We start from the raw sequence: 46,436 nt of genomic DNA on the forward strand, positions 1-46,436 counted from the left end.
GGCCATGGCCTCCCTCAGAAAGGAGGTGAGGAGGAATCCCGAAGCCTGGCTCGAAAAGCACATGCCGCTTCTTGAGACAAGGAGCGGAGACCCCTGGGTGAAGGACGTCCTCAAGGCGCTTGCGGGACATGAGAGGATAGCGTGTTGAGGTTTTGTCGGGATGGGGTGCCTACTTTTTGTAGACAGCAACCTGTAAAAGATCGAACTTGCCGAAAACGGCATTTCCATTATATTGATATTTGAGTAAGTGGATTGATCGCAACATGTATCTCCCTCTCATGTATTGTTAATGGTTACCATTTCGTAGATCTTCGCCGTTCTCGGGAGTGAAAGCCCGGGCCAATCGCCGGTCTTCATTCCGTTATGCCTCCACTGCTCGAAACGCTCGTGGTCGAACTGGCCGACGATGAGGATCAGGATGTAATATTCTTCCCTTGCGCCAAAATTAAGGCTCAATTCCCATTCCTGGTCATCACCCTGCGGAATCTCGAACTGGGGCCATATCAGGGAGTTCTTTGAGGATTGAATGCAGAGCCAGGCATGTTCGCCTTCCGGCAGGTATCCCGACGAGCGGCCATACGATTGCACGGGTTCATAGGGTTCTGCAGAGATGTATTCTCCGTCTTGCGGGTAATCTATGGCGGCATAAAATTCTCTCCATACCTTTTCCACGGTAAGAAGCAAGGAGGCCTCCCTGCGTTTTCCGTCCCCGCCTTCTCCCACGAAGGTGATCTCGTAGTCGCCGGAAGGCATTTTCTCGGCCGACGCGATGGTCGCCAAGGTGGCCGATTTACCGGATGCGTCGGCTTCATCCTCTGAGAGCTCAACGCTTATGAAAGGAGGAGGATTTTCGAGGGAGATGTCGATAGCCTCGTCGTAACCGTTTCTCGTCTTAATGAGCAAGCTGACGGTCGTCGTTCCCCCTGGAGGGATGCTGGCCGTTGGGGGATCGACGCCTATTATGAAGTCGGGATAAGGGACGAAAGGCCCTGCTTCCCTTGGACACGTGAAATACTGAAACAAGCAGAAAGATGTGGCGATGATGATCCCCACTACAATATGTCCTTTAGTCAGAGGGGATGCATTGGTCCTGGAGGGTGACATGTTTTGAAAGATTCGCCTGGCAATAGTCCCGGCGACTCGGCGTATCGACTGCGACATCTCGGATCACCCTTTGATGTTCCGCGATGAATGCGATTTTGCCCTCCCTTAGTGGCTTACGGGCCACCGCTTGTCCTGGGCCGAAGCCGCGCCTTCGCTCAGTAGGAGCGATAACTTCACTTGAAAAACGAAACAGCTGATCCTTTTCGTTTTTCCATCCTCATGTCATGCCGGATTGCGCTACATGGTGGAAACCCCTCGTGTTCAAAGGCCTCACCGACATGCAACGGCTCGACGTTCTCTGGTCGAGGTTGGGTGGACGGTTCTCCATTACGGAGAGCACTTCCTGCAGGCTCCACGGGAAGAAATCATGCGAGTCCACTCCCACATCGAGCATCTTTCCAAGCGTGGACACCAACTCGTCGTAGCCCCCGTGGAAATGGCCGAAGAGATGCCAGGAACCGTATCGGCTGTACGGCCAGACAAGATGGCAATGATGGGAAAGAAACAACTTCTGTTTCCTTTTTCCTCCCAGATTCAGGGAAACGAGGTAGGATTCCTTCAGGCCCTCCACGTTTCTCGCCTGTTTGCACGCCCTGACAAGGTTCCTGTCGTGGGAGCCGAGGCATATGAACAGCCTGCCCTTCAACCTGGCCAATAAGCTGGCGATACGATCCGGGCTGCCGAAAGCGAAGTCTCCCAGATGATATACGATGTCCCCATTTCTCACCGATGCGTTCCACCGTTCTACCAGGGTCTCGTTCATCTCCTCCACCGAATTGAACGGCCTTCGGCAGTACCTAATGACATTCCCGTGATTGAAATGCGTGTCGGAGACGAACCACGTGTTCCCCGGCATCATGAGCCTCCTTTAAGGTCCAGAGCCCGCAACGGTTGCGCCGCTTGCCTTAATCGGACGTCCGCAGAAAGGAAAGATGGGCCGGCCTGCCCTCATAGGTGAGTAGAGTCCCCACCAAGCCGTTTCCCTTGAACCCTATGCTCTGAAGGCGGTCATTGGAATCGAGCGTCAACCGCGAACAGAGAGTGGTTTGGACAAGGAAGTCGTAGGCATCCTCTTTCCGAGGAGGCGCCATGTTCTTCTTCTTCTCGAGAAGGGCGTCTAAGGCGTAGCTCCTGATGAGCTTGGGGTGAAGATCCCGGTAGACGGAAGCGCTGGCGACGAAGTCCATTCCCACAACCGCTCCGTTTATCGCCGCTATGATACCTTTTTGCCCTTCCTCGCAGGGTAGGGCATCGACGACGGCCTTAAGCTCGCCTTCCTTGTGCCGAAAGATCTCCAACAGGGCCTCGTTCTTGGGGTTAAATCCAGCTCGCCTGGCGTAGCTCCTTACTCCGTCCCATATCTTCCCCTGATCGGCCTCGGGTCTTCCGCGGGTTTCCAGGCTTTCGAGGAAGGATATGGATTTCGTCCCTCTCAGCTGGCAAGGCATCACCGTCCCCGACTCGGTCATGACCCTGGAGCTGTATGACCAGCGTCCGCTCTCCGTGCACTTGACGGAGATGACCATCTCCTTTTGAGCGGGGACGATGGTGGAGATCTCCAACGCTCGATTCTGCCTGCATCCAGAGAGTTCCTCTCCGTCGAGCAGAAGGACGGGGCTGTCGCCGCGGTTCTCCACCCTGAGACGGGAAACCGTGCCTTCTTCGCTGACCTCCTTAATCTTCAGACGCCCGGAGCTCAAGGCCTCTTTTAAGGAGATGAAACCCGGTTCGGGCCCGTCGTAGAAGATGGGGTAGACGGTCAGATTTCGAAAGCTCTTCGGGTTCCCCAAGCGAAAACCGTAACGCGATCTCGCTTCCCTGTCGTCCACGATGGCCACCTCCTCACTCACTCTTTTTGCTCGCCCGGGCTAGGCGCGGCTGCTGCCAAGGGTCCGTGCATGACCTGGGTGAAATCCATTCCCAGCCCGGGCGATCCCGCTCCTTCACAATCTAATATGGTATTGGCGGATCTTCTCGCGACGAAACGATGAACCCTCACCTTCATTCTTCATGATCAGAGAAGCTTTAACCTCACCAGCGTACCGTCCATTGCGGCACTGATAAGATCGCTTCCGCTCGGCGTGAAGGACAGTCCGGTCACCGCGCCTTCGTGCAGTTTCAGGTTCAGCAGTTCTTTCCTGAGGTCTTTCGTGTACACTACGATCTTTCCCTTGCGGCCCCCTATCGCGATGCGGCCGAAGCAAGGGTCGACAGCAAAGGTCGAAACCCTCACCGGCATCCTCCTTTCCCTGAAGAAGTCCCTTGTGGGATTCCAGACCGTCAGGTACTCGCGCCCGTCTCTTTCACGACAGGCAATCAATACGCCGTCCGGTCCGACAGCGAACCGAGAGATGCTCCCCATTCCGGGAATGGCAAGGGATTCGCAGATCCCCAGCGTCGCCATATTGATTTTTAGGACCTCACGGCGCACGGAGAGTAGATAGAGAAACAGGTTGTCCGGGCTGAATGAAAGCGCTTCTACGCCCGTCAACGCCTGCAGGGGAGCTCTTTCCAGGTTTGTGGGAAAGTAATGTAGGAGTAGTTTTCTCTCCGGTTCTCCTGCGAAAGCGAGTATGCTACCGAAGGGATTGACCGCCGCTGCGACTGGAGGCCTGGAGAGGATCATCTCCGACGAGGTTAGGTCTTCCTCATCTCCTCTACTGATGACGATCGCTTTTCTTGAGGCATTGAGTAGAATTACACTCTCCTTCAGAGAGAAAAACCAGCGGGGATTCTTCAATTCCGTCTGTCCCCATCTTTTCGTCCCGTCCCCGAAGCCCAAACAGAGCACCGCCCCTTTTTTGTCGAGGGCCCAGATCATATTGCTGGGAGAGTTGTAGCTGAAGAAAAGCCAGGGCACATCTTGGGCGTGCAACGTGTCAAAAAAAGGTCGAATCTCGCCCAGGTCGTCGGCTCCCAAACTCACGCGACGTACGAACAGCCCTGCCATGCGCAGCTCAGGAGTTGGAGCCGTCGCACCTCCACACCCCGACCCAGACTCTGTTGGTAAAATCCCTTCTCCACACCCCGACCCGGACTCTGTAGATGAAATCCCTTCCATGCGCTCAGGAGTAAGAGCCGTCGCACCTCCACACCCCGACCCAGGATCTGGAAACGAAATCCCTGCCATGTGCAGCTCAGGAAGTTGGGTCATCGTGTCCATGGCGCACGTTTCCTGCGTGCTCGCAGGTAGGGCGACTCGAGTGCCTGGCATAAATAACAGAGCAGCAATTTTAACCAAAGCGACAAGCAAAAGATACAAAAGCACTCCAGCCGGGATGAAGAGGCCCATGATGGATACGGACAACGATACGATAGCCACCGCATATTTTTTCGCCTTTCCTTCGAGGAGGGACGCTCCGTGTTCGTGCGCGAGGCGTAGGATATTATGGGAAAGCAAGCCGAGAGATAGTATGAGGAAGAGGTTGGGGTAGCGAAAGTCCGGCCTCAGGTCGGGAAACCTCAAGTCGGGCAGCCCGAAGAAGTTGAAAGCGGACGAATTAACGCCGTTTTGAGCGCGGAGTTTTGCCCAGATCAGCAGAGGAAGCCATACACTCAGAGAAAAATGAAGCAGGTTTAGCGGAAGACGATGCAGTTCTTTTACGATAGATAAGACGTACTTTCTATACAGACCGACGGTTCCCAGGTTGCGATTTTCGCATAAAACGGCGTTTTTCTTGCTGCAATGCATGATGAGCACGGGAATCTGTGCAAGCGCGGAGACAGTGCCCACGAGGAAGATTCCCCAACCCACCGAGCCAAGTGTCCTCTGCGACCATTCCAAGGACCTTTGCACGAGGTTGGGAAAGGGGCGAGAGAGGTAGGAATTCAAGACCTCGAGGACCCACGGGAACCACTTAGCCAGAAAGCTAGTGACCATAAACAAGAGCAATAAAGCCGTGCTGGCTCCCGTGTCCTTTTTCCAGGCTGCACAGATGGACAGCAGGGCGAGAATATAGAAAATGCTCCAGACGTTGCTGAAGATATTCTCGAAAAACCTGATCTCGCTCGGGCTGGCGAAGGCGGTGGGGCTCCTGTATCCCCAGACGGGCCAGTAAACGGCCAGCAAGAGGAAGATGAACGAAACGCCGACGATGGAGACGCGCAAACCCTCTCGGGCCGCCTCAACGTATTCGTTCTCCAAGAGAAGGCGGCGTTCCTCGCCTCTTTCCATCGCTGCCCCGATCCCGAGAAACCCCAAGAAGAAAAAGATCATGATGATGACCCACGGGCTTCTTACCTCCGGCGCGCTTTTGGCCATGGCAAAGGAGAGGAAGAAAAAGCTAAGGAATGAAAGGTTGAACGTGGAGAGAGCACGCCCGTGGCTGGCGCTTACAATGGATAGGATCATCATGAAGAAAGCGAACAAGGTGAAAAGTCCGGTGAAGAAATCGTGTTTCTGAAGAGAGGGTTTGAGGAGAGCGAAAAATAGAAGGAAGAGAGAAAAAGCTCCCATGAGCAGTATGCCTGCTATCTCCGCAACCCTTTTTAACCTGATACTCCATTCAGACATTTCATCTCCGGTGTCTTCCCCAAGGATTTTCTGACATTTCGCCTGCTTGATGACCCACTCGAACCTTATAGGCGGGAGAGGCGAACTTATCGCGAGATATTCGAAGATGCCCCGGCATGCATGTGGTATGCCGCGAGAACATGAAGCGCAGCGTTTATTGCTTATGGGACGCGAAAATTGCATCGAGGGAGACACAGGAGGCGATAAGGGTTCGCGTGAATCGCTTCGTTACCAAGGGTGATAGGGTGGGCAGCGACGATGGGGAGGAGGTGAGTTGCTTGACGAGCGGGCCAGGTCACGTCGTTTCCCCAGGGGTCTTTGTCGTGCATGCGATCTCTGCCGTGGAGGCGCAGGCCCTTGGGAACGCGCACATAGAGCCGGAACATCTGTTCATAGGAATCTGCAAGGCAGAGGACCTAGTTTCCCGCGAGAGCCCTGTGGTGGAAGGCATGGATATCGGGGACTGGGAATCGTTCAGGGAAGAAGCCTCCGCTATACTGGACGTCATGGCACGAGCAGGGCTGAATCCCGTCAGGGCACGCCGAAGGCTGCGTAAGATAGTCCACCAATCCGGCTTGGAGAAGGGTATCTTCGACGGCCACCGTAGTCAGAGATGCCGTGAGCTTTACGACGCCGCCGACGAGATCCGCGAAGCGCGATCGGAAGACCTCCTGATGCTGAAGCATCTAATCGCGGCGATGCTGCGTTGGCCTTGGAGTTTGATCGGTGCGTTGCTTGCGGAGTTCTCGGTAGAGCCGTCTCAGCTGCGCCAGTATCTGGGTTTGGAGGCGGAAACGGCAGCGCCCGGCACAGTGGAGGGAACGCTCAGTGGGGAAGAGGAGGACCCCGCCGCTTCCCACCCGAGGACGCCGTATCTCGATAAATACGGTAGAGATCTCACCGCTCTCGCCAGGGAAGACAGACTATCCCCCTGCATCGGGAGAGAGAGGGAGATCGCCGAGCTGGGCCGCATTCTCATCAGGAAGACCAGGAACAACGCCATACTCGTCGGGGAGCCCGGTGTGGGGAAGACATGTATCGTAGAGGGCCTGGCCCAGAAACTGCTTGCACAGGACATCGCCGAACAGCTTCGCGGCAAAAGGATCGTCGAGCTCACGATGGGTGGCCTTTTAGCGGGCACAAGGTACAGGGGTGACTTCGAGGAACGCATGGAAAAAGTGATCAAGGAAGCATCTGCTGACCCGAACATCATACTCTTCATCGATGAGATACACACTCTCATCGGATCGAGGTGTGGTGGTGAGGCGCTGGACGCGGCAACCCTCTTGAAGCCCGCCCTGGCAAGGGGGGAGATCCGCTGCATCGGGGCGACGACACTCGATGAGTACCGCCGTTTTATAGAGGAGGACGATGCGCTGCGGAGAAGGTTCACCAGGATTATGGTGGAAGAACCGAGCGAACAGGACGCCCTGCGTATCCTCGAGGGGTTAAGGGAGGATTTCGAGGAACATTACGGGTTGGAGATTTCCAGGGAAGCGCTGGAGGCGGCAGTGAGGTTCTCCACGCGCTACCTCCACACGTTACGCCTACCCGACAAGGCCATCGACCTTATCGACAGCGCATGCGCCGCCAGGCTTCTCGGCACCTCACTCGCCTTCCGGGAGCAGCAGGGAGCATCGGTCATCGGTAAAAGGGATGTGGCGGAGGTGATAGCGGGACGTTTGGGGATTCCTTTGAGTGACGTGACGGACGACGAGCTCGCAAAACTGGAGAGCATGGAAGATTTTCTCAGGAGGAGGGTGATAGGCCAGGACCAGGCGCTCAAAAGCGTGGCCGATGCCGTGCGCCGGTCCCGGTCCGGCCTTTCCGACCCGCGAAGGCCGTATGCTGTCTTCCTTTTCGCCGGCTCCACTGGAACGGGCAAGACGGAACTCGCCAAAGCCCTCGCCGAATTCATTTACGGGACCGAAAAAGCCCTGATCAGGTTTGACATGTCGGAATATCGGGAAGGGCACACGGCTTCGAAGCTCATCGGTGCCCCGCCGGGATACCTGGGACACGATGAAGGCGGCCAGCTCACCGAAAAGGTGAGAAACAAGCCCTTCTCCGTGCTCCTCTTCGATGAGGTGGAAAAGGCACATCCGCGAGTGATGGACGTCTTCCTGCAGGTCTTTGACGACGGAAGGTTGACCGACTCGAGGGGACGCGTGGCCGATTTCTCCAATTCCATCATCATCATGACCACCAACCTGGGGACTGATGCCTATGCGCGCCCCGTGAGGCAACCCGGCATCGGCATAAGTCCTGTTCGCGTAAGCGGCGGCACGTTCGTGCAGGAAGGCGAATTGAACGAAGCGGAGAGAAAGGAGTATGAGGACGCGATAAAGAGGGCCGTGGAGGGACATTTCCGACCGGAGTTCCTCAACCGCCTCAGCGCTCTCGTGTTCTTCTACCCGCTGTCGTGCAGGTCAGCCGAACTCATACTGCAGAAGATAGTCAGGACGTTCAACACCAGGTTGGCGGAGATGAACGTCCATCTGACCATGAGCGAGGAAGCCGCACGGCACATCATCGACAGGGGTTTCAGCCGGGAGATGGGGGCAAGAGAGCTGGAGAGGGTTTTCGACAGGGAAGTGGTCATCCCGCTTTCGACCATGAAGATCCGTGGCGAGGTCGAGGATGGCGATGACGTCATCGTGGATATGGAAGAGGGAAGGATCGCGATTCGGAAAGCTACAAGCGCATCGGAGAGGGAAGCCGTCTTTTCGGGAGCGACGGCGGACGAGGAGGCGATTTAGGCGAGAGTGCAGGTGCCTTTTTACCTTACCAAGCACAGATGTCATGCGAAAGGAGGAGCGATGGGACTCTTGAAGATACCCTACATCGTTGAAAAGACCTTGGGCGGGGAACGCCTCGTGGATCTCTACACCAGGCTCCTTGCGGACAGGATCATATTCCTCACCGGCGACATAAACGATGACGTTGCTGATGTGGTCGTAGCTCAGCTCTTCTATCTCGAGGCCGTGGACCCCGGGAAGGACATCTATCTCTATATCAACAGCCCTGGAGGGGCGGTCACGGCGGGTTTTGCCATATACGACACGATGCAGTACATCTCGTGCGATGTGGCGACGGTATGCATCGGCCAGGCAGCCTCCATGGGCGCGGTGCTCCTGGCGTCGGGAGCGCCCGGAAAGAGGGCCGCGCTTCCCAACGCGCGGGTCATGATCCACCAACCTCTCGGGGGTGCGCAAGGGCAGGCAACGGATATGGAGATCCAGGTGAAAGAGATAAGCCGCGTCAAGAGAAAACTCAATGAGATTCTCGCTCACCACACCGGCCAGCCCGTGACGGTCATAGAGAGGGATACGGAGAGGGACTTCTACATGACCGCCGAGGATGCGCGGTCGTATGGCCTGATAGATCAGGTTCTCTATACCAGAGAGGAAAACGGAGGGGCGAGAAAGGCGCTCGTTCAAGACAGCGTTGTTTCTTCAAGAAGTTGAAGGCGATGGCGGCAAGCACCGAAGTGTCGCGAGTGCAGTGTTTTAAATTGATGGAAACGCCGGAAGGGCTCAGAGCGCTGGCGAGTTCTGGTGACCGGGGAGCGGGGTCCTTTGAGATGGCATCCGAGCCAGGCTTGCTTTTGAAAGCAGTTGAGCGGGGCTCATGGATGTTGCGGAAGGAGGCTCCAGCGAAATCGGCGCAAGCGATGGTGCGCAATAATGGGCTCCTGGCTCGGGAGTAATTGAGGAGGAAGACATCCACTGGCAGAGTGACGGCATTGGAGAGTTGGGAAGGAGGACCCGATGGACGGCGAGTTCTTGCGAGGCGAGCCGGGCCCAGGGGGCCTCGCAGGCTGCGACCATGGGGGCGGCACGATACCACAAGAGATGTCCCTTTACTGCATTCGTTGCGGAAGGGAATTGGCCTGCGATGAGACAGCCGACCTCTCGACGTGGCGGGGCGGCGAATTCCTATGCCAGAAATGCCGCGACGAGGAGAAACGCGTATATCCTTTCAGATTCTCTTTAATTCAGGACGGGTACCGCTGCTGGGAATGCTCGTGCGATCTGACCCCCGAGGCCGTGAGCGACGGGAGAGCGCAAGAGTTAAGGGATGTTTCCCTGTATCTCTGCGATGACTGTGCAGCAGGAAAAAGAGGGGAAGGTGCCGGCATCAAAGTCGGAAATTATACAACGCTTCGCAAACTCGGCGGCGGGTTAGGGACGGTGTATTTGGCAGTGCACGACCGCTGTAAACGTGTGGTGGCCATAAAGCTGATGAACAGGGCTGAAGGCGAAGTCGACTGGCTGAATTTCCTCAATGAAGTGGCTATAATTACAACCATATCGCATCCGGGATTCGTGAGGTTTATCGAGTTCGGGCTTAAGGAAGGCAACAATCCCTTCCTGGTCATGGAATATGTCCCGGGAGGCAATCTCCTGAGGTACATAGACGGGGAGGGAAACCCCGTCCTCCATCCTGTGGACGCAGTGCTGCTGATCGCCGATGTCCTGGAAGCGCTGGCTTACCTGCACGATGAGGGGTATGTCCATCTCGATGTGAAGCCGGAGAACATCCTGTGCAGCGAAGCAGGAGGTAGGGTTCAGGTCAAGATCGCGGATTTCGGCCTTGCCGCGAACTACCGAAGGCGAGGCGGCAACGTGCTGGACTCAACCAGGGGGGGGACACCTGGATACATGCCTCGCGAACAACTGATGAACCGTGCGCCGGCCCACCCGACCATGGATGTGTACGCGGCGGGGGCGACCTTATATCATCTTCTTACCGGTTACCTACCCCTAAATTTCATACCCCAATGGAGAGTGCGGCACGAGATCGTCCACCATCGTTACTTGGAGATTCTCATCTCAGCAGGCTCGGTTGACCCCCTGGATGCCGCGTTGCATGGGGACATAATCCCGATCAGAGAGAGACGCCGGGACCTGCCGGATGCTCTATGTCAAGTGGTCGACAGGGCGCTCAAGTTGAATCCCGAAGAGAGGTTTGCCACTGCCCGGGAATTCAGAGAGGCCCTCCTCGAAGCCTTGTTTTAAGATTGAGATTGCTGAAAAATGAATTTCGAGCAAAGGGGGGATTCTTATGCATCGCGATGAATCGAAATTTTTTTTGGGGGTCTTCTTCCGTAAATTAAGGGGTAGTCGTGTCCAGCTGCCCGGAAAATTCGCTGCGATGTGCGACGGTGATCTCCTTGTTTACTCGGTCGTAGACGGACCGCTGGCGCTCGTGCCCGGGGCCAGGGCCGACTCCTTCCAGGTGGAATGTAGCGACAAGGCCGTTTTTATGGGGAAGACAAAGATCCGATCGGATAATTCGATTATGCTGTCACAAGAGATGATAAAGGCGGGCAAGCTTAAGTGCACCGTCGTAATATGCGGCCTCGTTAATTGGATGGAATTATGGGAGGAGGATGATTTTCAAAAAGCCGCGGGAGCGGCACAAAACCTTGCGGCGCGATTGTCAGAAGATTTGTCGAATATGGGATTTGATTAACGGATGAGAACCGCTTTAGCGCGGCTTTCGCAAGCTCTCCATCTTTTTCGTATCCTATCTATCCGACAATATTGAGTCCCACAGCATGCGAAAATAAACAATTTCCTTTAGGAATTCCTCGGCCCTCAGCTCGAGTCTCATTTCCTTCGGTCCTGTGAAAAGTGATGTCGTGGAAAGAATCGGATATTGGTTCTACCTCACAGTTTCGAAGCGCCACTGCATTGATCGGGCAAAAGCATTGCCCTTGCTGTTTTAGACGCGGCCAAATCAGGGAAGAGCGTAAGCTCTTGTTGTCAAAGATCTCAGTTCGATCTTTAAAGACCAAGTTCGTTTTAAGACGCCGGCGTTGAGGCATGAAGTACAGCGAAGCGGCTTCCCGGCCACGGGTGCCAGGTGAGAAACTTTCCACGGCCACGGCACCAAATTGCTTACGCAACATGAGACAAGCTCTAACGGGGCCGTGGGTTGAGGGCAGCTCTGGGGAATACACAATAGTTGGAATATTCAGAATAATAAGATATATTAGAAAGGTAAGATATAACTTAATAACACAGGAAAAAGAAGAGGAGGAGGGAAGATATGGGGGCGAAAAAGGTCGCCGAGGCCTGCTGCCCGGTTTCCGAGGAGGCCTGTTGCCGGGTGGAAACGCTTGTAGGAGTGGATGAAAGAGGCCAGATGGTCCTCCCAAAGGATTTCCGGGAGCGAGCGGGGATAAAAGCCGGAGACAAGCTGGCCCTGGTCAGTTGGGAGAGCGAAGGAAAGATATGTTGCGTGCTCCTCATGAGAGCGGAGGAGCTCGGTGCCCTGGTGAAGGAGAGGCTGGGCCCCGTCCTCAGGGGGCTTCTCTGAGACTTTGGGCAGCGGATTGGCGCATCGAACCATTGCGGAAAGGGAGGTCTGTGATGGAGGAGAGAGACGTGAAAAGGATAGTGAGGGAGGGATACGGGGCCATCGCCGGTAGCGGTTCTTCCTGCTGTGGCCCCTCCCGGCCGTGCTGCTGCGGCCCTGATCCGGCGAAGGAGACGAGCGTGCGCATAGGGTACAGCGAGGAGGACCTGGAATCCGTCCCCGAGGGTGCCAACCTCGGGCTGGGATGCGGGAACCCCGTGGCCCTCGCCTCCCTTCAGGAGGGGGAGACGGTCCTGGACCTCGGCTCCGGTCCCGGGCTGGACTGTTTCCTGGCCGCGGAGCGGGTGGGGAAGAGGGGAAAGGTGATCGGCGTGGACATGACTCCCGAGATGCTGGAGAGGGCCAGGGAGAACGCGCGCCGCGGCGGTTACTCCAACGTGGAGTTCCGTCTGGGCGAGATAGAGAACCTCCCGGTAGCCGACAACTCGGTGGACGTGGTGATCTCCAACTGCGTGATAAACCTCTCTCCGGACAAGCCGCGGGTGTTCCGGGAGGCTTTCCGGGTGTTGAAGCCCGGCGGAAGACTGATGGTCTCCGACATCGTCCTGGAGGAGGAGCTTCCCGAGGCGATCCGGAAATCCACGGCCGCTTACGTGGGCTGCATCTCCGGCGCCGCCCTCAGGGAGGATTACCTGAGGATGATAGCCGATGCCGGCTTCCGCGACCTGGAGGTGCTGCAGGAGTCCCCCTTCCCGATAGAATGCCTGGACAGCGATCCCGTGGCCGCGGGGCTTCTCGCCGAGATCGACCTCCCTCGCGAGGAGATAAACCGACTGCTCCAGGGCGTCAAGAGCCTGGGGATACGAGCCAGGAAACCGATGTGATCCACAACGGAACACAGCCATTGGCCGGACGAGGCATGACCGTTGCCCGGGCTGGGGTTTAAGCCCGCAGCCCCTCAAGGGCCTGATGTTCCCCGTGGCCTAAAAAACCATAGGTCAAGGGATGCGGAAGACATAAGGTGCGCGTCTAAGGGCTTGCCTCTCCGCGAGAACTATCATCTTGTGCTTGGCTGCAGCATGCCCATGGAACGGATTTTCTCTATAACCCACGCTTTTCATGGCCAGTTGTCCAGGCGGAAATCCTCAAAAGGGTTAAACAAAGCAGTGAGATCTGTCTATAATAAGGGAAATCGAGGAGGATAGCGGCAATTTAGGGATTTAGGTCGTTCCCTCGGCTGTCTTCGCTGCGGCTTTGCTTGAGCCCTTCCGGAGGGCCGGATGGGAACGGATTAGCCCAGAGGAGGGAGGTATGCGATGAGGATCGAGCCGGTGGTCGACGAATGGCTGGGCCCGGGGGAGAAAGACGGGGAGATAATACCACTCACCCCCGGAGAGAACGCCCTGCACCCGGAGGCGAGGAGCAGCCGCTACTATGGAGAATGGTGGTATTTCGACGCCCGCCTCGACGACGGCCACGTGGTGGTGGGTTTCATCCAGGCCTCGGAGCTCATGTCCCGCAAGCCAGGCATAGAACTGCACGTCTACAAGCCCGACGGTGAAAAGCTCTCCGTGGTCAAGAAGTTCTCCCACGAACAGCTCAGGGCCTCCACCGAGAAGTGCGACGTATGGGTGGGGGACAACCACTGTTACGCCGAGTTCCCCGAAAGCGGGAACCTTCCCGTGCACCACCTGCACATCGCCGAGGATGGAATGGAGGCGGACCTCACCTTCCGCAGCGAGGTCCCGGGGTGGAAGCCGGGGAAAGGCCGCACGAGGTACGGGAACCGGGGCTATTTCGCCTGGGTGGTCCCCGCGCCCAGGGCTTACGTGGAGGGGAGCGTGCGCTTCGGCGGTACTACCCTGCGGGCCAAAGGGATAGGTTACCACGACCACAACGTGGTCACCGCGGACATGCGGCGCATCCTCTCCTTCTGGTACTGGGGTAGGCTGTACACCGAGGAGCACACGCTCCTCTACGCTTACGTGAAGACCAACCGGCGCTTCGGGGGCAAGGCCTCCAAACCGCTCATGCTGGCCCGCGGAGGCGAGGTCATCCTCAGCTCCGGTGAGATGCGGCTCAGGGAGGGGCCTCCGGTCTTCAACCAGGTCGCCAACCGCACCTATCCGGCTTTCCTGGAAATGGGGATCCCGGACCGCGTGTTCCTGCGCCTGGAGGTGAAGCGCATCATCGACGCCAACGACTTCCTCTCCGAGTTGAACCCGGTGATCATGAACCCGGCCGTCAAATGGCTTGTGAACCGCTTCATGCGCCCCGGATGGTTCCGCTTCGAGTCGGACTTCCTCCTTCGCGTGACCCACGACGGGCGCAGCGTGGAGGAGACAGGCACCACCCTGCATGAGATGGTGGCCCTGCGCTAGGCGCGCTCCACGGCGCTCAGGCCTCAAGCACAGATGCTTAGAGCGAGGGCACGAAGGAAGACAACGCCTTCGCGGACGTCCTGGACGGATATGCGCTCGTCCGCGCCGTGGATGCGGGGCAGGTCGGAGAGCCCCAGGCGCGCGGGTATGATCCCGTAGCAGGGCACCCCACGGGCGCGGAAGAAGCGGGAGTCGGAGAGGCCGGAGAGCATGAACGGGGAGACCACGGCGTCCGGGTAGCATTCGAGGATGGTCTCCTCGAGGGTGCGATAAGCCTCGCTTTCCCAGGGCGAAGAGGGAGACCTTTCCATGTCCTGGAAATGGTCTATCTCCAACCCCTCGCCGCTCAGGGCTTCCCGCACGAAATCCAGGAATTCCGGGGCTTCCGTCTCCGGCAGGAGACGGCAGTCCAGAAAGGCCTCGGCACGGTCGGGGATGACGTTGATCTTGTTGCCGGCGTGGAGCACGTTCAGGCTGGCGGTATCGCGCAGCACGGCGTTGAGGGCGGGGACGGCATCCAGGTGGTTCTCCTCGATGACGCGCATCAGGGTCTCCAGCTTCCCGTCCTCGCGGTAGGGGCCGAGTATCTCCCAGAACTCGGCCAGCCTGGCGAAGAAGGCCTGCATGACCGGGTTGATACGCAGCGGCCTCTTGCGCTCCAGGAAACGTGCCAGTGCGCGTACCATGAGTTCCAGGGCCCCCTTTCCGGTGGGCATGGAGCCGTGGCCGCCCTGGCCGCGCTGCAGGAGGCGTAGCCAGAGCCCGTATTTTTCAGCGCAGGCGACCATGAAGAAGGGCTTTCCGGGCACCAGGTCCGTGAGGGCGTAACCTCCCTCGTTGATGACCAGATCCGCCTCCAGTTCCTCGGGGTATTTCTCCAGGAGCATCTTCGCTCCCGCGTAGCCCCCGGCCTCCTCGTCGGCGACGGCGAGGAACACGAGGTCCCTGCGAAGCGGCAATCCCTCGCGCGCCACGGCGATGAAGGCCATCAACTGCATCACGCCCATCCCCTTCATGTCCAGGGCGCCCCTCCCCCAGACGAAGCCGTCGCTCACCTCGCCGGAGAAGGGCGCCACCTGCCAGCCCTCTGCCTCCGCCGGAACCACGTCGATGTGGTTCAGAAAGATCAACGGCTTACCCTCACCGCTCCCGCGCAAGCGGGCCAGAAGGGAGGAGCGCCCGGGGGCGGCCTCCAGGAGCCGGTATTCCAAGCCGTGATCGTGCAGGACATCGCCGAGAAACGAAGCCCCGGCCGCCTCGTTGCCGGGAGGATTGGTGGTGTTCACGCGCAGGTAGTGGCTCAGCACCTCAACCGCTTCATCGCCCAGCTTTTCGACCTCCATTGAAGTCCCCCGGAACTCACTGTCTTGCCGGACACGGTCATTATATTACGCCAAAACGCACGAAACGGGGGATGAGTCGCATTCCTGGCATATTCCGGACGCCGTTTTCAAGAAGTTGGCCTTTTTGAAGCGGGTGACGGATTTCACCGAGTTCCGTCCCCATCGAAGCGCCCCAGGGTTAAGTTCCTCAAGGAGAATCCGAAAAAAGACAAGGTAGGGTTTATAATTTCCATGTAATGGAAATATTGTAAGAGCGGCTCCTTGCAAACGAGGCCGGAGAAGGGGCCGCTTTTCCGCCCTCCGGTGCGGTCCGTGAAAAAGGAGGACGGGCGGTTGACGAGATTTTTGCTGGATGCCTTCTCCTCGCGCCACAGGGCGGGCCAACGCAGCGAGCCGAAAACGCCCGTGGGCTCGGGGAAAGGAGAGGAACCAGAGGGTAAGGAGAGGGTGCATGGACAAGGGAGATAGGGACGGTGCGGGTCGACCGACTGAAGGGCCGCCTCGCGAAAGATGCCGGGAGACAACGGGTACGCACCGTGAAAAAGGCGGCCAGCATCGCAGTGATCCTGTGGAAAAGCCGGTCGAGATGGGGGAGCGCGGGAGCGGCGCTCTTTATCAGGCGCCCGTCATCACCGGCGACAAGGGAGCCGGTCAGAGCATGGGCTTGCGGGCCCGCATGACGGTGGCCGCCGCTTTCGCCGCCGCGGCGCTGGCCGGCATGGCTCTCCTGGCTTTCCTCGCCGTGAGGGCACCGGTCGAGGCGGCCGACCGCTATATGCGGGCCTTGAGCGAAGGGCGAGAGGAGGAGGCCTGGAGTATGCTCCACGTCACCTCGAAGTTCAAGGCGGAGGAGGATTTTAAGGGCTACTTGGAGATGGCGAGGGAACGGACGGAATCGGTCACGGGGTGGAAGGCACACCTGACCCACCTTACCGGATCCAGGGCTTACGTGGACCTGGAACTCCTTCGGGACGGAAGCGGTTATCTGCTTCGCCTGGGGCTGCGAAACGACGGAAAGGGTTGGATGATATACGAACCGGATCTGGAGGAACGTTACGGCGGCCCCTAAAGGGCGGCGGGGCTCGCGAGGGCCGGGAGGGAGAGAAAGGTCTTCCAGCTTTTTCCCTATCCTCTCAAATCATCAGCTTGCCTCGAACTTACACTCGTCTTCGATGCCCGCATGGCGCGAGCGCTGATGGTCGGATGTGGCGGATACTGCGAGGTCGATTGACAAGAAGTTTACTTGATATAAACTTAAACCCGGCGTGAAAGGGGTGGGCCGACCGAGACACGGTGCGCGTCTTGTCGTCCCTGCGCGGGGTCACGGCCGGGAGGAAAATGGCGATGCCGGATAGATCCTCGAAGAGGAAAAGGTGTCCTTCTTGCGGCGTTCCCGCCTTCGTCGGCAGGGAACTTCACTGGGGAGACGACGGAGTGATCCACCTGGCCAGATCGCCTCGCAACCGCATGGCGCTCTACGAATCCAACATCATCGACAATCTTTTTCGCGGCATTGAGGAGTTGATCGGCCTCTCCATCGAGCACATCGTCATCGAGAGTCGGCGGCGGGAGGTAAAGAGGTATATCGAGGGGGTGTTCCCGGCCTGGATGCGGCGCCCTTTGGTGGCGCTCAACGAGAGCCTGAGCGGTATCCCGCTGTTGAAGGGGGTGGCGCGCGTGGCGCGGAGGCCGCTCGGCAGGGCATTGGCCGGCAGGGTCTTCGAGGTGGGGCGGGTTTACGGTTACGGGGACGTCAGGCCCGGCCCCTTGTGGGAAGAGGGTGACGTGCATCCCTGGCGCTCCACCTTGGTCTACCGGCCTTATTCGGTGCTCTTTTTCGCCGCGGAATGCTTAGCATCCGTTGAGGCTTTCGAGGGAAGGGACCACTGCGTCGACTACCGGGAGTTAGAGGAGGGCCTCTATCTCTTCGAAGTCCACCCCGGGGAACACCCGGTAGCTCTCCGGGAGCGCCTGGCGAGGAGGCGCTACCCGTTCAAGGCCGGGGAGATCCACTACGAACGCTGCCCGGTGTGCGGCGTTCCTCGCGAGGTGGCGCGCTTGGATTGGGACCTGGAGAGGGGGATTATAACCGACCAGGAAAGCGGTAGGAGGATGGCCCTCTTTGGCCCTCACGCCGTCGATGCCGTCCTACAGGACCTGGAAGCCGAGCTGGGTGAGGAGGTGCCTGCCGCCGCTGTGGAGGCCCAAAGGCGGTACGTGAAATCCCGTGTCGCTGGTGAGGATTGGAGAAAAGGGAAGATCGACTTCAGGTATATGGGGGCGCTCAGGGGACTGGGTTACGTGGCCAGATTCGAGGCGGACGAGAAGCGCCTCTCAGTCACCTTCAGGAACGCCTGCATGCCCTGCCTGATCGTGGGAATGGCCCAGGCCATTTACGAGGTCGCCATGGGCAAGGAGGAATCAGAGGCGAGATGGGAGCTTCACCCCGATGGCGACCTGGATATAGAGGTGCGCGTTTGAGCGCCATTACGGGCCGGAAGGGGAACGACCGGCGCATGGCTGGCGGGTGACCGTGAGCCGGAACGGAAACCGCTTTTTCGGGATTTTCCTCAAGGTCGAAGCTGCGGGGGGCGAATAAATCTTTAGCCGTTGAGTACCGGTGGTCGAGGCCTTCATGGACTCATAGGGGCTCACAGGGGTCTTACAGCGAGCCACGGTTATTAACTGCGGCCGGCAAGTGCGCCGGCGGGAGGAACGGCGGAGCACTAAGCGCGAATATATAGACGGCATGAGGGTCGATGAGGACTCGGGAGGATATGTTCCCGGAGGAAGTGAGGTCCCGCTGTGAAAAGGGTAGTGGATGGCAGGATGAAGAAGACCGAACTATGTTCCGATTGCGGTATTCCCCTCATGATAGGGAAGGAATTGAGCTGGGAGGACAACGGGGTGATCACGCTCAGGAGATCCCCTCTTAACCGCATGGTCTTCTACGAGTCAAGGGTGATCGACAATCTTTTTCAGGGCATCGAGCGGCTCATCGGGCTGCCCATCGAGCACATCGTCATCGAGAGCCGGCGACGGGACGTCAGGAAATATATCGAGAGAAGCTTTCCAGGATGGGTCATCGGGTCACTTCGGTGGGCGGGAAAGTACGCCGATGACCCGGGCCTTTTAGGAAGGGCAATACGCAGGCCGGCGATGGAGGTGGGCAAGGCGCTCACCCTCAGGGTCATGGAGATGGGCAGGCTTTACGGTTACGGGCGTGCCGAGCTCGGTGAGGGATGGGAGAGAGACGACCCTTTCCCCTGGCGGGAAAGCCTGGTTCGCCATCCCTATTCCGTGCCTTTCTGGTCAGCGGATGCCCTGGGGTCCGCGGAAGCCATAGAGGGCGTGGAGCAGTGGGTGAAGTACGAGTCCCTGGGCGAGGAGACCTACAGGGTGACCACCTATCCCTCGGAACATCCCGTGGAGCTGAAGGAGAGGTTGCGGAGGAGAAAAAAGTATCCTTTCAAGCCCGGAAACATCGCCTTCCAGAGGTGCCCGTCTTGCGGCCTTCCCCTGGAGCTCAGCCGCTACCGTTGGTACCCGGAGGAAGGGATCATTATAGATATGGAAAACGATTGGAGGATGTCCATCTTCGGGCCGCAGGCCCTGGAGGCGGTGCTGGACGACCTGGAGAGCGAGCTCGGCGAGGACATTCCCAGAGTGGTCGTCGAGGCGCAGAAGGGTTACATTAAATCGAGGACCGGCCAGATGAACTGGAGGCGGAGCGGGACGACCTTCAACAAGCTGACGGCGCTGCGGGGAATGGGCAACATCACCGGGTTCGAGGCGGACGAGAAACACCTTTCGGTGAGGATCCAGAACGCCTGCCTTCCCCTGATCATGGTGGGCATGGCTCAGGCATTGTACGAGATAGCGCTAGGGTTGGAAGATTCTACCTATGAATGGGAGCTCTCCGACGACGGGGATCTGGATATAATCGTCAAGGCAGGGTAGGGGGGACGTTCGGAATGGTTTTGCAGATAGAGAGGTGCGCGGAATGCGGCACCCCTTCACTGATGGGAAACGAGTTGAGGTGGGAGAGCGGGGGGGTCATCAGCCTGTCGCAGTCGCCGCACAACCGCATGGTCATCTTCGAGTCCAACATCATCGACAACGTCTTCCGGGGGATTGAGAGGATACTGGGGCGGAGCATCGAGCCGATGGTGGTGGAGAGCCGGCGCCGGGAGACCCGGAGGTTCATCGAGAGGAGCTTCCCCTTCGAGATACGGAACACCCTCCTCCTGGGTGACGCGAGCCCCTCGGCCAAGGACTCCCCACTCAGCAGGGCCATGGCCGATTTCGTCGTGCGTATAAGGGAGGACCTCGTGGAGAGGGTTACCAACGTAGCCCGCGTCTTCGGTTACGGGGAGGTATCGGTGGAGTGGGGAGCGGATGAGCCTTATCCCTGGCGGCGCCTGGTCATGAGGTATCCCTATTCCGTCCCTTTGTGGAAAGCGGACATCCTGGGGACTATCGAGGCCTTCGAGGGGCAGGACATGTGGATAGAGGGAGAAGAGCTGGAGGAGGACGTGTACCGGCTGCGCGTCCTGCCCTCCGAACACCCCGTGGAGCTGAAGAGCAAACTGAAGCGGAGAAAGAGGTACGAGTTCAAGGAAGGCGATCTGGAGCACGAGAGGTGCCCCTCCTGTGGTGTGCCCAGGGTGGTCACCCAATACCTGTGGGACCTGGAGAAGGGTATCATCACCGCTACGGATACCGGGAGAAGGGTTGCCGTGTTCGGACCTCTGGCCCTGGAAGCGGTCTTTGACGACCTGGCGGCGGAGCACGGGCCGGAGCTCTCGAGGGCGGTGGTGGAGGCGCACAGAAGGTTCATCCGGGAGAGGGTGGACGCCTCCCTCGCCTCAAAGATTAACGCCATGCTCAAGATGCACATGGCGAGAAGAGGCCTCGGCTACCTGGCTTCCCTGGAGGGGAGCAGGAAGAAGCTGGAAATGAAGGTGCGCAACGCCTGTCTTGAGCTCTTCATGGTGGGCATGACCCAGGCTTTCTTCGAGATCGCCACGGGGAACGAAAACACCTTCGCCGAGTGGGAGATCGACGAGGAGGGCGATCTCTCCATATCCATAAGCGCGAGTTGACACGCGAAAACCTTCGAGGGCTTTCCATGTCGTCTTCCCGTATCAGGATGGAGAACCTACGCCGCCAATGGTCCGGCACGTTCCGGTGAATATGTTGGACTAACCCGCAGGTCCTCGGCGATTTCGGCAGGATCTCCCTAAAACATCCCTAACACATGCCGAAGAGTGAATCTATCCAGGGCATCTGCCCGGGATTCTGCCGGAAGGGTATGAGTGCTCGAGGAACCGCGCCCTACTCGCGGCGCCCAGATAAGCCGAAAAGGTGGCCTTGCGGTCTGATATCATGAGGCAGTCAGGAGATGGGACGGGCCGCCCCGCGAGGCCCGGGTTGAGGAATGGACGGGGGAGGGAGTGAGGGAGAAAGGGTCGGGCCACGAAGAGGGAGTCGGAGCGGTGAACGAGGGCAGGGGCCTGGATTACATCCTCATCGCCGGGGCAGCGGCGCTCTGGGGATCGGTCGGCGTCTTCCTTCGCTGGATCGACCTCCCGGGAAAAGAACATTTCGTGGTCTTTGTCCGCTCCGCGATCAGCGTGGCCTTCCTGGCGGCGGTGATGACCGGCACCGGCAGGATTGGCGATTTCCGTATCGGTGGTCACCCGGTCCTGCTCCTGGCCAGCGGGGCCCTCCTGACTCTCCATTGGGTGCTCTTCCTCAAGGCCCTGAACAACCTGCCTATCGGGGACGCGGTGTTCATAACCTATCTGGCGCCGGTGCTCGTGGCCCTCCTCTCCCCCCTGGTGCTCAAGGAGAGGCTGGAGGGGATGACTCTCCTGGCCCTGGCCCTTGCCCTTGGCGGAATGGGGCTCATCTCTCTGACCGGCTCCGAGGCAGGGGCCGGATCGCCGACGGCGGGGATAACCTTCGCCCTGTGCTCGGCGGTATCCTACGCCCTGCTCCTCTTCATCCTCAAGTTCCTACGCGAGGACACGCCGGCCCTCACGGTCACTTTCTACCAGACGGCGGTAAACGCGGCCATCCTCCTCCCCTTCTGCGCCTTTCGCGATTTTAAGGTCACTCCGAGGGGATGGGCTTCCCTAATCGTGCTGGGCCTGGTGCACACGGGGCTGGCGGGCCTGGTGTACGTCTTCGCGGTGAAGAGGGTGAAAGCCCAGCACGTGGGCATAATCGCCTACCTGGAACCGGCCACGGCCATGCTCTACGGTCTGGTCTTCCTGGGAGAGCGCCTGGGCTGGCAGGATCTGGCAGGAGGTTTCCTGATCGTGCTGGCCGGGGCCATGGTCATCCACCGCGCCTGGACCTTGGAATGAAGGTGCGATCGGCTCAGTAATGGGCTGGTGTTTAATCGATTATCGTGGTAATGTTCGCCTTTCGTCTCTCGGGAAGAGGTTTCCGGAGCCCTGCCGGGATGTGTCCTTTTCGGTTCAGAACATCCCCTGTTCCACCCAGCGGGTATGGTAGTTCCCGGCCAGGAAGTCTGGGTTGGAGAGTAGGCGGAGGTGGAAGGGGATGAGGGTTGATACCCCCTCTATCTCGAATTCGAGCAGGGCTTGGCGCATTATACGTATGGCCTCCTCTCGGTCCCTACTGTGGACGATGAGCTTGACCGGCGGGGGAATCGTGGCTGGGAGACACGTGGTATCCATAATGGCAGTGCGTGAGTTTCTTATTCCTTTTTCGGATGGAACACTCCCTCTCATTGAGATGGATGATCTTGCCCTGCCTGCCGCTCGGCCATGGCTTCCCTTGCCCTGGCCTTGTGCCCCGTGACCAGGGATTCCGGCGAAGGCCCGATGAACACCAGGCCGTTCTCCATGCAGGCCCTGGCGAACTCCTCGTTCTCGGCGAGGAACCCGTAGCCCGGATGCACCGCGTCCGCTCCGCTTATCTCCGCCGCGCCGATGATGTTCCTTATGTTCAGATAGGATTCCCCGCTGGAGGCAGGTCCCACGCATACCTTTCGGTCCACGTACTTGAGGTGTAACGCGTCGGCGTCAGCTTTGGAGTATATGCCCGCTGTCTCCAGGCCCAGGAGCCTGCAGGCCCTCAGGATGCGAAGGGCTATCTCCCCGCGGTTGGCGATGAGTACTCTTTTCCTTTTCCGCCTGCACCACTTGGGCCCGCCGCGAGGGAGTGGGACCCGTTTCCGGCGCACCGGTCTGCCCCCCGAGGCTCACCGTCACCGTCAGGTTTTGAAGCGCCCTGCTCACGCCCTCGCTGACAACCTCCGCCAGCCTCTCGGACAGTTCCTCGATATAGGCCCATCCAGCATGGCCCTTTCCCGTTTCTCCATCACCTTCTGCGGGGGCTCCCCCTCTTCGTCGATGACCGGGTTCTTCCTCCACTGGAAGAACTTTAGGGCCACATCCGGGAATATGGCGTAGGAGATGCAATCCTCCTCCTTCTCCACCAGTGAGGGATCGAGCACCCGTTTGGCCTTGGGCAGCTCCGGCTCCAGCAGGTCCGCCGGGCGGCAGGTGATCGGCTTCTCGCCCTTCAGGGCCTTCTCCATGAGCTCCTCGCTTATGGGCCCGGCGGGCCTGCCGTATAGGCCCTTCACGTAGTTGACCACCTCCCGCGGGATTATCTTGTACCTTTCCCCGAGCAGAACGTTGAAGACCGCCTGGGTTCCCACTAGCTGGCTGGTGGGGGTGACCAACGGCGGGTATCCCAAGTCCCTCCTCACCCTGGGAATCTCTTCCAATACCTCTTCCATCCGGTCCAGGGCGTTCTGCTGTTCCAGCTGGGCGATGAGGTTGGTGGCCATGCCGCCCGGTATCTTACGGATGGTCTGGAGCGGGCGTATGGCGTAGTAGATGGTGCCCTGGGCGGGGGCTCACTCGCGCTTGGTGACCTCTATGGATTTCTGCATGTTGCGCACGTCGTTCAGGGCGTCGAAGACGCGGATGATGTCGACCCCTCCCGCAACCGCCTTTTTTATGAACTCCTCACCAGGTCGTCGGCGAAGCTGCTGTGAGCCACCAGGTTCTGGTTGTGAAGGAGCATCTGGAGCTTGGTGTGTTTGAACTTATTCCGTATGCGATAGAGGCAGTCCCAGGGATCCTCGTTGAGTTAACGCATGCAGACGTCGAGGGTGGCCCCGCCCCAAGTTTCCAGGGAATGGAAGCCCACTTCGTCGATGCGCTCGAGGATGGAGCATGTCGGGGAGATATATACGGAAGGCCCAGAGGGACCGGCGGGCGTCCCTCATGGTGGTGTCGACCACCAGCACCAGCCTTTTCTTCCTCTCCGTTTTAACCTTTTATCGAATTCTCTTTTATATCCTTGTGATTGGTCCCATGCAATTCCTTCACCATAGCCCGAGCTCGTCGGGGCTTGCAGGCTTGCGGTTCGAGCCCTCGCGCGCTCCGTATGGAGAAGGTCTTCTTGCGGCCTTCAAACGCCGAAGCTCCGTTTGGGAATAAGGTAAGAAGCCGCCGTCGCTCCGGAGGCCTTGGCCAGGTCGACAAGGATGAAAGGTTTGACGCCCAGCTCGAAGGCCAGCGCGGCGTCCTTTCCGTGCAGTGCCAGCCAGGCGGCGAGCCAGGAGGCCCCGCAAATGTAGATGGCCGCCAGGCCGGCCAGGCAGGCGGCGATGGGCAATAGACGGACCGGGATCTTTAGAAACCCGGAGCCGGCGGGCCCGATTCTCGAGGCCCACCCCGCGATGCCCGCCGCGAGCACGAAACCCCACAGGTAGCCTCCCGTAGGCCCGAAGAGGACCAGCGGGCCCGCGTGGGGAGGAGCGGCGAAGAAGGGGGCTCCGCAGAGCCCCATTAGCAGATAGGCAATCTGGCTGGCCATCCCCCAGAAAGGCCCCAGAACCAGCCCGGAGAGAAGCACGAAGAAGACCTGCATGGTCACCGGGACCGGGCTGAGAGGTATTCGGATTACCGCGCCTATGCCGGTGAGGGCGGCGAAGAGCAAGGCCTTAACTGCCGATTCCCACTCCCGCCCCGCCGTTTTTGGTGTAGACTTCTCCATATGGGCTATGCGCATGGATCCCCTCCTTTGGAAGTTTGTTATATTCGTATAGTAAAACCCAGGTGATGCCGATAAGTTACCGCGGTTATAGGTCAAATAATAGTGAACTCAAGAAGAAAGCGCTCCATTAAGCTGCTCATTAACAGTCGAACGGCGGGGAGCAGGATACGGGAGGTGCGGGACAAGGTGACGGGACGCGTTCCGGCCGGGCATGGCTAGGCGACCGCGAACCGGATTTCATCGCCACAGGAGACGACGTTCATGGGCATGGGACTCCGCTGGGATGTACGGAGATATGACGTGCTGGATTCCACCAACCTGGAGGCCAGGAGGCTTCTGGCGCGGGGAGCCCGGGAGGGGCTGGTTGTGACCGCGGCACACCAGACGGCGGGGCGCGGGAGGATGGACAGAAGCTGGCTGGACCGCCCGGGAAAGAGCCTCCTTGCGAGCCTGGTGTTCCGTAAGAAGGACCCCTTTGCCGTCGCCGCGCTTGTGGCCGTCTCCGTACGGGCGGCTGTGAGGAGCCTGGGGGGTGAGGGGCCGCTCTGCAAGTGGCCCAACGACCTGGTATACGGGAAGAGGAAGGTAGGGGGATTGCTCGCCGAATCCTTCCGTCACCAGGGCACCGATTTCCTCATCGTCGGCCTTGGTTTGAACGTGGGGTACCTGCCGGAGGAGTTGAATTTCTTCGCCAGGCTCCCGCCCACTTCGTTGCTCATCGAGGAAGGCAAGTCATGGAGCGCAGAGGAGATCCTGCACGCCCTGCTTTGCGAGTTGGAGGGTCGGATTCGTGAGGGTCTCAGGGACTCGATGGAGGAATACCAGACCAACATGGCATATCGAGGGTACTGGGTAGTGGTGGAAAACTATGTCATTAAGGGCCCGGCCGGAGAGGGGCGGGAGGAGCAGGAATCGTCGCTTGCAAGGGACGGCACGCGCCTTGAGGGCATCCTTGCCGGCGTGGACGAAAGCGGAAACCTGTTGCTCGAGGTGGGCAAGAATACGATCTCCGTTGTTGCCGGAGATCTGTCGCCCCTCCACGGGAAATAGCCGCCTTTCGAATCAACGACAGGTTGTTCTGGGCCGGCTCGCCGCATGGAAGCGGGTTTTCCGTGACGGGACTTCCTCGATCATTGGGAGTATTGTTTAAATGGCCCAGAGCCATGTGCGGAGAAAGAACCGGAGAAGTTGAAGTGATGACTCGGTTCGGAATAGGCTTTGAGGTCAAGCCAGAAAGATGTTGGGGGTCATGCGAAGGTCGTCGATAAATCGCTCTCCATCCCCTTTGGCATGGAGGCGTTGGGTTGCGCTCAACGTGGCCGTCATCCTGTCCTTGATCTTGATTCAACCGCTCGCTGGATGCGGCATGGCGCCACGGCAGGAGAGCTCTGCCGGCGTGGTCGTGGAATGCATCGGGACGGGTTCCTTCCCCCGCTGGTCATGGAGCCGGGACCTCATCACCTACACCGACCTGGTGGACGGGCAGTACGAGGTCTTCGTTTGCCACCCGGACGGGAGCGAGGCGGTATGCCTCACGGCGGGAAAGGAGGCTCTGCGGGGATGCGGCCATCGCGGCCAGTCGGCATGGCACCCCAGCGGGGAGTACATCGTCTTCACCGCGGAGAACGCCGCCTATCCACGGCTGGGACACGGGGCGTCCGCACGTCCGGGCTGGGGAAGGAACCACGACGTGTGGGTGATGACCGAGGACGGATCCCGTTTCTGGAGGCTCACCGATTACCCGGAGAACTGGGCGGTCATAGAGCCGTCCTTCTCCCCCGACGGCGGTAAGGTCTTCTGGTGCGAGGAATATTCCATGGAAAAATATCCCAACGGTAAGGAAGGGGACCTCCTGCTCCCGGGGGACCGCCCCTCCGGCCCCCCGTTCGGCCACCCCGGAGCCTATCATTCTTCCTTACAGTTCACCTACCGGGTGGGGGAGGAGATGCTCTGCTGGAGGATGGTGTATGCGGACATCACCTTCGGGCCGGGCGGGCCCGAGCTCTCGAACCTCCGGAGACTGGAGCCGCCTGAGGGGTACACCCTAAACGAGGCCAACGGGTTCCTGCCCGGGGGAGACGGGCTCATAGGCTGTTATTCCGTGCTCTCGGAGACCCGGGGCAGGGCTGTGGCCGGCGAGCTCTTCACCTGCGGGCTGGACGGGAGGCTGGCTGAGAGGCTTACGGATACCGTGTGGCTCCACGACGAGGATCCCTGTTTCTCCCCCGACGGGTCACTCATCGCCTTCAAGGAGACCAAGGGCATAGTGGGCCATGAGGACGAGGTGTACCTGATGCGCGCAGACGGCAGCGGAAAGGTGAGACTCACTCACTTTACCGAGCCGGGATACCCGGAGTACGACCCGGTGTACGAGATGGACGAGGTAGACCGATACGAGTACCGCCCATCAGGGACTCAGGTTACGGAGATCTGCTTCGGGCCGGACGGAAGGAGGCTGGTCTTCGGGCGTTGCCGGCCGACCGGGAGCCCTCTGGAATCGGCTCTCTCCCTCAATTCCTATCTCTATATCCTCACCTTGCCCGACGGCTATCCTGGAGGCGGGGAATGAGAACACAGTCAGGCGTGGGGTCTGACGCGGTGCGCCGAATACGCCACATTTTACTCATCGAGTCCCTGCTGGTCTTGGGAAGCGCGATCGCAGGTTATCTCCTGCACTGGCGTATCCCGCTGCCGGCGTGGCTCGCGGTGCCCGCCGGGCTTATTCTGTGGGCGGGGGGTCTCTTCTTCACCCTGCGCCTGAGGAGAAGGCGGGCGGAGCGGCGGGGGAGGGAAATGCGGGGAAGGTCGCGGAAGGGATATCCGCTCGTGGAAGCGCGGGGGGTAATGCACCTGGGGGTGGCTATCGGTTTTCGTTCCTGGCCCACCCTTGCCGCCGCGGCGGTCCTTTTCGCGGCGAATCTCGCTTTGGCCATGCGGATGAGGAGAACGCTCCTCAGAAAGCCTTGGTGAAGCGAGGATCATCCATCCTACGGTGGCCGCGAGTCCGTGACCTCGCGACGATAATAGTCCGACCAAAAACCTTTCGTGGTTCTGGACTACCCCGATCGTCTTCGTTGCTGAAGGGAGGCGTCCTTGGGGCTCTTTATGTACCTGACCGCGACCTTGACGCTCCCCGTGTGTCCACCATGTAGGGGGAAGGTTTCCCTGGGGTTTCGGCAAATCCTCGCCGGAGCTTCCCCGAGCCTGTCCTTTCGTCGGATAAGGGCACACCTTAGGGTTTTGATCGGTGTACCTTCGTGCCGAGGTGGATAAGGAGAGCATTTATTTCCGAGGGAGGGCACCCACGGGCTTTTGGCCAAGCCTCGCTGGATCGTCCAAGGGCTTTCCCCCCTCGCAGACATCGATTTATTGGAAGTCCCTCGAAGGGCGTTGCCGGCAAGGCCTTCAAAGCCGTCGACGTCGAATTACCGCCATCTGTCGAAGAGGCCGAACCCAATGCATTACCCATTTCTGAGGCAAGAACGCCCATTTGCTTGAAGGTTTGAAAAATCAACCGTTCAAGATGAAGTCAAAGACCTTCGGATGTCGTTGGAAAGGGTGGTGGCCTATCCATGCAGTGTCTTTGGGTTGACAGTCCGTGCGGCGCGAAAACATAATTTCCCTTCGAAGCATCCTGGCGGAATGGGCGGCGGCCCCCGGAGGTAAAGCTCCTGGGAATCCCGCGGGGCTCTTACCGGTCGTATCGCCATCCGGACAAGGTGTATGCAGCCGGAGACCGGGACCATTGGAGGGACCTCTTGAGCCACCTGTTGGCCGCGGGTTCGGCACGGTGGCCCGAATATCGTGAAACCTTGCCCGCTTCCGGCTTGAAAAAGGGCATTTCGATTGCGGGAGGGAGATGAAATGGCGGATCCCGAACATCTGGAGATGCTCAAGCGGGGCGTCAAGGCCTGGAACGAGTGGAGAAGGGACAACGTTTACCTGATCCCCGACCTCTACGGGGCCGACCTGCGAGGAATGGACCTGCAGTACGTGCACTTTATGCGCACCAACCTCGGCGAGGCCAATCTGGCCGGGTGCAACCTCCGCAAGTCTTTCTTGGTGGGGGCTTACCTCCACGGCGCCGACCTCTCGGGGTGCGACCTGGAAGGGGCGGACATGCGCGGCTGCCACCTGAGCGAGGCCCGCCTGCGCGGCGCCCGCCTGGTGGGAGCGGTGCTCAATAAGGCCCTGGCCGTGGGGGTCGATTTCAGCGGGGCGGACTTGAGGTCGGCCATGATGCTGGGCACCAACCTGGAGAACTCCGATTTCACCGGGGCGTACATGGAGGATGTGGACCTGACGGACGCCAGGCTGAAGGGCGTCAAGGTGGAAGGCGTCAGAGGTTACCGCTTCCCGGGGCGGTGATTCAATACACCCAGCCGGGGAAGGTGCACACGTTGGCCGGCTCGCGCGTGCGGTACATCTCGATCCCTCGCCACGGTTCCCCCAGGATGCCGTCGTGGATGGCCCAGGCACGCCCGCGGACCGTCTTCTCCATGCCCGGCCTCCGGAACGGGGTGCTCCCGTCCAGCTTCTCGAACAGTTCGCCGCCGGGTTGGAACCCGGCGTTGATCTCCTCCATCCTGCGCCTGCCCCGGATGTAGTTGAACCCGTAGTATTCGAATAGGATGGCCGTGTTGTAGGTCAGGGGCTCGGCGATGACCATGTCCTGGCCCATGGCGGTTATGAACTGCTCCGCCAGGGAGACGAAATCCCGCAGCAGGCGCAGGCCTCGCCGGACCTGGCCGGGAGACAGCCCGGCCTCCATGGCCCGTATCTCCTCCGGGATGTTGCGGCGCACGGTGGCGAACTTGGTCCGCCGGCCCGTCTCGTCCACGTCGGTGTTGAAGCGCGGGCTGCGGGGGTCGTTGATGATCAGGAAATTGATCTCTATCTTGTACAGGGGGGTGTCCTCGATCTCCAGATAGAAGATGCAGTCCCTGTCTCCGGGATTCTCCCGTACCTCGATGACGGCGAAGGTGGAACGTGGAAATGCCTTGATCTCCACCACTTTTTCTCCCCGGGGATTGGCGAAGGTGCGGCGGTCGATGCCGAAGAGGTCGAATATCTTTTCCGGGATGAGCAGGCCGTAAAGCCTCTCCTTAGCAGCATCTTCCAGCCGGTTGAGGTCCTGAATGTTGTGATGAGGGGCGCCTCCCGTCAGCTCCCTGAAGGTTTCCAGGAAATCATTGCCCGACTGCCGGCCCATTCCCGCCCCCTTTCCCTCTACGCGGAGAGCTTCTCGTCGACGAAACCGGCGATGCGCATGGCCATGGCCATGATGGTCAGCTGGGGGTTTACGCCCGGGGAGGAGGGGAGGATGCTCCCGTCGCAGATGAACAGGTTCTCCACGTCCCAGGTCTCCCCGGTGTGGCGCACCACCGACCATTCCGGGTCTCCCCCCATGCGACAGGTACCCAGAGGATGGTAGGCGCTCATGCCGTAGAAGTCCGAGGCCCTCACCCGGGAGCGCTCCAGGCGGCGGAGGTCCCTTGGGCCGCACAACTCGTAATGTCCGGCGATGGGGGTGAAAACCCTGCGGGCGCCGGCGGCGAACCAGATCTCGGCCATGAGCACCACCGCGGCCTTGGCCTTCTCCACGTCGCGCCCGCGCAGGTTGTAGAGCATGGCCGGACGGCCCCCGGCCCTGCGGAGGTCCACAACCCTTCCGCGGGAGTCGCTCTCCGAGACCATCCCGCCGAAGATGCCCATGTTGGGATATTTTTCCATAAGACTGGCGTGCCGCCTGCCGGCGAAGGGCAGGGCCAGTGCGTGCACCTCAGGGGGCACGGTGCCGCCTTCGAGCATGATTCCCTCCCCCTGGAACTCGTCCACGTAGCAGGCCTGGGGGATGCCGCGGGGAGGCCCCAGGACCTCGTCGAAGAGGGCCACCGTCTGCACGGCGGGATGGATCTGCAGGTTCTTCCCCACCTGGCCGCTGGAGTTGGCCAGGCCCTGGCGCAGGAGGAGGAAGGGAGAGGAAACGGCGCCGGCGGAGAGGACCACCACCTTGGCCCCCACCTCCAGGCGGCGGCCGTTGGGCCTGCCGCTCACGGGGTCCAGAAAGGAGGCGGAGACGCCGACGGCGCGCCCCTCCCGCAGCAGTATTCGTTCGGCCCGGCAGCGCGTGTAGATGTCGGCGCCGAAGGCCACGGCGTCGGGTATGAACGAAACGTCAACGCTCTGCTTGGAACCGGACGGGCAGCCGAAGACGCAGGAACCGAAGCCCTCGCATTCCTTGGCGTTACGCGGCAGCCACCCGCAGGAGAGGCCCAACCTCTCCGCCCCGGCAAGGAAAGTCCGGGCCACTTTTCCGGCCACCTCCGGGTCTGCCCTCTTCACGAACAGGTATTCCTCCAGATGGGCGTATATCAGGTCGAGTTCGCCCTCGGTTATCTCGCGGAGGCCGTGGGCCAACTGCCATTTCTTGAGCACGGGACGGTGCATGCGCAGCGCGGTCCCTGAGTTCACCGTGGTTGTACCGCCCACGGTCTTGCCCAGAGGGAGGAGGATGAAGGGCATGCCCAGGGTCACCGTCTGCCCGGCGTCCCGGTACATGCGCATGTAGGCCTCGGAGGGCCGGAGGTTGAAATCCCGGCGGGTGAAATACCCGCCCTCCTCGATGACCACCACCCTGTGGCCCTCCGAGGCCAACTCCCTGGCCAAAGGACCGCCGCCGGCGCCGGAGCCGATGATGGCCACGTCGGCCTCCAGGCGGAGGTCGGAGGCCACCTCTTCGGGTGTGAGGATCATGGCTTTCCCTCCTCTCGGGGCGGAAGAGAGCGGTCACGGGTCACCACGCGCAGGTCGGCCTCATCCCGCAGGGCCTGTGGGTCGAAGCCCAGGGGGACGGAGACCTCCGGGCGCCTGTAGTAGGACATGTACAGGGGCATGCCCGCCAAGAGGGCCGTGCCACGCAGGAGAGGGTAGCGCGAGGAGAGGAGGCGGTTCAGGAAATCCTCTCTCTCGCGCTCCTCGAGGCGCGAGAACGGCCTGCCCTTCATGATGAGGGACAGGGCGCGAAGCGCGAGCAGGCAGGCGCGGTAGAGGAAAGGGAACTCCGGAGCGCCGGCCCGTAGATATTCTTCCAGGAACTCCCTCTGGCCCCCAGGGTCGGGGGGAGGGAGGATTGAGGATCGGCCCAAGAACGCCGTCAACAGCTCCTCGAATCCGGTCTCCCGAAACGCCCGCATCCCGCTCCCTCCTGCCTGCTTCTCCTGGTCACCCCGCTTTCGGCGGCCCCATTTCAAGCAGATATTATCATAGGAGGAAAAGATCCGTTGAAGGCAGGTGTCCTGGAGTCGGTAGAGAGACGGTTTGCCACGTGGGGCGCAAAGCCGGGGGCGATGGCTACGCACGGCGACTGGGATGGCGACCGGCTCACTCCGATCTTGCGGTGGCGAGATGCTGTGTTGTGGCGCGGTAAAGGGCTTGGATTCACGAGTGGCCGGGAAGCGGATGCCGGTGGCCTGCCCGGAGCCAGGACGAGCCATCTCCGCGGCACTGTTCTGCGGCGCCAGAAACTTTTTCGTCGGCGAGGCCGGTGGGGTTATCGCGTTGCGTTTCCGGGATGGCGCATATCATGGTTAGCGGGTGGCGGAAAAGGGGGATTTATATAGGTGCTCGCCGGTTTTCTGTGCCGATCGACCGAGGTTTGCCGAGAGCATGTGGAAAACGGCATCTGGAAAGACCAGGCAAAGGCCTCGACAGGAAGGGAGGTGGAAGGTGGTGGTTGCGAGAAAAGGAGATGGAAAATTTACCAGATCCGATCACTATTTCCGGGTGGGCAGGCTGCGCTGCGCGGCCTGGCTCTACCTTCCTGAGGGAGTGCGGAGGCCGCCGGTGGTGGTCATGGCCCACGGATTCGGGGCCCAGAGGGACTTCGGCCTCCCGCCCTACGCGGAGAGGTTCGCCTCCGATGGCCTGGCCGTCTTCCTCTTCGATTACCGGAACTTCGGGGCCAGCGAGGGGCAACCGCGCAACCTGGTCAATCCCTGGCGCCACCTGAGGGACTGGAGACACGCCCTCTCCTACGTACGCTCCCTGAAGGAGGTGGACGGAAGCCGGGTGGGGCTCTGGGGCTCCTCCTACAGCGGCGGGCATGCCCTAGTGACCGCTTCCCGCGACGAAGGGGTGCGGGCGGTGGCCGTGCAGGTCCCCTTTGTGGACGGGTTCTCTTCCGCGGCCTACACGGGGCTCAGGCACGCCTGGCAGGCCACAGTGGCGGGGTTGAGGGACCTGGGGAGGGCCCTGACCTTCCGGGAGCCTTACTGCGTGCCCATCGTCTCCGATCCGGACACCTTCGGGATCATGAACACCCCGGAGAGCAAGCCGGGTTACCTGGCCCTCGTTCCCGAGGGGAGCGATTGGAAGAACGAGTGCCCGGCAAGGGCGGTGCTGGAGCTCCTTTTTTACCGACCGGCGAGGAGGGCGGGGAAAGTGATCTGTCCCGCGCTGGTCATACTCGGGGAGAAGGATTCCCTCATCAGGCCCCGCGCGGTGGAAAAGGCGGCCTCGCGCATGCGCGAGGTGACCATCGTGCACCTTCCGGTGGGGCACTTCGACGTCTACCACGGCGCGTGGTTCGAGAAGGTTTCCGCCATGCAGGCCGATTTCTTCCTCCGCCACCTGGGAACCTGAAGAAGACACCATTTCCGCGTTTCGGCGAGCTGGGCAGGATTTCGCCGCTTATGCACTAGCGGTGCTTGTTCTCCGCGGTGTTTTATCGTTTTAAACCATGCGCCTTTGAGTTAAAGAGTGGTCGGAAGACAGCTCTCCCATTCGGACAGAACAAGCGGATCGAAGGGACAGAAGGGGTGATCTCTCGGATGTTCCGGAGTTGACGCCGGCGTAGAGAAAGATTTATAAAATATGGAATGACACGTCATTCAGTAAGGGGGATGCATGAACCTCACCCTAGCTGAACGCCGGCGGAGCGAGATAATAGAGGCGGCTCTGGAGGTCTTTTCCGAGAAGGGATACCACGCGGCCAAGATCGAGGACATAGCCTCACGCCTGAACATCGGCCACGGCACCTTCTACCGCTATTTCAAGAACAAGCTGGACATCTTCAACCACGTGGTGGAGGATATCATCTCGCGAGCCAGGGATTTCGTCTCGGACATCGATCCCATGGAACCCAACACCCTCGAGGAGTACCGCCGACAGCTGGGCACCATCGGAGACCGCCTCTTCGAGCTCTTCAAGAATTACCCGCAGATATCCCGTGTACTCTTCTACGAGGCCTTCGGCATCAACGATCAATATATGCAGAAGAGGATAAGGGAGATCTTCGACCTCTTCGGGAGCTTCACCGCCATGTACCTGGAGAACGGAGTGCGCAAGGGATATCTCAGGAAGGACCTGCACATAAGGGAGACGGCCTTTGCCGTAAACGCCGCCCTTTTCGAGGCCTGTCGGAGGGTGGTCTCCAGCGAGGATCCAGAGCGGGCTGTGGAGGTTTGGAAAGAGACCATCATAACCCTGATGCTCGATGGGATGAGGGCTTGAGCCGCGAGCCTCCTTCGCATCGTTTCCGGTTGGGGCAAAGGTGGCGATGGAGGCACGCAAAGCCGGTCACGGTGGAGGGAAAGCAGAGGACGAGGCGGCTGCAATCTGCCCCGGGGCTGGAGGGGGCCATTGCGATCCGCCAGAGGGGCAGCGGCGCAGGGGCGTACGAGGTCCGGGGCGAGAGCGATGCGTCTCGCGAGAAGGGCATGAAGGGATAGGGATACCGTTTGGAAGCGGAACAGGAGGTGGAGGATGGTACAGGTAGACGTGTTCTGGAGCTACGGCATCGGTTCCAGCTTCGCGCTGGCCGCCTTCAGGCAGTTGCGCAGGTTAAAGGTGGAGAACGAGGTGCGCCGCTGGAAACTGGGATGGAAAGGCGGTACCGGGGGCGAGATCGCCGGGCCTCCGACGGCGGAGACCGTCCCGGCGGGGCTCAGCGAGGAGAACCACATCGCCTTCCAGGAACTGGTAAGGGAACTAAAGGCCAACGGGCTGCGCCCCGGCAAGGTCACCTTCCGGGACCTGGGCAAGGTGGTGAAGGTGGTGAAGGCCTGGGCGGAGAAGTACAGCGACGCCTTCCACAACGAGTATTTCCTCAAGAATCTCCTCTTCCTCTCTCTGCTCTTCGTCCCCTCCGGGTCGGTCCTCCTGTGGTCCAACCCCAACTGGGAGACCATGCAGGTGGGCAGCTACGAGACCATACCCCAGTGGCTGGTGGGGATCTTCACCACCACCAACGTCACCCAGGGCGTTCTGGGGTTCCTGGTCACCTATAACCTGCTCATGAAAGGTAAGTATTACCAGGCAGCCCTCCAGACCGTACTGGCCTACCTCGGGTTCTTCTTCATCCTGGCCAACGGGTGGGACAACCGCGGATACCAGCGCTTCTTCTCCAAGAACCGCGAGGCCTTCGAGAACTGGAAGTGGAGCAACGTCATCGGGTGGCTGGGCTCGGACGTGGTGGCCATCCTCCTGGTCTACGGCGCCGCCTTCCTTCCCCTGATGTATTACTGGATAACCAAGTGGATCATGGAGGGACAGGACCTGGAGAAGGGGATCGTGGGGGAGGCAGACGTGTTCGAGCGCCTGCCGGAGGCGGCGCGTCTTTTCGTCCTGGAGAACGCGGCCATCTTCGGAGGGACGCTGGGTCCGGCAGTCCTGTCCACCATCCTCATCCGAAGGTTGGGATGGGCGAAGGGCCTTTCGGCAACGGCGGCGGTGGTGGCGCTCATGCTCAGCAGGGTAGGGATAGGGCCGGCGCTGTGCAAGCGGCTCCTGGGTGTGGAGTCGCTGCGCGACGTCCCGGTGGAGGAGCTGGTACAGAAGGCCGTGGACGAGGAGAAGGCGGCGCTGGCGGTGAGGTCCTGAGGGCCTCCTTCTCGCAAAGCCCCATGGGGGAAGGGCGGTAAAGCCCTTCCTTTTGCTTATAACCGTCTTTTAATACGAGGGGTGAACGGTGTTCCAGATTTTTCTAGGTTGGACGCGAGTGGTGCACCCCTTTCCGGAAGCCGCATCGGATATGTGGTCGGTCTACTGGGGCGGACCCCGGGATCTTATGGAGCGCAAGACAAAAACCGCTGAAAAGCCGGCGAGCGAGGCAGTGGTTCCCTTGATCGGGGACGTTTGGATAAGGGCGGAGGTGAAAAGGGACCGGAGACGCGTCGCGGCTTCATGGACACATAACGGCTCGTTTTTCCGGAGTAAAGGTCATTTCGTATCGTCGGCTTGAAGAGGCTGAGGTCATGAAGGGAGGCTTGACCACGATCGATATCCACCTCCTCAGTCTTGGAGGAAAGCGGGGCATCAAGGGTTAGAATTTAAGGAGAAGCGTGTTCCCGACTGAGGTCAGGGGGGCGGGAGAGGTGCCGGGCATGGCGGCATATCTTGAACATCATGGGTGGTTTGGGCTCACGTGGTCCCGGTTGATACCGCTCGCCCTGGCCCTGCCGGTCGCCTGCCTCCTGTTCATCCCCTCGCCTCCCGGTAAGGGTCCGGCCAATGCCCTTCGCCCGTCGCGGTGGATGGGAGAGTTCCCCGCCGCCGGGGCGCAGCCGGAAGGGGAGGCAGGCACGGCGTCCGACCCTGCTCGCCGGGACGAGGGGGGAAGGAAAGGCCGGATGGAGGAGTACCTGCAACCCGGCGACATCCTCCTCGGGAGGTGCCGGCTCAGCCTGGTCCCCTCCCTGAACCCGCCCGGGGGATGGACGCACGCCGCCATCTACGTGGGCGGGGGGGACATCGTGGTGGCCGCCAATCCCTACCAGGGGACGGTGCGGGCATCCGCGAGCTCATGGGAATTTCCCAGGATGACCTGGGTGGCCTGCCTCCGTGTCACCTCGGCGACGGTGGAGGAGAGGGCCCTGGCGGCCAAGCTGGCCGCGGAGGAGGTGGGCACATCATACGACATGAACTGGTTCGCGGAGCAGGAGAACGGCGATACCTGGTACTGCAGCGAGCTCCCCTGGGCCGTCTATCGGAGGGCCACCGGCGGGAGGGTGGACCTGGAGAACGGCCTGGGGGCCTTTGGGGTCTCGCCGGACGACCTCTTCCTCCATCCGGAGACCGAGGTTATAGGGGGACATTACGAGCGCCGGCCGGATACCGCTCTTTCCCTGCTCTTCAAGGCCCTGACCCTCTGTGCCCTCTTCGGGGTGGCCTCTGTGATGTTCTGTTGATGCACGAGGAAAGGAGGACGGCTTGGGTGTTGAGGTGGAAAAGAATGGCAAGATATGGACGGTGATCATCAACCGGCCGGAGGTCAGGAACGCCATCGACTACGACACATCCCGGGAACTGGCGGATGCCTTCCGAGCCTTCGATGCCGACGGTGATGCCTGTGTGGCGGTGCTCTGGGGCGCGGGGGGCACCTTCTGCGCCGGGGCCGACCTCAAAGCCCTGGCCTCGAAGCCCCTTCACGAGGCGGCGCGCCTCAACGAGGACATGGCCGCGGACGGCCCTCTCGGGCCCACACGGATGCTCCTCGGCAAGCCGGTGATCGCCGCCATCTCCGGTTACGCCGTGGCCGGGGGGCTGGAGCTGGCGATATGGTGCGACCTCAGGGTGGCGGAAGAGGACGCCGTCCTGGGGATATTCGAGAGGCGTTTCGGCGTCCCCCTAATCGACGGGGGGACGCAGCGCCTGCCCCGCCTGATAGGCATGAGCCGGGCCCTGGACCTCATCCTCACCGGGCGCCCGGTGGGGGCGGAGGAGGCGCTGGCCATGGGCCTGGTGAACCGCGTGGTACCCAAGGGTAAGGCCAGGGAAGAAGCGGAGAAGCTGGCCGCCCAACTGGCCGGGTTTCCCCAGGTATGTATGCGCAACGACCGCCTGGCCCTCTACCGCGGGATGGGGAGGCCCTTCGAGGAGGGGATGGAGATCGAGTTCCGGCTGGGGATGGAGACCCTGGCCAGCGGGGAGGCGCTGAAGGGTGCCTCCCGCTTCGCTGAGGGGACGGGAAAACACGGCCGGTTCGAGCCCTGACGAATCCGGTCGGCGACCTTCCATCGGCTGCGGCAGTTGGTCCGCGGCAAGGGCCTTGGAGGCGCCGGGAAGACAAGCCCCGTCGTTCCATATGCGCCTTTCCGATAGGTGATGCTGTTTCGCCGTGGGTGGGTTTCTTTACCCCATGAGAACGCATATCCCGCGGAGCGGAGCCCTGCGAGGACGTCGAAAGCGGCAGGGCTCCAGTTCCGGATGAGTCAGGTGACAATTGTGAGATCTCCATAAAAGCGATAGATGGTGATTCTCTCCCGTAGGTGGTTTCGCTATTCCCAGAAACTACCTTTTTCATGATTGGGCAAACGCGTGAAGAGGGCGGGATATGTGATCGACTGTTGGTCGGGAGGATTCAGGGGATGGTGGCGAGATCCCCGCGGATGGTGACCGGGGTACCTAGGCCCGCGCAGAGAGAGGATATCTGTCCGAGCCAGGAGGCCGCCTCCTGCCCGCTCATGAGCACCGGCCTTCCGCTGACGATGCGTATGGGACGGATGGTCGCCGTGTCGAAGCGGCCGCACTCCATGGTCACGGAAAGGAGCGCGCTGTAGGTCCCCTGCACACTCCCGGGGTTGAAGACGAAATTGCCCAGGCTGTAGGCGATGAGCCTACCTTTATATATCTCCATTCCCTGCACGACATGCGGGTGATGGCCCAGGACGAGGTCCGCCCCGTGGTCCACGGCCAGGTGCGCCAGGTAGCGTTGGCGGGAAGTGGGATCGTATTCCTTTTCCACGCCCCAGTGGAAGGAGACCACCACCAAATCGGAGCGCTCCCGGGCCGCGGAGACCTCGGCGGCTATGCGCCCGGCGTCGGAGGCGTCCGCCACTCCGGGATAACCCGGCCCCGCCGGCCAGCCGTAATAGTTCACGTCGTTATAGGCCAGGAAGGCCACCCGGAGACCGTTCGCGGTGAGATATGCGGGACGGCGGGCCTGGGTGATGTCGGCCCCCGAACCGCAGTGAGCTATCCCGTTGGCCTCCAGATGGAAGAGGGTGTCCACCAGGGCCTCCCCCCCGAAATCCCGGGCATGGTTGTTGGCATGGGAGAGCACGTCGATGCCCGCCCCGCGCATGGCGGGTATGGAGGCCGGGCTTCCGCGGAAGGTGAAGCTCTTTCCGGGTACCGGGCTCCCCCGGTAGGAGACGGCGCACTCCAGGTTGGCGAAGGCAAGGTCCGCCGCCTGCATCAGCCCGGCGACGCCGGTCCACGGGTATTCGTAGCCGTAACCCATGTCGAACTGATCCAGGTCCAGATTGACATCGCCCACGCAGGTCAGCGTGCACCTGGAGAGGGGCCGGTAGGCGAAGTAGAGAGGCCGTTCCGCTACTAACGGGAGGTCCGATTCCATGCGCACTGAGAACTCCCTGTCCGCGCCCACCGCCTCACGCGCGCTCAGGGTGAGGCGGCTCCTGGGGCGGAGGGCTAGCCGCCACTCGATATGGCGGCCGGAGGGTTCCATGAAGGTCGCCAGGAGCGTGGCCGGCTGCGGGTTGGGGTTCATCACGCATAAATAGGCGTCGAAGCCGGGATGGGTGCAGCCCTCGGCGAAAAACAGCTCCCGGGCGAGTGAGGTGGCGCCCGCGGTGACGTGGCCGCCCGGTATGCGCCCGGCATAGGCGAAGTAGAGAGGCCGTTCCGCCACCACCGGGAGGGTCGAGGTTATCTCACAGGAGACGTCCCTGTCCGGGCCCACCACGTGGTTGACGAACACCGTTTGTCGGCGCCGTGGAGGGACGGTGACCTCCTGAGGACTCAGTTCCTCGGAGGCGGAGAGGAAAGAAAGGGTGACCTTCGCCGCCTCCTCCCCGGGGTTGAGCAGGCAGATCCACTCCTCAAACCCCTCCCGGGTGCATCCCTCGGCAAAATACCATTTATTGGAAGGTGATGTCGAGCCTAGGGCCACATGCCCGCCGTCCCATCCTCCCCGGTAGTCGAAATACACCGGCCTCTCCGCGACCACGGGTCGCGAGGAGGTCACCCGCATGGAGAGGTCCACGGACGGGGGGACGAAATCCCCTGCCCGCAGGGTAAGCCGGCTTCCCGGTGGCATGCGGAAATCGGCTGAGGCATTCTCTCCCTGGCCCGCTCCGAGCATGAAGTTCACCTCAACGGCGGTTTCCGCGGGGTTGGGGTTGGCCACGCACAACCAGGTCTCGAAGCCGGGATGGGTGCATCCCTCGGCGAAGAACCAGGTGTCGGAGGCGGAAGAGGCACCGTGTTCGCAGTGGCCGCCCGCCCATCCCCCTGGCCCGTATCGGAAGTATACGGAGCGTTCTGCGACCACCGGTATGTCCGATTCCAGGGCCACGGAGAGGTCCAGGCCCGTGCCGGCGACATGATTGACGGAGAGGGTGAAACGGCTGCCCGGCCCAACGGTAGCCATGTAAGGGGTGCTCTCCCCTTGGGGCAGCAGGAAGCGGAAGGAGAGCTCGCTCGGCCTGTCCGTGGGGTTCAGGACGCAAATCCATTCCTCGAAGCCGGGACGGGTGCAGCCCTCGGCGAAAAACCAGATGGAAGAGGTACCGGGCAGTGCTCCGGCACAATGCCCTCCTTCCCATTCCGCCCTGGGTGTTTCGATTCCCGGAAAGAAAAGAAGGATGAAGAAGGTGAGAATAGCGGTCAACACCGCCCTTCGGTGCCTGTGCCGCGTCTTGTTTGAGAAAACCATGCTCATAAAAGAAGGCCTTGCCATCCCATCCCTGATTGGCGCCGGAAGGCGACAGCATGACCGTTCCGGTGTCATCAGCGGTACACCTGCGGTCTGGGGGCCGGATTCGACATCCCCGCTTGGGATTGAGAGCGTGGAAGTCCTCGGACCCCTTTCTTCATTAGCCCTTTGTCTTTCACTCCCGTGTTGCGCCATGGAAACTGCTGCCAACCCATTATATCCCAGAACCAGACAGGAGACCGAATGGGCGGATCGATCTCGGACATGCGAGGAGGAGCCGAGATTCCGCTGCAGATCGGTGTTGTGAACGGCAGTGCTGGGTTTGCCCACTGTCCAACTCGTGCTCAATCGCTGAGACGAGTAACCCCATGCGGCACGATGCCTGCCGGCCGTTTCGGACCAGCGGTTCCAGGGCGAGAGCTTCAGGCGGGGTCGAGGATCGCCGGGCGACAAACCGTCCGTCCGAACTGCAGGTGGATGGGGGTGCTCGCAGGTTTCAGGCGCAGGTTCGTTGCCCCTATATAGCCGGTTTCGCCCGCACCTGCCAGGGGGATGGACGGGCTCGCGGGTCTCGGATGCACGCCTGGTCTCTGGGCCTCCGGCGGGTATCGGGGTTCACGTGTACGGCCCGGAAAAGCGTTCCGCAAGCCGCCCGACCTCGGAGTCCAGCGCGGGCGGCTCCTCTCCCCGGTAGACGGCGGCTATCCAGCCGGCGATGCGCTCCATCTCCTCCCTTCCCATGCCCTGGCGGGTGATCTCCGCGGTGCCCAGCCTTCCCCAGGCGTCCACGAAGATGCCATGGGCTTCCAGGGCGCGGCACAGGCGCATCGCCTCTTCCTCTCCCAATCCCAGGAGGACCTGATGGGAAGCGGTGTAGCCCCTACCCGCGAAGCGCACCGGGACGCCCGCGGCGTGCAGGGCCCCGGCAAGAGCCCGGGCGTTTTCTATGACCCGGCGGCCGTAGCCTGGGTCCTGCCCGATTTCCTCTAGGGCCAGGCCCAGGGCCGCGATGCGGTTCAGGTGAGGGTTGTCCACCAGTCCGATGCCCTCCTGGAGGTCGAGTTCCAGGAATTGCCTGAGCCGTACCGCCAGCTCCGCCCTGTCGGTGAGGATGAGCCCGCCCTGAGGTCCGAAGAGGGATTTGTGGGTGCTGCCTATGAGGATATCCGCCCCTTCGCGTAAGGGGTCCTGGAACTCGTCGCAGGCGATGAGGCCCAGCACGTGGGACCCGTCGTATACCAGCAGGCATTGGTATCCCTCCTCCTCCAGCCGGCGGCGTATGTCCCTCACCGGATGGGGAAAGGGGATGAAAGAGGCGCCCAGGAAGGCCACCTTCGCCCCTTCCCGGATCAGAGCCTCGACGGCGGCCCCGACGTCTATCTCCAGGGTCTCCGGGTCGGCGGCTATGGCGACTCGCCGCCGGTGGAATTTCTCCACGCCGAAGGGGTATCCGCCTGCGGTAAAGGGGATGAGTCCCACAGCATCCCCCGGGGAGGTGAAGGCGAAGAGGACGGCAAGGACGCAAAGGTTCCCGGATACGGGGGACACCAGGGCGTGCCCGGCCTTGAAGGTCTCGCGGGCCAGGCGTTCCGCCTCCTCCACGATGCGCCGGGCGTAGAGGGAACCGCCGTACCCCTCCGCCTGGTAGCGGCCGGCGAGGTCGCTTCCCAGGGCGCGCAGTACGGTGGGGGAGGGGCGGTTCTCCGAGGCCACCAGGTTTATCCCGGCGCGGCGGAGCCTTTCATGTGCTTCAAGAAGGGAGGCGAGGCGGGAATCACCCTCTCCGCCCGCCATTCCCTCCAGGGCTGGCTCGAAGAGCGCCTCCAGGGCCTCCTCCAAATCCAGGATGCGCTGCCCCAACACCGCCAGCCCCTCGTCCTTGCCCAGCATCGCTTCCAGTTTCCGGTAATTCCAGGCGGTGGTGGCCCGTATCCTGGAGGTAGCCTCCATCACCGTCGCCTGGAGGCTCTCGGCGATCTCCGCCACCTCCTGCTCCCGCTGCGCCTCGGCGGAGGCGTCCTCGCCCCTCCGCCTCCTGTCCCAGGTGGATAAGCGGCAATCGGCGTATCGTTCCAATATTTTCCTGCACAGCACGGGTAGGCGCCGGAACCCTTCCGGGAGAAGGGAGAGCCTCTCCAGCCCTTCGATTTCCTCCAGGCGCGAGTCGAAGGCTTCCGCGACATGGCTGTGCAGGTCCAGCCGTGGGGGCCACTCGGGCCGCGCCTCGCGGAGCACCGCTTCGGCGATTTTGGAAATCCCTTCCAGGGGCTTGGCGAAGAGGCGGTCCGCGTCCCCTTGGACTCTGCGGCGCACGGCCAGCTTGTGACTCACGAGGACGGCGGTCACGCTCCCTCCCACCAGTAACCCCAGGATACCCAGGACGAGGTTTTCCCAACTCATCTACGCTCACCCTGAACGACATATTGACTCAAACGGAGGCGGGCTTCACCCAATGTTGTTTTCCTTGCTTTGGACGGACGGTTTAGGCCGCCAAGTTAAATATAGTCGATACCCCCGACAACTTCATTCCGGGATTATAAGCGGGGAATCGCATCCTTCACGGGATCCAGAGCGATGTTTCCCTTTTCCGATGGGGAACGGAGGTGATGTCGCCGCGGCGGGAAATGTGCCAGGAAAGACATACGGGAAAGCGCTTCGGCCTCATGTATGGGATTTCAGACGTGGTCGTTGGGATAGAATGTCATCGAGGAGAAAATATACGAGAAAAGGCCTTCACGGGAGGGATCCAACACAAGGGGCGCGGAAGACGGGAAGACCTGTCGCATGAGGAGGCATTCTTGCCGCAGCGCCTCAGGGCACGGCCACGGCCGTTGGGGCTGCGGCGAAGGCTTATCCGGTCAGGAAGGGTCTTCCAACCCGGACGGGGATGGATCGGAGGCGTAGATGAGCCAGGAGGTGGAGATAGTGGGGGCGGGGCTCGCCGGCCTCACGGCGGCGATAACCCTGGCCAGGCGAGGTTACCGGGTCACCGTCTACGAGGGAAAGGAGCACGTCGGAGGGGACATGTCCTACGCCGACTCCACCCTTTTGAACTTGGAGGCGGTGCGTTCCGCGCTGGGGCTGGAAGTGGAGGAGGCTCTGGAGCCCTGGACCGTGACCCGGGCCTGGGCTTACGGGAGGCGGTACGAGTTCGGCCTTCCGCGGGGGGTGGAGGGATACACGGTGGAGAGGGGGAGGGGCGAGCGTTCCCTGGAGAACGTCCTCTACCGGCGTGCGCTCGAGGAGGGGGTGGAGGTCGTCCTGGGCAGGAGGTTCTCCAAGGATGAGCTTAAGGCGCTGCCGCCCCGCACCATCTTGGCCACGGGCCTGGACCGCGAGGGTTTCGAGGCCCTAGATATCCCCTGCCGCCCCTTTTTCTGTCACCTGGCCACCGGCAAGGGCGACCCGTCGAGGCCGAGCGTGATAATCTACCTCGACCGTTTCACGAGGGAATTTGGTTATTATTTCCAGAAAGGGGAGGTGGCCGGGGCCCTGGTCTTCGGCCTGCAGCGCCCGCTCACGGACGGGGAGAAGGAGAGGTTCAAGTCCCTTTTGGCCGCAAACGAAGGGATCGAGTTCGATGCCTGGCACGACCGAGTGGCCTCCTGGGCGGCCTGGCCGCTGGGTTCGTGGAGGGGGCCGCGCCTCTTCCACGAAGGACGCGTACTGGCCGGGACGCTGGCCGGCCTGGTGAGCCCGGTGCTCCTCTTCGGGGTGAACGGGGCTCTGTTCTCCGGTAGAGTAGCCGCCCTCGCCGTGGAGGACCCCGACGGGGCGCGCAGGGAGTTCCGGCGCCTGGCGCCCCTCTTCTGGCCGCAGTTCCTGTTCCGTAAGCTGCGCGAGTACCTCCCTCATTCCGTCCTCAAGACGCTCACCAGGCTCATCCTCTCCACCTACGATCCGGATAACTTCCCTTACGCCATGCTCTTCGTGCTCCTACCGCCCGGACACCGCCGCGCCCGCTGAGTTCTGAAGCCGACGTTCTTGGAGGGTTGTGCTTGAGGGGATATATCCCGCATCATACTCAACGGAAGATTGGGATGCTAAGCATGGAGACGGAAAAGGGGCGGTTTAGTCAAGCTCCCTCTCCTCCTCCCCGGCATAATTTATTTTCAAGGCGTTTTCGTGCTTTCCGCGCCCCTCAAAGCGGCCGAACCCGCGCACTCCATTTGAGGCCTTCTTCTTTTTTCAACAAACACCTCCTCGCCCTTCTCTACCTTATCTTGGAAGTATATTCCGTTTCTGGCAGGGGGTTTTTCTTGAAAATGCCGTGCAGAACGCCGGAGGGAGCATGGGCCAAAGCCGGTTTACGGATAAGAGTACAGAGGGTTCACGTCCTCCGGAACATGGATATCCTGACCGTGATCGCCATGGCCATTATCGGTTCATTGCGAGAGGAACGCGAAATGAAGAAGGCCCGGGCGCCCCGGGCCTCGCCTGTTGTTCGAGGTTGGAGGATCAGTCGACCTTCTTGAACATCTTCCGAGGAGCGCCGCAGATGGGGCACTTCTCGGGGGCCTCGTTCTCCACGGTGTTCCCGCACACCTGGCAGACGTAGTAGTCCACCTCCTCGTTGTTGCCCAGGTTGTCCAGGGCCTTTTGATAGAGCCCGGCGTGGATCTCCTCCACGGCGTTGGCATTGGCGAAGGAGATGTAAGCGGAATCGTTTCCCTCCGCCTTGGCTTCCTCCATCATCCGGGGGTACATGGAGCGGAACTCCGCCGTCTCTCCCTCGATGGCCTGGCGCAGGTTCTCCTCCGTGGAGCCGATGCCCCCCATGACCCGCAGATGGGCGAGGGCATGCACCGTCTCCGCCTCCGCGGCGGCGCGGAAGAGTTTGGCCACCTGTGCGTAGCCTTCCTCCTCGGCCTTCCTGGCGAAGGCCAGGTACTTGCGGTTGGCCTGGGATTCCCCGGCGAAGGCCTCCTTGAGGTTGTCCATGGTGCTCATAACCTACCTCCTTGTATCTCGGTACTCCTTTCCGTCCTCCTTGAGGGCGCTTCCCTATAATCGGTGAGCGCGCCCAACGACCTTCTTTCGCATCCGTAATATTCCCAGCGGAGGACGAAAATATACAAGCAGGAGCGCAAGCTGTTCAACCATGATGTGGCTCATACGGGCTTGCCTCGTGCCGCATGAACGCCGGCTCGCCGCTAGACGGACCCCTTGAAGGCCACTAAGCCGTCGAGGTTCCCCCAGCCCGATCCTCCCACCGCCCATATATGGGTGGAGTCCAGGATGTCGATGTCGTTTATGTCTCCCTTGTAGGTGTCGTCGGGGTACTGCACCTCCCAGTCGGAACCGTTCCAGTAATGGATGACCCCGTACCACCTGCCCGTCCACACGCTGGTGGGGGCCAGCCCGGCCACGCAGAGCAGGCCTTCGGTCCAGCCGGTCATGATGGTGCTCCACGAAGTCCCGTTAAAGTAATAGAGGTCCACACCCATGACCCACACGTTGTTCGCGTCCTTCACCCAGATGTCGGTGAGGTCATCGGCGGTGACCCCGGTCACCTTGCTCCATGTGGAACCGTTGTAGCGGAGGATGGTCCCGTCGTCGCCCACCGCCCAGACGTTGTTCGTGCCCGTTCCCTCCACGCTGCGCAGGTTGGCAGTGGTGCCGCTCTCCTGGTGGGTCCAGTAGGTGCCGTTCCAGTAGACGATGCTCCCCAGCTCCCCCACCGCCCAGACGTGGGAGGAGTCGGCGGCGTACACGCCGTAGAGGTGGTGGCCCTCCTGCCCGCTGTCCTGCTCCTTCCAGGAGGTGCCGTCGTAATAGAGCAGGATGCCCTGGTAACCCACCGCCCACACCCGGTTGGCGGCCGCCGCGCTGACGTCGTAGAGGGCGTTCGTGGTCCCGGAGTTCTGGCTGGTCCACGAGGTGCCGTTGTAGCGGAGGATGGTCCCGCCGGCACCCACCGCCCAGACGGCGGTGGAGTTCAGGGCGTCCACGCCGTAGAGGGAATTGACGCCCGAGAGCTGCGTCTGCCAGCCCCCGGCGGACCCCCCTCCGCCGCCGGTGGTCACGGTGAAGGGCTTTCC

At 61.0% G+C, this 46,436-nt stretch carries 36 protein-coding genes and 1 pseudogene; 21 read left to right on the forward strand and 16 right to left on the reverse strand.

What is annotated here, in order from left to right; all coding sequences use genetic code 11:
• Positions 1-276: 276 nt before the first annotated feature.
• From H7007_RS06500 to H7007_RS06515, 4 genes are all read right to left on the reverse strand, one after another.
• A complete protein-coding gene (locus tag H7007_RS06500) occupies positions 277-1,053 on the reverse strand; it encodes a COG1470 family protein (RefSeq protein ID WP_287154054.1) in 777 nt (258 codons plus the stop codon).
• A 268-nt stretch (positions 1,054-1,321) separates the two neighbouring features.
• Positions 1,322-1,867 (reverse strand): hypothetical protein, encoded by a 546-nt coding sequence (locus tag H7007_RS06505; RefSeq protein ID WP_287154056.1) that lies wholly within the window; start codon positions 1,865-1,867, stop codon positions 1,322-1,324.
• A gap of 142 nt (positions 1,868-2,009) precedes the next feature.
• A complete protein-coding gene (locus tag H7007_RS06510; RefSeq protein WP_287154058.1) occupies positions 2,010-2,942 on the reverse strand; it encodes an ARPP-1 family domain-containing protein in 933 nt (310 codons plus the stop codon).
• 176 nt (positions 2,943-3,118) lie between these two features.
• A complete protein-coding gene (locus H7007_RS06515) occupies positions 3,119-5,617 on the reverse strand; it encodes a WD40 repeat domain-containing protein (protein ID WP_287154060.1) in 2,499 nt (832 codons plus the stop codon).
• A gap of 245 nt (positions 5,618-5,862) precedes the next feature.
• Between H7007_RS06515 and H7007_RS06520 the strand changes: the two genes are divergently transcribed.
• The 7 genes from H7007_RS06520 (at position 5,863) to H7007_RS06550 (ending at position 14,325) form a co-directional block, all read left to right on the forward strand.
• The gene (locus H7007_RS06520) at positions 5,863-8,376 is read left to right on the forward strand and encodes an ATP-dependent Clp protease ATP-binding subunit (protein ID WP_287154062.1); all 2,514 of its coding nucleotides are present in this window, start codon (positions 5,863-5,865) and stop codon (positions 8,374-8,376) included.
• A gap of 60 nt (positions 8,377-8,436) precedes the next feature.
• Entirely contained in the window at positions 8,437-9,084 is a 648-nt protein-coding gene (locus H7007_RS06525) for an ATP-dependent Clp protease proteolytic subunit (protein ID WP_287154064.1), read from the forward strand.
• A gap of 303 nt (positions 9,085-9,387) precedes the next feature.
• Positions 9,388-10,638, forward strand: a complete 1,251-nt coding sequence (locus H7007_RS06530) for a serine/threonine protein kinase (protein WP_287154066.1) — start codon at positions 9,388-9,390, stop codon at positions 10,636-10,638.
• A 46-nt stretch (positions 10,639-10,684) separates the two neighbouring features.
• Complete coding sequence (locus H7007_RS06535) at positions 10,685-11,095, forward strand: hypothetical protein (RefSeq protein WP_287154067.1); 411 nt, start codon at positions 10,685-10,687, stop codon at positions 11,093-11,095.
• A 579-nt stretch (positions 11,096-11,674) separates the two neighbouring features.
• Positions 11,675-11,944: an HgcAB-associated protein HgcC gene (gene hgcC / locus H7007_RS06540; RefSeq protein ID WP_287154068.1), complete on the forward strand. Its 270-nt coding sequence runs from the start codon at positions 11,675-11,677 to the stop codon at positions 11,942-11,944.
• A 53-nt stretch (positions 11,945-11,997) separates the two neighbouring features.
• Entirely contained in the window at positions 11,998-12,828 is an 831-nt protein-coding gene (locus H7007_RS06545) for an arsenite methyltransferase (protein WP_287154069.1), read from the forward strand.
• A gap of 432 nt (positions 12,829-13,260) precedes the next feature.
• A complete protein-coding gene (locus H7007_RS06550; protein ID WP_287154071.1) occupies positions 13,261-14,325 on the forward strand; it encodes a lipocalin-like domain-containing protein in 1,065 nt (354 codons plus the stop codon).
• Positions 14,326-14,348: 23 nt separating this feature from the next.
• Here the strand turns inward: H7007_RS06550 and H7007_RS06555 are convergent, their stop codons facing one another.
• Positions 14,349-15,668, reverse strand: a complete 1,320-nt coding sequence (locus tag H7007_RS06555; RefSeq protein WP_287154073.1) for a M20/M25/M40 family metallo-hydrolase — start codon at positions 15,666-15,668, stop codon at positions 14,349-14,351.
• Between the two features lie 568 nt (positions 15,669-16,236).
• Here H7007_RS06555 and H7007_RS06560 point away from each other — a divergent pair.
• The 5 genes from H7007_RS06560 (at position 16,237) to H7007_RS06580 (ending at position 22,042) form a co-directional block, all read left to right on the forward strand.
• Positions 16,237-16,737, forward strand: a complete 501-nt coding sequence (locus tag H7007_RS06560) for a hypothetical protein (RefSeq protein ID WP_287154074.1) — start codon at positions 16,237-16,239, stop codon at positions 16,735-16,737.
• Between the two features lie 275 nt (positions 16,738-17,012).
• A complete protein-coding gene (locus tag H7007_RS06565) occupies positions 17,013-18,149 on the forward strand; it encodes a hypothetical protein (protein ID WP_287154076.1) in 1,137 nt (378 codons plus the stop codon).
• 348 nt (positions 18,150-18,497) lie between these two features.
• Positions 18,498-19,628 carry a hypothetical protein gene (locus tag H7007_RS06570; RefSeq protein ID WP_287154078.1) on the forward strand — a complete coding sequence of 377 codons (1,131 nt, stop codon included), beginning with the start codon at positions 18,498-18,500 and terminating at the stop codon, positions 19,626-19,628.
• A 14-nt stretch (positions 19,629-19,642) separates the two neighbouring features.
• Positions 19,643-20,773 carry a hypothetical protein gene (locus H7007_RS06575; RefSeq protein ID WP_287154080.1) on the forward strand — a complete coding sequence of 377 codons (1,131 nt, stop codon included), beginning with the start codon at positions 19,643-19,645 and terminating at the stop codon, positions 20,771-20,773.
• A 393-nt stretch (positions 20,774-21,166) separates the two neighbouring features.
• Positions 21,167-22,042: a DMT family transporter gene (locus tag H7007_RS06580; RefSeq protein ID WP_287154081.1), complete on the forward strand. Its 876-nt coding sequence runs from the start codon at positions 21,167-21,169 to the stop codon at positions 22,040-22,042.
• A 114-nt stretch (positions 22,043-22,156) separates the two neighbouring features.
• Here H7007_RS06580 and H7007_RS06585 read toward each other — a convergent pair whose 3' ends face one another.
• The 4 genes and pseudogenes from H7007_RS06585 to H7007_RS06600 all read right to left on the reverse strand — a co-directional run bounded on the left by H7007_RS06585 (position 22,157) and on the right by H7007_RS06600 (position 24,731).
• On the reverse strand, positions 22,157-22,432 hold the full coding sequence (locus H7007_RS06585; protein ID WP_287154082.1) for a hypothetical protein: 276 nt from the start codon (positions 22,430-22,432) through the stop codon (positions 22,157-22,159).
• Entirely contained in the window at positions 22,429-22,887 is a 459-nt protein-coding gene (locus H7007_RS06590; protein ID WP_287154084.1) for a biotin carboxylase N-terminal domain-containing protein, read from the reverse strand. Before H7007_RS06590 ends, H7007_RS06585 begins: the two co-directional genes overlap by 4 nt.
• Before the next feature lie 51 nt (positions 22,888-22,938).
• A pseudogene (locus H7007_RS13800) lies at positions 22,939-23,943 on the reverse strand (acetyl-CoA carboxylase biotin carboxylase subunit family protein).
• A 185-nt stretch (positions 23,944-24,128) separates the two neighbouring features.
• Complete coding sequence (locus H7007_RS06600) at positions 24,129-24,731, reverse strand: biotin transporter BioY (RefSeq protein ID WP_287154086.1); 603 nt, start codon at positions 24,729-24,731, stop codon at positions 24,129-24,131.
• A 246-nt stretch (positions 24,732-24,977) separates the two neighbouring features.
• Between H7007_RS06600 and H7007_RS06605 the strand changes: the two genes are divergently transcribed.
• The 3 genes from H7007_RS06605 to H7007_RS06615 all read left to right on the forward strand — a co-directional run bounded on the left by H7007_RS06605 (position 24,978) and on the right by H7007_RS06615 (position 29,084).
• Positions 24,978-25,766 carry a biotin--[acetyl-CoA-carboxylase] ligase gene (locus tag H7007_RS06605; RefSeq protein WP_287154088.1) on the forward strand — a complete coding sequence of 263 codons (789 nt, stop codon included), beginning with the start codon at positions 24,978-24,980 and terminating at the stop codon, positions 25,764-25,766.
• A 346-nt stretch (positions 25,767-26,112) separates the two neighbouring features.
• A complete protein-coding gene (locus H7007_RS06610) occupies positions 26,113-27,285 on the forward strand; it encodes a TolB family protein (protein WP_287154090.1) in 1,173 nt (390 codons plus the stop codon).
• Positions 27,286-28,580: 1,295 nt separating this feature from the next.
• Complete coding sequence (locus tag H7007_RS06615) at positions 28,581-29,084, forward strand: pentapeptide repeat-containing protein (protein WP_287154091.1); 504 nt, start codon at positions 28,581-28,583, stop codon at positions 29,082-29,084.
• A gap of 1 nt (position 29,085) precedes the next feature.
• Here H7007_RS06615 and H7007_RS06620 read toward each other — a convergent pair whose 3' ends face one another.
• From H7007_RS06620 to H7007_RS06630, 3 genes are read right to left on the reverse strand one after another with little or no spacing between them, the layout of a single operon-like run.
• Positions 29,086-29,928, reverse strand: coding sequence for a hypothetical protein (locus H7007_RS06620; RefSeq protein WP_287154093.1), 843 nt, complete (start codon positions 29,926-29,928; stop codon positions 29,086-29,088).
• Between the two features lie 17 nt (positions 29,929-29,945).
• On the reverse strand, positions 29,946-31,472 hold the full coding sequence (locus H7007_RS06625) for a GMC family oxidoreductase (protein WP_287154094.1): 1,527 nt from the start codon (positions 31,470-31,472) through the stop codon (positions 29,946-29,948).
• Positions 31,469-31,912, reverse strand: a complete 444-nt coding sequence (locus H7007_RS06630) for a hypothetical protein (protein WP_287154095.1) — start codon at positions 31,910-31,912, stop codon at positions 31,469-31,471. The genes H7007_RS06625 and H7007_RS06630 overlap by 4 nt, the downstream gene beginning before the upstream one ends.
• Positions 31,913-32,444: 532 nt before the next feature.
• On the opposite strand from H7007_RS06630, the gene H7007_RS06635 reads away from it, so the two are divergent.
• The 5 genes from H7007_RS06635 (at position 32,445) to H7007_RS06655 (ending at position 37,709) form a co-directional block, all read left to right on the forward strand.
• Entirely contained in the window at positions 32,445-33,359 is a 915-nt protein-coding gene (locus H7007_RS06635; protein WP_287154097.1) for an alpha/beta hydrolase, read from the forward strand.
• 264 nt (positions 33,360-33,623) lie between these two features.
• Positions 33,624-34,229 (forward strand): TetR/AcrR family transcriptional regulator, encoded by a 606-nt coding sequence (locus tag H7007_RS06640; protein ID WP_287154099.1) that lies wholly within the window; start codon positions 33,624-33,626, stop codon positions 34,227-34,229.
• 252 nt (positions 34,230-34,481) lie between these two features.
• A complete protein-coding gene (locus H7007_RS06645; protein ID WP_287154101.1) occupies positions 34,482-35,597 on the forward strand; it encodes a hypothetical protein in 1,116 nt (371 codons plus the stop codon).
• 749 nt (positions 35,598-36,346) lie between these two features.
• Positions 36,347-36,904 carry a YiiX/YebB-like N1pC/P60 family cysteine hydrolase gene (locus H7007_RS06650; protein ID WP_287154103.1) on the forward strand — a complete coding sequence of 186 codons (558 nt, stop codon included), beginning with the start codon at positions 36,347-36,349 and terminating at the stop codon, positions 36,902-36,904.
• A 22-nt stretch (positions 36,905-36,926) separates the two neighbouring features.
• Positions 36,927-37,709, forward strand: a complete 783-nt coding sequence (locus H7007_RS06655; RefSeq protein WP_287154105.1) for a crotonase/enoyl-CoA hydratase family protein — start codon at positions 36,927-36,929, stop codon at positions 37,707-37,709.
• A 367-nt stretch (positions 37,710-38,076) separates the two neighbouring features.
• Here the strand turns inward: H7007_RS06655 and H7007_RS06660 are convergent, their stop codons facing one another.
• Together H7007_RS06660 and H7007_RS06665 are read right to left on the reverse strand one after the other, a co-directional pair.
• Positions 38,077-40,350: a CapA family protein gene (locus H7007_RS06660; protein ID WP_287154106.1), complete on the reverse strand. Its 2,274-nt coding sequence runs from the start codon at positions 40,348-40,350 to the stop codon at positions 38,077-38,079.
• A gap of 660 nt (positions 40,351-41,010) precedes the next feature.
• Entirely contained in the window at positions 41,011-42,795 is a 1,785-nt protein-coding gene (locus tag H7007_RS06665; RefSeq protein WP_287154108.1) for a PLP-dependent aminotransferase family protein, read from the reverse strand.
• Positions 42,796-43,299: 504 nt separating this feature from the next.
• Between H7007_RS06665 and H7007_RS06670 the strand changes: the two genes are divergently transcribed.
• Positions 43,300-44,361: an NAD(P)/FAD-dependent oxidoreductase gene (locus tag H7007_RS06670; RefSeq protein ID WP_287154110.1), complete on the forward strand. Its 1,062-nt coding sequence runs from the start codon at positions 43,300-43,302 to the stop codon at positions 44,359-44,361.
• A gap of 492 nt (positions 44,362-44,853) precedes the next feature.
• Here H7007_RS06670 and H7007_RS06675 read toward each other — a convergent pair whose 3' ends face one another.
• Both H7007_RS06675 and H7007_RS06680 read right to left on the reverse strand, forming a co-directional pair.
• Positions 44,854-45,345 (reverse strand): rubrerythrin family protein, encoded by a 492-nt coding sequence (locus H7007_RS06675; RefSeq protein WP_287154112.1) that lies wholly within the window; start codon positions 45,343-45,345, stop codon positions 44,854-44,856.
• Positions 45,346-45,548: 203 nt separating this feature from the next.
• Positions 45,549-46,436 (reverse strand): WD40/YVTN/BNR-like repeat-containing protein (locus H7007_RS06680; RefSeq protein ID WP_287154114.1); only part of this gene is annotated, 888 nt, incomplete at its 5' end.

Origin of the sequence: Candidatus Solincola tengchongensis, assembly GCF_015711935.1 — a bacterium.
GTDB classification, from domain to species: domain Bacteria; phylum Actinomycetota; class Geothermincolia; order Geothermincolales; family RBG-13-55-18; genus Solincola_A; species Solincola_A tengchongensis.

Excerpts from the sequence above, each read along its gene's own strand:
- H7007_RS06505 (WP_287154056.1), bottom strand. The coding sequence starts at position 1,867 with ATGAACGAGACCCTGGTAGAACGGTGGAACGCATCGGTGAGAAATGGG.
- H7007_RS06515 (WP_287154060.1), bottom strand. The coding sequence starts at position 5,617 with ATGTCTGAATGGAGTATCAGGTTAAAAAGGGTTGCGGAGATAGCAGGC.
- H7007_RS06525 (WP_287154064.1), top strand. The coding sequence starts at position 8,437 with ATGGGACTCTTGAAGATACCCTACATCGTTGAAAAGACCTTGGGCGGG.
- H7007_RS06530 (WP_287154066.1), top strand. The coding sequence starts at position 9,388 with ATGGACGGCGAGTTCTTGCGAGGCGAGCCGGGCCCAGGGGGCCTCGCA.
- H7007_RS06535 (WP_287154067.1), top strand. The coding sequence starts at position 10,685 with ATGCATCGCGATGAATCGAAATTTTTTTTGGGGGTCTTCTTCCGTAAA.
- hgcC (WP_287154068.1), top strand. The coding sequence starts at position 11,675 with ATGGGGGCGAAAAAGGTCGCCGAGGCCTGCTGCCCGGTTTCCGAGGAG.
- H7007_RS06545 (WP_287154069.1), top strand. The coding sequence starts at position 11,998 with ATGGAGGAGAGAGACGTGAAAAGGATAGTGAGGGAGGGATACGGGGCC.
- H7007_RS06550 (WP_287154071.1), top strand. The coding sequence starts at position 13,261 with ATGAGGATCGAGCCGGTGGTCGACGAATGGCTGGGCCCGGGGGAGAAA.
- H7007_RS06555 (WP_287154073.1), bottom strand. The coding sequence starts at position 15,668 with ATGGAGGTCGAAAAGCTGGGCGATGAAGCGGTTGAGGTGCTGAGCCAC.
- H7007_RS06565 (WP_287154076.1), top strand. The coding sequence starts at position 17,013 with ATGCCGGATAGATCCTCGAAGAGGAAAAGGTGTCCTTCTTGCGGCGTT.
- H7007_RS06570 (WP_287154078.1), top strand. The coding sequence starts at position 18,498 with ATGAAGAAGACCGAACTATGTTCCGATTGCGGTATTCCCCTCATGATA.
- H7007_RS06575 (WP_287154080.1), top strand. The coding sequence starts at position 19,643 with ATGGTTTTGCAGATAGAGAGGTGCGCGGAATGCGGCACCCCTTCACTG.
- H7007_RS06585 (WP_287154082.1), bottom strand. The coding sequence starts at position 22,432 with ATGAGAGGGAGTGTTCCATCCGAAAAAGGAATAAGAAACTCACGCACT.
- H7007_RS06600 (WP_287154086.1), bottom strand. The coding sequence starts at position 24,731 with ATGCGCATAGCCCATATGGAGAAGTCTACACCAAAAACGGCGGGGCGG.
- H7007_RS06605 (WP_287154088.1), top strand. The coding sequence starts at position 24,978 with ATGGGCATGGGACTCCGCTGGGATGTACGGAGATATGACGTGCTGGAT.
- H7007_RS06615 (WP_287154091.1), top strand. The coding sequence starts at position 28,581 with ATGGCGGATCCCGAACATCTGGAGATGCTCAAGCGGGGCGTCAAGGCC.
- H7007_RS06620 (WP_287154093.1), bottom strand. The coding sequence starts at position 29,928 with ATGGGCCGGCAGTCGGGCAATGATTTCCTGGAAACCTTCAGGGAGCTG.
- H7007_RS06625 (WP_287154094.1), bottom strand. The coding sequence starts at position 31,472 with ATGATCCTCACACCCGAAGAGGTGGCCTCCGACCTCCGCCTGGAGGCC.
- H7007_RS06630 (WP_287154095.1), bottom strand. The coding sequence starts at position 31,912 with ATGCGGGCGTTTCGGGAGACCGGATTCGAGGAGCTGTTGACGGCGTTC.
- H7007_RS06640 (WP_287154099.1), top strand. The coding sequence starts at position 33,624 with ATGAACCTCACCCTAGCTGAACGCCGGCGGAGCGAGATAATAGAGGCG.
- H7007_RS06645 (WP_287154101.1), top strand. The coding sequence starts at position 34,482 with ATGGTACAGGTAGACGTGTTCTGGAGCTACGGCATCGGTTCCAGCTTC.
- H7007_RS06650 (WP_287154103.1), top strand. The coding sequence starts at position 36,347 with ATGGAGGAGTACCTGCAACCCGGCGACATCCTCCTCGGGAGGTGCCGG.
- H7007_RS06665 (WP_287154108.1), bottom strand. The coding sequence starts at position 42,795 with ATGAGTTGGGAAAACCTCGTCCTGGGTATCCTGGGGTTACTGGTGGGA.
- H7007_RS06670 (WP_287154110.1), top strand. The coding sequence starts at position 43,300 with ATGAGCCAGGAGGTGGAGATAGTGGGGGCGGGGCTCGCCGGCCTCACG.
- H7007_RS06675 (WP_287154112.1), bottom strand. The coding sequence starts at position 45,345 with ATGAGCACCATGGACAACCTCAAGGAGGCCTTCGCCGGGGAATCCCAG.